Below are 57,671 nucleotides of genomic sequence, written 5' to 3' on the forward strand. Positions count from 1 at the left end.
ATAAAGGTAACTGCATCAGAAATACTCACTTGCTTACCAATACGCACGTGGTTCATTTTCATGCCTTGGGTATAAGTACCCGACACAATACGCATAAACGCAATACGATCGCGGTGTTTAGGATCCATGTTCGCTTGGATTTTAAACACAAAGCCTGAGAATTTCTCTTCCGTGGCTTCAACAATACGCTCATTAGCTTGACGTGGCATCGGCGCCGGAGCCCACTCAGTTAAACCATGCAGCATATGGTCCACACCAAAGTTACCTAATGCCGTTCCGAAGAAAACAGGGGTCAACTCACCTTTTAAAAACAGCTCTTGATCAAATTCATGAGAAGCACCTAATACCAATTCAAGCTCATCACGCAGCTGAGCGGCAAGGTCATCACCCACGGCCTTATCCAGATCAGGGTTGTTGAGACCCTTAACAATGCGCTCTTCTTGAATAGTGTGGCCTTGGCCGGTCGCGTACAGAATCGTCTCATCACGGTGAATGTGGTACACGCCTTTAAACTCTTTACCACAACCCACTGGCCATGAAATCGGTGCGCAGGCAATCTTCAGCTCATTCTCCACTTCATCAAGCAGTTCCATTGGGTCGCGGATCTCACGGTCCAATTTGTTCATGAAGGTTACAATCGGTGTATCACGTAAGCGAGTCACTTCCATCAGCTTACGTGTACGATCTTCAACACCTTTTGCTGCATCAATCACCATTAAGCACGAGTCAACCGCCGTCAATGTGCGGTAAGTATCTTCCGAGAAGTCTTCGTGCCCTGGAGTATCGAGCAAGTTAACCAAACAATGATTGTAAGGAAATTGCATCACAGAGGTCGTGACCGAAATACCACGCTCTTTTTCCATTTCCATCCAATCTGATTTAGCATGCTGGTTAGAGCCGCGCCCTTTTACCGTTCCCGCTTTTTGAATGGCATTCCCGAATAGCAGAACTTTTTCAGTAATGGTGGTTTTACCCGCATCCGGGTGCGAAATAATAGCGAAGGTTCTACGTTTAGAAACTTCACTCAAAAAAGGAGTATTTGACATGAAACAGGTCTTCTCAATATGCTGATATAAGGGAGAGCCGAAGCGCTTACGCTGATCAGCAGTTCGATTCAAATTTGCGCGGTATTCTCCCCTATATTTGATCTGGGAGCAACTTTCGTCGCTATACAAATCAACAAGAGAATGGCGACCTTTCTATTTGTAATTAAATTATCAATAAATATGAGCTATAACTAAAAAGGGCGAAGAGAATAAGCGAGTATTATGCTGATAACCAAACAAAGAAATTCTCTGGCATTTAAACAAGCCAAAACAGTGTTCCTAGTCTCGGTGATACTTGGGATAGGCTTTAGTTTATACCATACTTTGCTCGATCTACACCAAGAGCAAACACGCATTGAAGATCACTACCGTTTTAAACTGCTGCAAAATTATTCAAATGCCAGCCAGGCCGCTTATCACCTCAACAACTTATTAGCCAATCAAGTCGTCTCTAGCTTAATGGTTGATAATGCCATTTATCACGTTGAAATTATTGATGATTTTGGCGACACCCTGGCAAAGAAAAGCAGAGAAATCCCAGCACAGACGGCTTTTATTCGGCTCTTATCGAATTATCTGACACCTGAAATACCCATTTTTAAAACTGACTTGCATCAACCCAATTCGAGTGTGGTGGTAGGTAGCTTAAGTTTTTCCGTCAACGGCTCTTCCATTGCCAAAGAATTTATTGCAAAAACCACACGAGTATTGCTGTTTGATCTCTTTCGAAATGTGTTGCTGACTTCGATCCTTTTAGTCTTTTTTTACTACAAGCTGTCAAAACCCATCACCACGTTAATTTCGTGGGTTCGCTCATTGCAAAACAATCAACGTCCAACACAGCCGCCATTACAACAGCAAAAAAATGAGCTCAGTGAGTTAGCCGGTACTTTCTATACTTTATGGAAAGAGCGAGAGCTCGCGGATGCTAAACTTAACCAATTAGCCTACTACGACACGTTAACTGGCCTTGCTAATCGCAGCTTGCTGCTGCAACTGCTCACTGATGCCATTGATAACAGTATTCGCACCCACACTTCTGGTGTGTTGTTTTACCTTGATCTCGACCGTTTCAAAACGATCAATGATTCACTTGGACACACAACGGGGGATCATTTAATCAAAGCTATCGCCATGCGTATGGATGGCTGGCTTAAACACGATTACACCGCCGCACGCATCGGTGGCGATGAGTTTGCGGTGTTGATTCCTCATCTCTCTCGCCAACAAGCAGAGAAGGTAGCTCAGCAGCTTCTGGCTCTGATTTCCAACCCTTACTCGATTGATGACCACCAGCTTTATTGCACTGTGAGTATTGGTATCTCGATTTTTCCGTCAGTGGGCAAAACCAATATCGATGTCCTTAGACAAGCCGATACAGCGCTTTACCGCGCAAAAGCGAATGGACGCAATAAATACATGTTTTATGAGCCAGAAATGCAGGCTCAAGTCGAATCGTTTCTGGAAATTGAAAAAGGCCTCCATGAAGCCCTCAATACCCAACAGTTAGAACTCTATTACCAACCTCAAGTCGATGAGCGGCACAATATTGTCGGTGTGGAAGCCTTGATCCGCTGGAACCACCCAACCAAAGGTGTATTGCCACCGGGTGTGTTTATGACCATAGCAGAAGAAACGGGGCAAATTATTCCGATTGGAAACTGGATATTAGAGCAAGCGTGCTATCAATACGCCGCTTGGAAGCGCCAAGGAGTATTACCTCCCCATTTTCGCCGTTTAGCCATCAACATCAGTCCGTTGCAGTTTTCTCAAGATTCTTTTGTTGAACACATTAACCATGCAATGCAACAAGCAGGTATTACTGGTGAACATATTGAATTGGAGATTACTGAAGGGCTATTACTGGAAAATGTAGAAAGTGCGATTCAAAAAATGGTGCAACTTAAAAAAAGTAAGCTGAGCATCTCGATTGATGATTTTGGCACTGGTTATTCATCACTGCGTTACCTCAAACTTTTATCGGTGGATGTGCTCAAAATCGATCGTTCTTTTGTCACTCAATTGCATCTAGATGAGAGTGACCAAGCAATTGTGGATACGATTATTATGATTGCGAAACGTTTAAATTTGGAGGTAATAGCCGAAGGTGTGGAAGAGTGCCAAGAACTCGAAACTCTCAAACAATTGGGTTGTGATCAGTTCCAAGGTTACTTATTTGATAAGCCGTTAACCGCTAAGGAAGTCGTCAAGCGTTTTGCAAGCCCATGCTATCAACTCAATGAACATCAAAAAGATAAGGCGCACCAGAAATAGTTCCGAGACGCCTGACCATGAAAAAAAACTGAGTTTGCAAACGATCTGCTGATGGAAAATAAGCTACAAAAAATAGTAGCTCATGATGATCGCATCTTCTGATCCTTTCGGAGTGGGATAGTAGTTCACTCGACGATCGAGCTCATTAAAACCCAGCGATTCGTACAAGCTATAAGCGCGGATGTTACTTTCGCGAACTTCAAGCCACGCACTTTCAGCTTGCGCTTTTTCACAGTAAGTTAAGAAAAACTCCATCAACAATTTTCCGTAACCCTTACCTTGCTGCTGCGGATCCACAGCGATATTCAACAAGGTCACCTCTCCAACAATATTCTGTGCATAGAAATAACCGACAACTTTGCCATCAACCAACATAGCATGGTGGCATGCACCACGACTCGCCAAGTCGCGCACGAGTGATTCAGCCCAAGGGTAACTGTGGGCTTGCTGCTCAATGGACCAAATAGCATCAAGATAAGGAAGTGATAAAGGCACAACATCAATATTCATAGTTTTATGACTCATAAGAACAAATTTGCTGCCACAACGCCCGGCGCAGCTCGGTATTGCCATCTATCTCAACTAGCGGCGGTGACGTTAACACTTTCTGAACCAACGGGCTTTCTTTCTTTTCACAGCCTGAAAACCACACCCATTCAATGCTGGAGCCTGTTAGTTGGCTAAGAGAGTGAGGCTCAAGATGACACGCCTGACTGATTTCGAGCCCCATACTCTTCAATACTCTTGAAAACAGCAATAGAGCACCTTGTTGCGGGTATTGGGGGGAAACGAGTAATAAACGGCACGTGCTCGGTAGCGTCACCGGATCGGGTTGATAGCCAGCCAGCCGCTGTGGATGGATAAGCTCCCAACGCTGGATGCCCATTTCTTGTAAATATTGATTTTCGTGATGTGACATCTGTTTATGACCTCATTGAACATCGCAATCCTAACAAATCAGCGCCAAGACAGAAACCGTTAATCATCCAATGACCCAAGAGCTATGCCCAAACAACTTGAAGTTGCAGATAGGCGGCAAGTGAATTCATCCCCATGAGCCTAGATAAACGAGGTGATTGGGGTGAGCGAATGTAGCCAACACAACGGTAGCTTCAAATGAGAAGAGCATAAAAGTAAACAGGGAGCACTGGGCTCCCTGTTTTGAATAGAAATACGGTGATTAAAGATCGTTGAACTCTGGGCAATACTCAATTAAACCCGCTCGCCCGCTCAATTCGCCGTCGACTAATGCAACGATCTGAAACGCGCCAACTGGAACATCCCAACGACAACGAAAATCAGATTTCGCCGCCTCTTTAAAGCCAAAGCGTTGATAATAATCCGGGTCACCCAAAACCACACAAGCTGGATAATCGAACTCAGCCAAACAGATTAACCCCTCTTTTACCAACGAGGCGGCGACACCTTGATTTCGCCACTCTTTTTTCACGGCCAACGGTGCAAGCCCTTGCCAATTTAAGTCTTCACCATTGAGTAATACTGGGCTAAACATCACATGACCAACGACTTCGCCGTCATCATCACAGGCCACTAAAGAGAGCGTCAAATGGCTGTTTTCCCTTAATGTCATGACCAAATTAGCTTCAGCATCTGTCTCAAAGGCTGATTTTAATAAGCGGTCAATCGCTAAGATATCCGCTGGCGCTTCAGTTCGAATAAGCATTCATTACCTCATTTTGTGTCACTGGCGATTGTACGCCCTTATGCACAAAATCTGCTAGCTGATTTATTAACATCTGGAACGGTTTTGGTAAAAGCTCTAGGTCAACACTGTCCATCAGGTTCTTCACCTCTAACCCCAGTTCGGTATCCCCTTCAATGGAGAGTCGACGTTGAAAGAACAGCGTATCAGGATCTTCTTTTCGACCAGCAATCAACACCATATCATTTAGGTTACCGCTAAAGCTGACATCTTCCACTTCCGTCTTATCAGACACAACAAGTTGTTCCGCTTGATAGCTGATATACCAATTCAAATTCAAATCGCGAATTGAAACCTTTAACCATTTCCCATCAAGAAATTCAAAGTCACCTTCTTGCAAAGCCTCATGAAATATAGTTTTCAACCCTTCTAGCAAGGCTTTTTTTTGTACAACTTGCGGTAAGAAGTGGACTGGGGATCGCAAAATTGAAGCGGCGTTTTGAACTAGTTGAGTACGAATCTTGTGAATCACGAGCGTTATCCGTTACTTTGTAATGCAATAGTACCTAATCATAATGGATGTGGGGGTGCAAATTCCTGTGATGCATCAAAAAACGTACATTGTTTGAGAACCTTTTCTAGCTTAGTAATCAAAGTTATAGTTAATGTGTTACTTACGTTGTAACATCCTCATGAATATAAGTGCTCTGGAGAGTGGTAGTAGCTTGATGCCTTCGCAACATTTACAACATTGGTTTGCAAAAATCACGTCGAACAGTCCGTTCTTTTTTGCCATCTTGAACGACCAACATAACTATGTGATGGTCAATGAACGTTATTGTGATATTGCAGGGCTGAGCACAACCGAATTGGTTGGAATGAATGACTCACAAATTCTGGGTGAGCATTTCTACCGCCATCTAAAACCCTATTATGAACGGGCATTTCAAGGAGAAACGCTTGAGACCGAACTGACTCTTCACGAGATCGATTTAGAAACGAGTTTGCATTTCTCTTTATCACCTATCATGGGTGATAAAAAAGTCGAAAATATTGTGTTTCACGCCATCGACACCTCCGAAAAACAGATCCTCATTCGCTCATTAGAAGAGTCGGAAAATAAGTTTTCAACCTTGACTAGCTTGCTTCCTGATGGATTGTTGCTGGTCGATGACGACTGCATTATCTCTGCTAACCCCGCATCGGCTCGTTTACTCGGTTTTGAAAATACCTCAGAGCTTCTTGGTGAAGAGTTATCGCGCTTGTTTGTCGATGAAAAAAGTAAAACCGTATTCAGCTCTCCACTTAGTTTATTACTCGCAGGAGCACCATTGGTCTGCCTCACTGGGCCAAAGTGTGGCTTTGAACGTAAAGTTCAACTGCACGCTGGAGCCACCGTCGTGCTGGGCAACAGCTCACAACTGATTTTGATTCAAGATGCAGAAGATGCACCTAAGCAGTTGTCTTCGACTATGCATGCCGATATCCACATTGACTCGCTGACTAACTTGTATAACCGTTTTGGTTTCACTAAACGTTTAGAACAGTTCATTCAAAATGAAACACCCCTTGTGATGCTCTATTTAGACATTGATAACTTCAAAAACATCAATGACTCTTTAGGCCATCATATTGGCGATAAAGTCATTAAAGAGGTCTCAGCACGGCTGAAACGTTTACTACCGCAACAAGCGATTGTGGGCCACCTTGGCGGCGATGAATTTGGACTAATACTGCCTGACCCTGAAAATAGTCGCGCCGCTGAAATGTTGGCTGAACGCATCATTTCTTTGATTAACCAACCGTTTGATCTGCACCATTTCAGTAAACGCTTAGCCTGCTCAATAGGTAGTGTCGCCTACCCTGGTGACGGTAGCGATGCACGCGTATTGTTGCAAAACGCCGATACGGCGATGTATGAAGCCAAAGATCGTGGTAGAAACCGTCTGATTAAGTTCAACGATCAAATGAACAAAGAAGCGCGCATGCGCTTATGGCTTGAAATTGAACTGCAAAAAGCGCTGCAACAAAATGGCCTTGAAGTGTGGTATCAACCGAAAGTAAATGCTCGCGACTTCAGCATCAATGGTGCGGAAGCTTTGGTGCGCTGGAAACACCCTGTGGAAGGGTATATCAACCCGGGCGCTTTTATCCCTGTCGCGGAAAAAGCTGGGCTGATTGAACATTTAGGCCGAGTGGTGATGCGTGATGTCTTCTCGACCGTAAAACGCTGGAAGCTGCAAGGCATTTTACCAGGTCGCGTGGCGATCAATTTATCGCCCGAACAGTTTTGTAACCCGAAGTTGATTGATTATATGGAAAAACTGCTTCGCACCACGGAGCTTGATCCAAACTGCATCACATTTGAACTGACCGAAAGTGCCGTCATGAGCGACAGCGAACACACCTTGCAAATGTTGAACGCGATCAAAAAACTGGGCTTTTCTCTGTCCATTGACGACTTTGGTACGGGGTATTCCTCGCTCTCTTACCTCGCTCGCTTCCCGATTGATGAACTTAAAATTGACCGCGCTTTTATAACGGATATCGATACACTTCCTAAACAAATCACCGTCATTGAAAACATCATCAATTTAGGTAAATCACTCAACTTAACGGTCGTTGCCGAAGGTGTGGAAACCCAACAACAAGCCACGCTGCTCTCTAATCTCAACTGTAACTCAATTCAAGGCTTCCATTTTTATCGGCCACAACCAAGGCAGGAAGTAGAAGAGTTATTCGTTCAAAATCGTCGTCATCGTTCTACTCCCAAATAAGTAAATCTCGTTTATTCGCCCCAAACCTGCCTTACATCAAATTTGCTATTCATAATGCTTCATAAAATACCACTACTTTCCCTTAGATATCGTACGGATCAATGGAACTTTTATGTCCTGCAGGTAACCTGCCTGCTCTAAAAACAGCGATCGATTGTGGTGCAGATGCGGTTTATATCGGCTTCAAAGATGATACTAATGCTCGCCACTTTGCTGGCCTTAATTTCGCAGGTAAGAAGTTAGATAAAGCGGTGCAATATGTTCATGATCACCATAAAAAAATTCATGTCGCGTTAAATACCTTCGCCCATCCTAATGGCTTCGAGCGTTGGACTCACGCCGTCGATAATGCCGCCAGTTTAGGCGTGGATGCGTTGATCATCGCCGATATCGCGGTATTGGATTATGCCGCTAATCGATATCCAGATCTCGAACTGCATCTTTCTGTGCAAGCCTCCGCCACCAACGTCGCCGCTATCGAGTTTTATAAACAAAATTTCAATATAAAACGAGTGGTGTTACCACGAGTGCTATCAATCCATCAAGTCAAACAGCTCTCACGTAATATGATGAGTGACGTCGAGCTTGAAGTATTTGCTTTTGGCAGCTTATGTATTATGTCTGAAGGGCGCTGTTATCTCTCTTCCTATATGACGGGAGAATCACCCAATACTGTCGGAGCCTGTTCGCCCGCGAAGTATGTCCGCTGGCAAGAAACGGACTCAGGTTTGGAATCTCGCTTAAACGAAATTTTGATTGATAAATACGCAGCCGGAGAAAATGCAGGCTACCCAACCTTGTGCAAAGGTCGTTTTGAAGCGCAGATCGATGGGCAACCTAAACGCTACCACGCACTAGAAGAACCAACCAGTTTAAATACGTTATCACTATTACCAGAACTGTTTGTAGCCAACGTTGCTTCCGTCAAAATTGAAGGTCGCCAACGTAGCCCTGCATATGTGGAGCAAGTGACTAAAACGTGGCGATCGGCGATTGATCGCTACCAAGCAAATCCACAAGCCTACCAAGTAGAAACGGCTTGGAACACCGCCTTAGCCAACGTATCTGAAGGCACGCAAACGACACTCGGCGCGTACCATCGCCAATGGCAATAAGAGAATGGAGAAGAGAATGAAATATGCGCTGGGTCCTTTACTCTATTTCTGGCCCAAACAAGAGGTAGAAAGTTTTTATCAACAGGCAATCAATAGCCCTGCTGATGTGATCTATTTGGGTGAATCAGTCTGCTCCAAGCGACGTGAGATAAAACCACAACACTGGTTTGAGATCGCCAAAGCGCTTTCACAAGCGGGTAAACAGGTTGTGATCTCAACCATGGCGCTACTGGAAGCGCCGAGCGAAATCAATGTGATGAAAAAGTATATTGAGAATGGCGATTTTGCGATTGAAGCCAATGACGTTTCGGCGATTCAACTCGCCAGTGAAAAACGCCTTCCTTTTGTGGTTGGGCCCGCCGTGAATGCTTACAACGCGCGCACACTGCAACTGTTCCTAAAGCAAGGGATGATCCGTTGGTGCATGCCTGTTGAACTCTCCCGTGATTGGCTAATCAATGTATTGCAACAATGTGATGAGCTTGGTATCAAAAACCAGTTTGAAGTAGAAGTTTTTAGCCACGGATACCTGCCACTGGCTTACTCCGCACGCTGCTTTACCGCACGGGCTGAAAATCGCGCGAAGGATGAATGTGAGACTTGCTGTATCAAGTATCCAACCGGAATTCAGGTTCACAGCCAAGAAGGCCAAGCGGTATTTAACCTCAACGGTATCCAAACCCAATCGGGCTATTGCTATAACCTTGCTAATGATTTGCCAAGCATGGCGGGATTGGTCGATGTCGTTCGTTTAAGCCCACTAGGCCTTGAGACATTCGAACATCTGTCGCAGTTCAAGGCCAATGAAAAAGGAGAGCATCCCTCCCCTTTAACCAATCACCAATGTAACGGCTATTGGCACCAATTACCGGGCCTAGCGATTCAACAAAGCTGAGCGTAGCCTCCCCCTAGAGAAAAGGGGGAGGCTCTTGTTAAGCGAACACGGTTTGCTTCGCGTTATCACAAGGTAGTGCACGCAAATCTCGCCACAACATCAAACCCACCACCAAACTTAACGCAATATTGGAAATGGGGAAGGCAATCCACACACCAGTCACACCATATAACTTAGGTAACAAATACAAGAACGGTAGTTGGATCGCCATATTACCAATGGTGACAAACATCGCCTTACTGCCGCGATTGGTCGCTTGGTAAAAGGCGGCGGCGACAACTAAAAATCCATCCAAAAACAACGCAAACATATGCAGTTTTAAGCCCAGTACAGCGCTTGCCATCAATTGCGGGTCAGTTGAATTGAAGACCGCAACAACCTGAGTGGAAAACAAGTTCAGCAGCACCACAAAACCCAGCCCGCCAAGCACGGCAATGCTCATTGCAATTTTGAGCAGTTTTCTAATATGAAGATAGTTTTTGGCACCATAATTGAAGCTAACTAACGGCTGCATACCATTCGCGATGCCCTCTGCCGTTAAGTAATAAACCGTGACGATATAGCCTAATATCGCGTATGCCCCAACAAGTACTGCGCTGCCATAGTGAGCAAATAGACTGTTGTGCACCGCCACCATCATCGAACCGTAGGCATACATAAAAAAGCTTGAAGTACCAATCGCAACAATCTTAGGTAACAACGACCATTGCACCCTCATCACCGAGAGTGACAGCTGCAACTTGGCTCGCGTCGAAAAGAAATAGCCTATGCCCAATACAGTCACACTTAATTGTGCGAGTGCCGTTGCTATGGCGGCACCAGTAAGTTCCCAATGTAAAACGGCAATAAACAGATAATCAAAGAGAATATTGATTATCGCACCACTCACCATCAGCAATGTGGCTAAATTAGGGCTGTCGTCGTTTCGTAACAAGAAAGGCATCGCAATAGAGCCAAGCGTAAAGACACAAGCGATCACTAATACTTGCAAATATTGCAAGCCAAGTTGGTAGACTCGTCCTTCAACGCCTTGCCACGCAATGAAATCGTCCGCAAGAAACCATAGAATTGTCGCCACCACGGGAGCTAGCATCAAAAGCAACAATAGGCCAGTAGCAAGCACTTGCTTAGCTGCAGCTATGTTCCCTTCACCTTGCTTTATCGAAGCCAGAGCACCAGTTCCAACGCCCACCAACATGCCAAGCCCTAAAATAAAGCCAATAATAGGCCACGCAACGTTAATGCCCGCCAATCCCTCAGCACCAACATAATGACCAATAAAAATACCATCCACCACTTGATACAAGCCATTGACTAACATAGCTGCCACGGTCGGAATGGTATAGCGCCAAAATTGGCGGTAAATTGAATTTTTCATAACAGACACCATAGTTAGCAAGGCTAACTATATAAGTAAATTAAAGTAATACTTTGGATAACAACATATTAAAACACAGTGCTTCTTCTTCCGAGAGATGCTTAATCACTTGCTCTGCGACAACAGCGTACACTTTCGCTTCATCCGCTAAATGCTCACGCGCAGTATCGGTGAGAGAAACTCGGTAAGAACGCGCATCATCTTGGCATTGTGCCGTCTGAACCAACCCTTTATTTTTAAGCCTTTTAACCATATTTGATACCGATGGTTTACTCACTTCCATCTCATTGGCTAAATCAGTTAAGCGCAGTGGCAAAGAAGAGCTTTGAATCACTTTAAGGTAATCATATTCATTAAAGCTCAATTGTGAAATGGGATCAGCTTTGCTATACCGACGCCAGATTTTGGCACTAAAACGCTCTAATTTTTCTAAGTTAGCTTCTAGTTTCACTGTTTTTTAAATTTAAATAGTTATCAAGGCTAACTATTTTATGGATCTTTAGATCGTTAAGCAACAAAAAAACCGCTGAAAAAGTCAGCGGCTTTAAGGGAAAGGATATAGCAAGGTATTTATTGCTGAGACTCTGGCTGTTCTGATTTCGCCTTAGCTAAATAGTCGGCTCTTACTTGCTGGAAAATTTTCCCCAATTCAAGATAAGCGTATCGATGCTCAACATATTCGTAGACGTTAAATGACAACGCAAGCTTGTACAAGGCGATCGCGTGCGCGTAATTTCCCTCTTGTTGGTAACGCTTAGCGAGATAAAAATAGACTTCAGTTAAACGCTGTGCTTGTATCGCATTACCGCTGCCTTCTTCTAAGATCATCTTAAAAGCTTGCTCTTCCGATATCTCTTTAAGCGTTAACGCAACCAAGAGCCATCCCCATTGATCATCTCGAACTTTATAGCGATTGAAGAGATCCACACGTGCCTGCAAAGGCTCGCTTTCACTTTGAATAATATATAGCCACAATGCACGAAAGGGATCGCTAGGGTCATGTTGATAATGTGCGCGAATCTCTTCCAGCGCAAGTTCTGTACGGTCGCCGTAATAAAGTGCGATGGCTCTGTTACGCTCAGCGTAAAAATTGTCAGGTTCAAGTTCTAATGTCGAATCAAACGCCTCATAAGCGGCATCAAACTCTGCGACTTGCGTGTAATACACGCCTAATAAATTAAAGATATCAGGCTGCGCCGGGTTAAGCGCGAGTGACTGCTCAAAATCTAAACGTGCTAAAGTGCGTAGCCCAACACTGTCGTAGTTGTTACCACGCTCATAAAACATTTTGGCCCGCACATCATCAGGCAGATCAGTACGTTGTAGCAGTTGCGTCAAACGCGCTATCTGAACTTGTTGCTGTAATGAAGACTGCAATGGCACTGCCATCGGAGGGTATACCCATTGACTTTGATTGTCATTTTGAGTTGACGCGCAGCCCGACATTATCAGTATCAAAGCACTCAATGCGGCCGTTGGAAACCATTTCACAAATAAAACTCCTGTGTACCCCAAAGCCCAAGATAAGTGGGTGTATCGCATTAATCTAGGCATGAAAAAGGGAGCGAATAACGCTCCCTTTATATCATGCTTTATGTTGAAAAGGCGACTAAAGCGCCGTGCTTCTCAAGCTTAAAGTGGCCTTATTCAGCCGTTGGTGCTGCAACAACTTCTTCAGCTGGTTTCTCTACCGCTTCTTTCATGCTTAGACGAACACGGCCTTGGCGGTCGATTTCAAGTACTTTAACTTGAACTTCTTGGCCTTCTTTCAAGTAATCAGACACTTTCTCGATGCGTTGATCCGCGATTTGAGAAATGTGTACCAGACCATCTTTACCAGGAAGAATGTTAACGAACGCGCCAAAATCAGCCAGACGAGCGACCTTACCAGTATAGATAGCGCCGACTTCAACTTCAGCCGTGATCTCTTCAATGCGACGAATCGCTTCTTTAGCTTGAGCGCTATCGGTTGCCGCAATCTTGATTGTGCCGTCATCTTCGATTTCGATGGTTGTGCCCGTCTCTTCAGTTAGAGCACGGATCACAGCACCACCTTTACCGATCACGTCTTTGATTTTCTCAGAGCTGATCTTCATGGTGTAAATGCGCGGTGCAAATTCAGAAATCTCAGCACGAGCACCAGAGATCGCTTGATCCATCACAGAAAGGATATGCTTACGTGCACCTTGTGCTTGGTTTAGCGCAATTTGCATGATCTCTTTGGTGATACCTTCGATCTTAATGTCCATTTGCAGTGCAGTGATACCTTGGTTAGTACCCGCTACTTTAAAGTCCATGTCACCTAGGTGATCTTCATCACCAAGAATGTCAGAAAGAACAACGAAATCATCGCCTTCTTTAACAAGACCCATTGCAATACCTGCAACTGAAGACTTGATTGGTACACCTGCATCCATCAGAGCAAGAGAAGTACCACATACCGAAGCCATTGAAGATGAACCGTTAGATTCTGTGATTTCTGATACGACACGAACTGTGTATGGGAACTCTTCCACTGAAGGCATAACGGCAGCGATACCACGCTTAGCCAGTTTACCGTGGCCGATTTCACGACGCTTAGGAGAGCCTACAAAACCAGTTTCGCCCACACAGTATGGAGGGAAGTTGTAGTGTAGTAGGAAGTTATCTTTACGCTCACCTGTTAGCTCATCGATGATTTGAGCATCACGCTGAGTACCAAGAGTAGCGGTTACGATTGCCTGAGTTTCACCACGAGTAAATAGTGCAGAACCGTGAGTACGAGGAAGAATACCAGTGCGTACGTCTAGCGCACGAACCATGTCTTTTTCACGACCGTCAATACGTGGGTTGCCAGCAATAATGCTACGACGTACAACCGTCTTCTCTAGATCGTGGAAGATAGTGTGGATTTCTTTCGCATTTGCTTCAGGATCTTCAGCAAGAATTACTTTGTTTACTTCAGCAGCAATTTCATGAATACGGTCGTAACGAGCCATTTTTTCAGTGATTTTGTAAGCTTCAACAAGCTTAGCTTCTGCTAGTTCAGCGATCTTGCTGTTAAGTACTGTGTTCTCTTGAGGAGCAACCCAATCCCAAGCTGGAGTGGCAACTTCAGCAGCAAATTCATTGATCGCTTTAATCACAGCTTGTTGTTGGTCGTGACCGTAAACAACCGCTGCTAGCATTTCTTCTTCAGTTAGGTTATCCGCTTCTGACTCAACCATCAGTACCGCGTTGTCTGTACCTGCAACCACAAGATCAAGACGAGATACTGCAAGCTCGGTCATGCTTGGGTTAAGCACTAATTGACCATCAATGTGACCCACGCGCGCCGCGCCAATAGGACCATTGAATGGAATACCAGAGATAGCAAGTGCTGCTGAAGTACCAATCATAGTCACGATATCAGGTTGAACGTCTGGGTTTACAGACATCACTGTCGCGATGACTTGAACTTCATTTTTAAATGCATTAGGGAAAAGAGGACGAATTGGGCGGTCAATCAGACGCGCAGTCAAAGTTTCGCCTTCTGATGGACGACCTTCACGCTTGAAGAAGCCACCTGGAATTTTACCCGCTGCGTAAGTACGCTCTTGGTAGTTAACAGTAAGAGGGAAGAAGTCTTGACCTTCTACTGCTTCTTTTTTACCAACAACAGAAACGAATACCGCGGTATCGTTCATAGTGACCATAACGGCCGATGTAGCTTGGCGTGCGATAACGCCGGTTTCTAGAGTGACGGTATGATTACCGTATTGGAATGATTTCACTACTGGTTTATCAAACATTGTTTATCCTTGCTCTAGAGTTGCCTCTAGATTGAATGAAATAACACTCAAGACATTACGAATCGCGACTAGTAAAAATAGGCTCTATATCACGGGAAACAAAGCGTTGGGCTTGCCGCTCCCACTGGTATCTGAACGCTACTTTTAATAGCCGCGACCTGCTGGCCGACTTCGGTGACTGTAATGCTATGAGTATGAAGCGTTAAAGTACATACAACACACTTTAACGGCGGGTAGTATAGCGACTTAGGAGAGATTGTGCCAAATTTAGATAACAAAAAAGGGGCTAAAAGCCCCTTTTCTGAACAAACTGATCTTAGCGACGTAGCTCAAGACGTTTGATTAGGTCTTGGTAACGACCTAAATCTTTACCTTTTAGGTAGTCTAGAAGCTTACGACGGCTTGAAACCATGCGTAGTAGACCACGACGGCTGTGGTGATCGCCTTTGTGAGTTTTGAAGTGACCTTGTAGGTGGTTGATAGAAGCAGTTAGTAGTGCTACTTGTACTTCTGGTGAACCAGTGTCGCCTTCGCCACGTGCGTATTCAGCAACGATTGCCGCTTTAGTTTCTGCATTCAGAGACATAATGCTCTCCTAATAAGAGTAAGTTTAAAGGTGTAGCAGCCAATCTCTGATTCAGCCGCTACGCGAAGCCGGGATTATAGGGAAATCCCCAACGTTAAGCAATAGCTATTTAAAGCGACTCTTCGTCTCTAAAAACGACCAATCGCTTAGGCGCAACACGACCATCTTGGTCAATTTCACCCACACCGATAAAGAGTTTCTCTTCACCCATGGTCATGCGCACTGTGCCATCAAGTGGCACACCCAACACTTGCACTGGTTGGCCATGTTGTACCATGTCTGCCAACTCAGGAATAAGGTTAACTTCCGGCAAATCTTGCACCGCACTGTCCATTGGCATCAATAACGAGTCCAACACATTTTTCGGTGCGACATCATCACGCAGCGCCTGTTGCAGCAATGCATCAAGTTGCTCTAAAGTCACCATCTTCTCATATGGGTACTTCGCGACCGCAGTACGACGCAGCATGGTCACATGTGCGCCACAACCAAGCATTTCACCTAAGTCATCCACGATAGTGCGGATATACGTGCCTTTCGAACAGTGCACATCCATTTCAACTTCATCACCTTCGAAACGGATCAATTCAATATCATAGACAGTGATTTTTCGAGATTCGCGCGGAATATCAATGCCTTCACGAGCGTATTCATATAGAGGACGGCCTTGATATTTCAGTGCAGAAAACATTGACGGAATTTGGTCGGTTTCACCACGAAAACGCTCGATGCACTCTCGCAGGGTATTTAATTGCACATTGACTGGACGTGTTTCCACTACCTCTCCGTCTGAATCAGAGGTATTGGTTCGCTCACCCAGTTTTGCAATGACTCGATAACGTTTATCTGAATCAAGTAAAAACTGAGAAAATTTTGTCGCTTCACCAAGGCAAATAGGCAACATTCCTGTTGCCAAAGGATCGAGCGCGCCAGTGTGTCCGGCTTTTTCTGCAAAATAAATACGTTTTACTTTTTGTAAGGCATCATTCGAGGAGATACCCGTTGGCTTATCCAGTAAAATTACCCCGTTGATTGGGCGACCTTTACGACGACGAGCCATCTATTCATTCCCTTCTTCAGCAGGCGCTTCATCTTCACGTCCTGCATCTTTCTGTCTGCGCTTATCATTGCTGACCACTTCAGTCACCAAGTTGGACATGCGCATACCTTCAACCAAAGTATTGTCATAAGTGAAGCGAATTTCTGGTGTCAAACGTAAGCGAATACGTTTGCCAAGCATCATGCGGATATGAACTTCATGCTCTTTTAACGCAGCTAAGCAGCTTTCTGGGGTCTGCTCACCAACGCATAGAAACGTCACAAACACTTTTGCATAAGCAAGGTCACGTGACACTTCGACTTCTGAAATCGTCACCATACCTAAGCGTGAGTCACGGACTTCACGTTGTATGATCATGGCGAGTTCTTTTTGCAGCTGTTGGGATACGCGCTGCGTGCGGCTAAATTCTTTTGACATATCTTTTCTCACATATAGAAAGAATGGGGGGATGGTTCAACCCAGCCCCCCATGGTGTATTCAACAACCGATTACTGTCTATTTCAATACAGCAACGTCAGTCAATTAATCCAGTGTACGTTTAATTTCCACTGTTTCGAAGACTTCGATTTGGTCACCAACGCGAACATCATTGTAGTTCTTAACGCCGATACCACATTCGTAGCCATTCTTCACTTCTTGCACGTCATCTTTAAAGCGACGTAGCGACTCAAGCTCACCTTCGTAGATAACCACGTTATCACGTAGAACACGGATAGGGCTATTACGTTTGATAACGCCTTCAGTCACCATACAACCAGCAACTGCACCTAGTTTAGGTGATTTAAATACTTCACGAACCTGAGCAAGACCAATGATCTCTTGCTTAAACTCTGGTGCTAGCATGCCGCTCATGGCCGCTTTTACTTCATCAATCAATTGATAAATGATTGAGTAGTAACGTAGGTCTAAGTTTTCAGATTCGATAGTACGACGAGCTGATGCATCAGCACGAACGTTAAAGCCAAGTACGATAGCGTTAGAAGCTGCTGCAAGTACTGCATCAGTTTCTGTGATACCACCCACACCAGAACCCACGATGTTCACTTTCACTTCATCAGTTGAAAGGTTACGCAGTGAATCAGCAATGGCTTCAACCGAACCTTGAACGTCTGCTTTTAGTACCACGTTCAGTTCAGCCACTTCGCCCGCTGTCATGTTAGAGAACATGTTTTCAAGCTTAGATTTCTGCTGACGTGCAAGCTTCACATCACGGAATTTACCTTGACGATAATTTGCCACTTCACGTGCTTTACGCTCATCACGAACTACTGTTGCTTCATCACCGGCAGCTGGAACACCAGACAAACCTAGAATTTCAACAGGAATTGATGGGCCCGCTTCCGTAACTTCGTTACCAGTTTCGTCGCGCATCGCACGAACACGGCCATATTCTTGACCACACAGTACGATGTCGCCTTTGCGTAGTGTTCCTGATTGAACAAGAACAGTTGCCACAGGGCCACGGCCTTTATCAAGACGAGACTCAACTACCACACCAGACGCCATACCATCTTTAACAGCATGAAGCTCAAGAACTTCAGCTTGAAGTAGGATAGCTTCTAGTAGGCCTTCAATATTGGTTCCCTGTTTCGCAGAGATGTGAACAAACATGTTCTCACCGCCCCACTCTTCAGGAATGATGTTGTGTTGAGCAAGCTCATTTTTCACGCCATCTGGGTTCGCGCCATCTTTATCGATTTTGTTTACTGCAACGATAAGTGGCACATTCGCCGCTTTCGCATGTTGAATCGCTTCAACCGTTTGTGGCATTACGCCATCATCTGCCGCAACAACCAATACAACGATATCTGTCGCTTGAGCACCACGAGCACGCATTGAAGTAAACGCAGCGTGTCCAGGAGTATCAAGGAAGGTGATCATACCGTTTGGTGTTTCAACGTGGTAAGCACCAATGTGCTGAGTAATACCACCGGCCTCGCCTGATGCAACGTGTGTGCGACGGATGTAATCAAGTGTTGATGTCTTACCGTGGTCAACGTGACCCATGATAGTAACAACTGGCGCACGAGGCACTGCTTCAAACTTGTTATCACGGTCAGAAAGGATCGCTTCTTCCAGTTCATTCTCTTTGCGGATGAGAACTTTATGACCCATTTCTTCAGCGACTAATTGCGCGGTTTCTTGGTCGATCACTTGGTTGATGGTTGCCATTGCGCCCATCTTCATCATCACTTTGATAACTTCAGTTGCTTTCACTGACATTTTGTTTGCCAGTTCAGAAAGAACAATCGTTTCACCGATCACAACATCTTGCTTAGCGACAACCGCTGTTTTATCAAAACCATGTTGCATCGATGCAGGTTTAGCCATACGACCTTTACGAGCTTTGCCTCGGCGCGTACCGCGCTCTTGCTTATCATCCTGCGATGAGATTTTGCTCTTATTAGCTTTCGTAGATTTACGGCTAGCACCTTCTTCACGGCGATCTGCTTCATCTTCGGCTTCACGTGCATACGTTGAAGTCGTAACATGGTAATCTGTATTTTCTTCCATACTACCCTTTTTCTCTTCTTCAGCAGACCAACGCTCTTTATTCTTCTCAGCCAATTCACGTGCTATTTCTAGCTGGCGCTGACTTTCCTCTTCAGCTTTACGTAATGCTTCGGCTTCTTGACGACGTTTAAGCTCTTCGGCTTCTTTTCGCGCTGCTTCTTGCTTCATTTTATTTTCAGCAGAAAGTTCTGGTTTCACTGCAGAACGTTTTGCTTTCTCATCCGCGTTAGCTGTTGCATTCGTTTGTGCTTCAACCTTCGCTTTCTCTTGTGCCTCACGCTTCGCTTTTTCTTCGGCTTCACGCTTTGCTTTTTCTTCGGCTTCGCGCTCTGCTTTTGCTTGTGCTTCACGCGCTGCTAATTCTTGCGCTTCACGTTGCGCGGCTTCTTCCGCTTCACGTGTTGCTTCATCGTCTACTGCACTGCGCTTAACGTAGGTACGTTTTTTACGCACTTCAACTTGAACATTCTTACTTTTGCCGCCGCCAGCATTGACGCTCAATGTGCTGCGTGTTTTTCGCTGCAACGTCAAACGAGTCGGCTCTGAGTCACCAGTGGTATCACCGTGCTCTTTTCTAAGATGTGACAATAACTTATGTTTTTCATCATCAGAAACGTTATCAGAACTCGTTTTGTTCATGCCTGCATCAGCAAGTTGCTCTAACAAGCGGTCAACTGGCGTACCAATTTCTTCACTCAGTGCTTTAACTGTAAGTTGTGTCATGCCGCTCTCTCCCCTTGCTGAGAATTATTCTTCTTCGCTAAACCAACAAATATTGCGCGCTGCCATGATCAATTGACCTGCACGCTCTTCTGTTAGACCTTCAATATTTTCGAGGTCATCAATACCTTGGTCAGCAAGATCTTCTAATGTGACTATGCCTTTCGCTGCGAGTTTAAAGGCCATTTCACGCTCTAAACCTTCTAGTGCGAGCAGATCTTCTGCTGGCTCTAGCCCTTCAAAAGACTCTTCTTGTGCTAGCGCAATCGTGGTCAACGCATTCTTCGCGCGAGTACGCAATGCTTCGATGATATCTTCATCTAGGCCGTCAACTTCAAGTAGCTCAGCAACTGGCACATAAGCCACTTCTTCAAGCGTTGAGAAGCCTTCTTCAACCAATAACTCAGCGAAGTCTTGCTCGATATCGAGGTACTTCATGAAGTTTTCAATAGAAGCCATCGATTCTTCTTGATGTTTTTTCTGTAGATCAGCAACCGTCATAACATTCAATTCCCAACCGGTCAGTTGAGAAGCGAGACGTACGTTTTGACCATTACGACCGATTGCTTGCGCTAGGTTATCCGCTTCAACAGCAATATCAATTGAGTGCGTATCTTCATCCATGATGATCGATGCAACATCTGCTGGTGCCATTGCATTGATAACAAATTGAGCTGGGTTATCATCCCAAAGAACGATATCAATGCGCTCACCGCCGAGCTCACTCGATACGGCTTGAACACGTGCTCCACGCATACCGACACACGCGCCCACAGGGTCAATGCGTTTGTCATTGGTTTTGACTGCAATTTTCGCACGCGAACCCGGATCACGAGCCGCGGCTTTCAATTCAATCAGCTCTTCACCGATTTCTGGCACTTCTACACGGAATAGCTCAGCGAGCATTTCTGGTTTTGAACGAGTAATGAAGAGTTGGAATCCGCGCGCTTCAGGGCGTACAGCATATAGCAGACCACGAACTCGGTCACCTGGACGAAAGTTTTCACGCGGTAGCTGGTCATCACGTAAAATAACCGCTTCAGCGTTATTACCTAAATCCAGAATAACCGAATCACGGTTTACTTTCTTAACAACGCCAGTAACCAACTCACCTTCGTTATCAATAAACTGTTCGACGATTTGCGCACGTTCAGCTTCACGCACTTTTTGTACGATAACTTGTTTTGCTGTTTGTGTTGTAATACGGTCAAAGGTCACTGATTCAATTTGATCTTCAATATATTGACCAAGTTCAGCTGTTTCGTCGTCGTATTTAGCTGCATCGTATGAAATTTCTTTTGTTGGATGTTCAACATTTTCAACGATTAACCAACGGCGAAAAGTTTCAAACTCACCCGTTTTACGGTCGATAGCAACACGTACATCGACTTCAATTTCATGTTTCTTCTTTGTTGATGTGGCAAGCGCAGTTTCAAGCGCCTCAAAAATACGCTCACGAGGTACGGCCTTCTCGTTCGAAACCGCCTCAACTACCGCTAAAATTTCTTTACTCATTTAATCTAGCCTCTTAAGCTCTTTTCTCTAGGAGAACTAAAATTTAGGGATCAGGTTAGCTTTAGAAATATTGCTTAGCGCAAATAGTTCTTCTTTCCCATCAACGCTAATTGCAACGGTTTCGCCATCAATAGAATGGATAATTCCTTTCCATTTGCGACGGTTGCCGACACCCATTTTCAAAACGATGCTGACTTCGTGACCAATAAACTGTTCATAATGCGCTGCTTTAAAAAGTGGTCTCTCTAAACCTGGTGAAGAAACTTCTAGGTTGTAAGCCACAGAAATTGGATCTTCAACATCGAGCACAGCACTCACTTGATGGCTCACTTCTGCGCAATCATCAACGTTAATACCGTTTTCATGATCAATATAGATGCGTAATGTTGAGTGCTCTCCGGCACGAATAAATTCTAATCCAACTAACTCATAACCTGATGCCGCTACTGGAGCGTCAAGCATTTCAGTAAGTTGTCTTTCTAAACCAGTCATTTAAACCACTCCAGAAACAAAAAAAGGGCACAGAGCCCAATTTAAATTCCAAGCAACTATCTGAAAATCTCATACTTGAGAAACTCAGATAACAAAAAACCCCGATTAGTCGGGGTTTTTTGTTGCTGGACCCTGATGATTGAGAATCTAAATTCTCAATTGCAGTGAGGTTGACACTGCACAAACTTGCATCCAAAACCCAAAAAGAATTGGTTGCGGGGGCCGGATTTGAACCGACGACCTTCGGGTTATGAGCCCGACGAGCTACCAAGCTGCTCCACCCCGCGTCCGACTTGCGAGCATTATACGCTCTATCAAGTGATTTACAAGTTTGTAAATAATGGTGCCGAGAGAGGGACTCGAACCCTCACACCTAAGGCGCTAGCACCTCATGCTAGTGTGTCTACCAATTTCACCATCTCGGCAATTATTTGTACTTATCTAAGATAAGTTATTGCGGGATTTCGTCACCAGATTTTACTGGAACGTCACTCGCTGTATCCGTAGTTTGCTCAATCACTTGACCTTTAGTTGGGTCAATCCATTGTGATTCAGTTTTATGCGTAGACAAATTGCCCAATGCCAAACTAAGAATGAAGAATACGGTTGCAAAAATTGCAGTCATTCGGGTTAGGAAATTTCCTGAGCCACTAGCACCAAACACAGTGTTTGACGCGCCAGCACCGAAAGAGGCTCCCATATCTGCGCCTTTACCTTGTTGAATTAACACTAGGCCAATGATACCAAGCGCTGCCAACAGGTAAATCACAAGTAGAACTGTAAACATTACTTCCACCTATGTTCCAAATAGTTGAGCCAGCGCCGTTCTTATCAACTGACTTGAACAAGGCTAGCGACCTCCTCAACGAAGGCGGACGCAATACTAACGAATGCATCCCATGCTGACAAGGAGTATTTTATAAAAAAATGGAGTTTATGCTTCAAGCGGTTAAAAAAAGGGCAACAACACCCTATGTGTATAGCTAACCATAAGATTTCAAGCCGAATTACGGTCATGAAATCCTAGGTTAACTCATATTATTTGCCTGGTTAGCAATTATCTTTAACCGCTTGAGCTATCTTTAATGCTGAATTTTTTACTAGCTCAGCATCTTCCCCTTCCACCATCACACGCAATAAAGGTTCAGTACCTGATTTACGCAAGAGCACTCGACCTTGGTTACCAAGTTCCGCTTCTACGGCAGCTACAGCCGCTTTTACCGCTTCGGCTTCTAATGGGTTGGAATCACCACTAAAACGTACGTTTTCTAAAACCTGCGGGTAAAGCGTCATGCCTTTAGCCAGTTCATTGAGCGACATTTCACTGCCCACAACGGAAGCAAGAACTTGCAACGCCGCAACAATCGCATCACCCGTAGTCACTTTGTCTAGCAGTATGATGTGCCCTGAATTTTCTGCGCCAATTTTCCAACCTTTTGCCAGCAATTTTTCCATCACATAACGGTCACCAACCGCCGCTCGCACAAAAGGGATACCTAACTGCTTTAAGCCGTTTTCCATACCAAGGTTTGTCATTAGCGTTCCAACAACACCACCTTTTAATTCTCCACGTCGCAGGGCATCACGGGCGATGATATAGGCAATTTGATCTCCATCCACTTTATTGCCAAGCTCATCAACCATAATTAAGCGATCGCCATCACCATCAAATGCCAGTCCTAAATCTGCTTTTTCTGCCACAACGCGCTGTTGCAACGCGCGGACATCCGTTGCTCCAACTTCGTCATTAATATTCAGACCATCTGGCTCAACCCCCATTGCTATCACTTCAGCGCCAAGTTCCTTAAAGACATTAGGCGCGATGTGATAGGTGGCACCATGAGCACAGTCAACGACGATTTTCAGCTTTGATAAATTCCATTGCGATGGAAAGGTACTTTTACAAAACTCGATATACCGCCCTGCAGCGTCGACCATACGTGAAGCCTTACCAAGTTCGGCAGACTCGACACACTCAATCGGTTTATCCAATTCAGCTTCGATCTCCAATTCAATTTCATCAGGTAATTTAGTCCCTTCGGATGAGAAGAATTTGATGCCGTTATCGTAATAAGGGTTATGCGACGCTGAGATAACGATCCCCGCTTCTGCACGAAAGGTTTGAGTCAGGTAAGCAACAGCTGGCGTCGGCATAGGTCCGGTAAAAATCGCCTTTAATCCTGCAGCGGCTAAGCCCGCTTCTAGAGCCGACTCAAGCATATAACCTGAAATACGCGTATCTTTACCAATAATGACTTTTTTCGTGCCTTGTTTTGCCAATACACGTCCAGCCGCCCAGCCAAGTTTTAATACGAAATCGGGAGTGATAGGATACTGTCCAACTTTACCGCGGACACCATCTGTACCAAAGTAACGTCTTTTGTCAGACATGATTTTTCCTTAATTATTATTGTTAACTATTTTGAATAATGGTTTGTACTATTTTCATTGCTTCAATGGTTTCGTTCACATCATGGACACGAATAATGTGTGCACCTTTCATTGCAGCTACAGCCGCGCAGGTAACGCTCGCCACCATACATTCAGCTGGTTTTTTATTGAGTAGTTTAAAAATCATTGACTTACGGGACATCCCAGCCAATATTGGCAAACCTAGTTGATGAAATGCGTCTAGATGTGCAAGCAGATAATAATTATGCTCAATGGTTTTGCCAAATCCAAAACCGGGGTCGAGGATAATATTTGCACGCGCGATCCCCACACGCTCGCACGCTGCGACTCGATCTTCTAGAAAGAGCTTAACATCCGCTAACACATCTTGATAATGTGGGCTGGTTTGCATCGTTCGTGGCTGGCCTTGCATATGCATGATACAGACAGGCACTTGTGCTTTAGCCGCAACCTCTAATGCCCCCGGCTCTTGCAGTGCACGAACATCATTAATCAAGTCAGCACCAGCCTCAACCGCCTGACGCATCACTTCAGCTTTACTGGTGTCAATTGAAATCCAGACGTCATATTTTGCACGAATAGCTTTAATAATAGGAATAACACGAGATAATTCGTCATCGAGAGTCACTTCTGGAGCACCCGGCCGAGTTGACTCCCCTCCAATATCAATAATGCTGACACCTGCGGCAATCATTTTATCGGCATGCTCTAGTGCCAAATCTAGCGCGTTAAATTTTCCACCATCGGAAAATGAATCCGGAGTCATGTTCAAGATACCCATGACATGAGGACGATCGAGGATAAGTGTCTTTGTTGGGGTTTGAATCTTCATTTTGCTCTAAAACACAAAAACCCCGAGAAAGCTCGGGGTTTAATTTGAATATTAACGATTACTCAGCATCTTTCTTTTCTGAGGACTCAGTGGCTACTTCGTCTTCTGCTGCTGGCTCTACTTTTGGCTCTTGAGCTTTTTCCGCTTCCGCTTTTTCTGCTTGAGCTTTGGCTTGATCAGCCCAACCTGCAGGTTCGCGAATCTCGGTTTTACGCTCCATTAAGTCATCAATTTGGCCTGCATCAATCGTTTCGTATTTCATCAACGCATCTTTCATTGCATGCATAATATCCATATTTTCTTCAAGGATTTTACGCGCACGATCATAGTTGCGGTCAATAATTTTACGAACTTCGTCATCAATCAACTTAGCAGTATCTTCAGACACATGCTTAGTTTGAGTCACGCTGCGCCCTAAGAAGACTTCACCTTCATCTTCTGCATACAACAATGGGCCAAGTTTTTCCGAAAAGCCCCATTGAGTAACCATTTTACGAGCAATGGCTGTCGCACGTTCGATATCGTTTGATGCACCAGTTGAAACGTTTTCTGGGCCGTAAATTAACTCTTCCGCTAAACGACCGCCATACAAGCTTGAAATCATAGACTCAAGATGCAGCTTCGACATGCTAACTCTGTCTTGTTCAGGCAAGTACATCGTCACACCTAAAGCTCGACCACGTGGAATAATCGATACTTTATAAACAGGATCATGTTCAGGTACCAAACGACCAACAATGGCGTGTCCTGCTTCATGATAAGCTGTTGATGCTTTAGTTTCTTCAGACATCACCATCGAACGACGTTCAGCACCCATCATGATTTTGTCTTTTGCTAACTCAAACTCAACCATCGAAACATTGCGTTTGTTACCGCGAGCAGAGAATAACGCCGCCTCGTTCACTAAGTTCGCCAAATCGGCACCAGAGAAACCCGGTGTTCCGCGAGCAATCAATGAAGGTTCAACATCACCAGCTAAAGGTACTTTGCGCATATGAACTTTCAAGATCTGTTCACGGCCGCGAACATCAGGTAAACCGACCACCACTTGACGGTCAAAACGCCCCGGACGCAGCAATGCTGGGTCTAAAACGTCTGGACGGTTAGTTGCCGCAATGACGATAACGCCTTCATTGCCTTCAAAACCATCCATTTCAACCAACATTTGGTTTAAAGTCTGCTCACGCTCATCGTGACCGCCGCCGACACCAGCACCACGTTGACGACCTACCGCATCAATCTCATCAATAAAGATGATACAAGGTGAAGCCTTTTTCGCTTGCTCGAACATGTCACGTACACGAGATGCACCGACACCGACAAACATTTCAACGAAATCAGAACCAGATATAGTGAAGAACGGTACTTTCGCCTCACCAGCAATTGCTTTTGCCAGTAATGTTTTACCTGTACCAGGAGGACCAACCATCAAAACACCCGTTGGAATTTTCCCACCCAGTTTTTGGAAGCGACTCGGATCACGCAAGTAATCCACAAGCTCTTTCACATCTTCTTTCGCTTCGTCACAACCAGCCACATCACCGAACGTGGTTTTGATTTGCTCTTCACTCATCATACGAGCTTTGCTCTTACCAAATGACATGGCACCTTTGCCACCGCCACCTTGCATTTGACGCATGAAGAATATCCAAACACCGATCAGTAGGATCATGGGGAACCAAGAGATAAAAATGGTCCCGAGCAAACTTTGCTCTTCTGGTGGTGTACCTTGTACTTTAACGTTTTGATTAATCAAATCATCAAGCAGTTTTTGATCGTACACGGGCATGTAAGTTACATAGCGAGTACCACCGCCTCTACGAGTAAAGGAAATTTCACTATTGTTAAATTGAGCTTCTTGAATCTGGCCTTGGCCAACTTCCTGTACGAACGTGGTGTAATCCACTGCTTTGCCGTTACTATCACCAGGGCCAAAGCTCTGGAATACCGACATTAAAACGACAGCTATAACTAGCCACAGAATTAAATTTTTTGCCATATCACTCAAGGTGTAAGCCTCGCGATAACTAATTGTAATTAAAGGTAGGGTACTACAGTTTGTAACCTGTAGCCATATGTTAACTTATGCCTTGTACAGCAAAAACGTTAACCTTTGTAACCAGTGGCTACAACAAAGACTTCTCTTGAGCGAGCTCGCGAAGAGTCTGGTTTTCTTATTTTCACGACTTTAAACAGGTTTCGAACTTCTTTGACATAATCATCAAAGCCTTCTCCCTGAAAAACCTTGACCACAAAACTACCATTTGGAGTAAGAACTTGTCGACACATATCTAGAGCTAGTTCAACCAAATACATTGCCCTTGGCTGATCAACCGAATTATTTCCGGCGATGTTAGGTGCCATGTCTGACATCACTACATCAACCATATCAGGCTGTATACGATCTAATAGTGCTTCCAGTACGGCCTCTTCACGAAAATCGCCTTGTAAGAAAGCAACGCCAACAATAGGATCCATCGGCAAAATATCACACGCGATCACTCGGCCTTTATCACCGACGATACCCGCTGAATATTGAGACCACCCGCCGGGAGCCGCCCCTAAATCCACAACAGTCATTCCTGGCCTAAGCAGTTTATCTTTATTTTGAATCTCTTCTATTTTGAAAATAGCACGCGAACGATAACCTCTCTTTTTGGCTTCATTCACGTATTTATCATCAAAATGTTCTTTCAACCAGCGACTAGAGCTGGCCGAATGCTTCTGTTTACTCATTCGATTCCTAACTGAAATGTTTCCATCCAAGAAAGTATGGTAGAAAATATAGTCTTCAGGGATAGATGGCGTTAAAATAGCTTTTTTCAACCCTTATATTAAATAAAATTGGCCGCATAATGAACCTAAGCACCAAACAAAAGCAGCACCTTAAAGGCCTAGCACACAGTTTGAAACCTGTTGTACTGATGGGCGCGAATGGACTCACTGAGGCTGTTCTAGCGGAAATCGAGATTGCCCTCAACCACCACGAACTGATCAAAGTGAAAGTAGCATCCGAAGATCGCGAAACTAAGCAGTTGATTATCGATGCTATCGTGCGTGAGACTGGCGCAGAAAAAGTACAAACCATTGGTAAGATTCTCGTACTATTTCGTCAAACCGAGCAACGTAAAATCGAGATCCCTCGTAAGTAATCAGTCGCGTTATCGACGCTCTGACTCTGATGGATACAGACAAAAAAAGGTCGCACACTGCGACCTTTTTGATTGTTGTTGAAATGAATTAGAGGTATTCAACTTTATCGATTTCGAAATCTTTATCACCACCGGGAGTAGCGATAATCACCTCATCACCTTCCATTTTACCGATCAAACCACGGGCAATCGGTGAGCTGACAGAAATGCGCCCAGATTTAATCTCAGCTTCATCTTCACCCACAATCTGGTAGCGTTTCACTTCATCAGTATCACTGTCAATCAATGTCACTGTTGAACCAAAAATCACTTTGCCTGTATTTTCCATTTTAGTGATATCGATCACCTGAGCAACAGATAGCTTATATTCAATATCACGAATTTGAGCCTCACAAATACCTTGCTCTTCTCGAGCAGCGTGATATTCCGCATTTTCTTTTAGGTCACCAAGTTCACGTGCGGTTGCAATAGCTTGGGTAATTTGTGGACGTAATTTTAGCAGCCTATCTAACTCTTCGCGCAGTAATTGTTCACCACGAACTGTCATTGGAACTTTTTCCATTTTATACCTCTAATGCCAAAATTCGTATTTGGGCAAAACAAAACTACCCAACACAACAAAGGTTAGGTAGTACATGGATTAACATAGTTGCTAATCAGTGTAATCAAACTTCGTGACTAAATCATCTTAAATCACACGTGACCCCTGTCAGGTTTCTGTGAATGAGTTTGGGGGAAAGTGATAAAAAACAGACACAAAGCTCATTTTCACGAATGTTTTTGCACAAAAAACCGACCCACTTCACTAAAAAAAAATAAAAAAACAAACTATTCAGACCAGTTGATAAAAACCAATAAACCAAATAAAAAACAAAGACTTGATATTTATTTACACAAAATAAAACGGTGTTCATAAACCTGTTTTATATCATTTTACTAACTAATTTCGGAACTTAAGAGTAAAAAGTAGAACACGAAATGCTAGTAACGTTTGGTTGTACGTTAGTGAAGGTTTACAAAACCCAACCTATGCAACTCAATGTTCAAAAGCACTCGAAGGACGATATAGACGTCGCAAATAAAAATATTTATGGACAGTAAATTAGGACTAATAAGATGAACAAAACTCTGATTGCTTTAGCAGTATCAGCTGCTGCAGTAGTAACTGGTGTAAATGCTGGTGAGCTATACAACCAAGACGGTACATCTCTAGAAATGGGCGGCCGCGCAGAAGCTCGTCTTTCTCTTAAAGATGGCAAAGCGGACGATGCATCACGCGTACGTCTAAACTTCCTAGGTAAAGTAGCGATCAACGACAGCCTATACGGTGTTGGTTTCTACGAAGGTGAGTTCACTACTAACGACCAAGGCGAAAATAAGTCAAATAATAACCTAGACAACCGTTACACTTATGCAGGTATCGGCGGTAACTTTGGTGAAGTGACTTACGGTAAAAACGACGGCGCGCTAGGTGTTATCACTGACTTTACTGATATCATGTCTTACCACGGTAACAATGCAGCAGACAAAATTGCTGTAGCAGACCGCGTAGACAACATGGTGGCTTATAAAGGTCAATTCGATAACCTAGGCGTTAAAGCAAGCTATAAATTTGCAGATCGTACAGAGAATGCGCCTGACGGTGGTTATGCAGATAACAACGCAGACGGCTACTCTCTATCGGCTATCTATGCAATCGGCGACACTGGCGTTAAGCTAGGTGCGGGCTATGCTGACCAAGATACTCAAAACGAGTACATGCTTGCTGCATCTTACGCCATCTCTGATTTCTACTTCGCAGGTGTATTCACTGACGGCGAAAAAGACACTAACGTTGATTACACTGGTTATGAACTAGCTGCAGCCTATACAATGGGCCAAGCGGTATTCACAACAACCTACAACAACGCCGAAACAAGTGATGTAACTTCTATTGATTACGTTGCAGTTGATGCAACTTACTTCTTCAAACCTAACTTCCGTTCGTACATCTCTTACAACTTCAACCTACTTGATTCAGACAAAGTAGGTAAAGCTAAATCTGAAGACGAACTAGCACTAGGTCTACGTTACGACTTCTAATTCTTGGCTTAATGTCATAGATTTAAAACGCCTGCTTGCTAGCAGGCGTTTTTTTATCTCGCTATACTGTATGCACACTCCGCCCTGAAATGCCGTGTTATGCTCTTATTAAACCGCAGTACTTTTTTATTCATCCTCTCGTTCTTCTTTCCTTTATCGACTTTGGCGTATACGCCTTTGCAAACACTGCCACAAGGTACTCGGGTGGGTTTATTCGTTCACTCTTTAGCCACTGCACAGGTTTTTCAAGATACTAATAACATACAAGCGCTTTTCCCTCCTGCCAGCACTTTAAAAATGCTCACTGCGCTTGCCGCCACGCTAGAGCTTGGCGAACAATTTCGCTTCACGACTCAGCTAACTCAACATGGCGATGACATTGTTATTCACTTCTCTGGCGACCCTACGTTAACCAGCCAAGATATGAAGCAGCTACTCAGCGAGCTAAAAAAACAGGGCATCTCACAAATAAAAGGCAACCTTTGGTTAGATAATTCAGCCTTTTCAGGTTACGACCGCGCGGTTGGATCACCTTGGGATATTCTAGGGGTATGCTATAGCGCCCCATCAAGTGCAATCACTCTGGATGGTAATTGTGTGCAAGCCTCTATTTATACGCAACCGAACGGGAAAACTCGGGTTTATGTGCCTGAGCACTATCCCATTCACGTGACCAGCTACGCAAGAAGTGTCACTAAGACTGAACAAGAGAGCGCTCGCTGTGATTTAGAACTGCGCACTTCAGAGCAGAACCATTACCAACTCGACGGCTGTTTGGCAGAGCGAACACAACCTCTGCCACTAAAGTTTGCCGTGCAAGACCCAAACTTATACGCCACACGTATGATTTATAAGCAACTCAAACAAGTGGGCATTGAATTGCTAGGCGAGGTTAAGCTGGGTGTAAAGCAAGATGAACTGAGCATAGAAAAGGATTCATTGATAGCAACACATCAATCTATGCCACTGTACCCGTTGTTAGAAATGATGCTTAAAGAGTCTGACAATTTGATTGCTGACAGTTTAACCAAAACACTTGGCCAGCATTTTTTTATTCAACCAGGCAGTTTTAGTAATGGCACCGAGGCGATCAAGCAGATCCTTTTTTCTCGAACAGGCATCAACTTGGCACAAGCTCAGTTGGCTGATGGTTCGGGTTTATCACGTAACAACCGCCTGTCAGTACAAAATATGGTGGATGTGCTGAATTACATTTGGATTAATAATCAAACCCTTAAGCTTATTGACATCATGCCTAAAGCAGGTGAATCCGGTACCTTACAGTACCGACGTAGTATGCGTGGCCAAGCTATACAAGGGCAGCTGATTGCCAAAAGTGGTTCGCTTTATGGAACGCATAACATGGCGGGCTTCGGTTTAGATAAACAAGGAAAACCGAGTACATTATTTGTTCAATTCATCACTGATTATTATCCGCAAGATCAAGGCGATAACACCAGTGTTACCGCCCCAATTGCTCAATTTGAGACGCTCTTCTTTGAAGATGTCGTTAAGTTCAGTCAGCTCAGTCCTAATGAATAGTTCACCACGTTAAAGTAGATCCACATACCCGAAATATCGACGATAGAAGCCAGTACAGGGCTAACTAATACCGCAGGATCTAAGTTAAAAACGCGCGCAGCAATCGGTAATAAGCCGCCAATTGTCGTTGAAATGGTGACTTGGATAAAGAGCGCAACCGCAATTGCAAACGCAATGTTTTCTAGTGGAAAGCCTCCGGTTGAGTTGGCATCACTAAACAACATAATGCGAGCCACCATCACCGCAGAGATAGCCAACGCAAGACAAACCGCAACACGGCACTCCTTCCATAATACACGCAACCATTGACGTTTGCGTAATTCACCAACCGCCAACGCGCGCACGACTAACGTCGCAGCTTGCGAGCCAGTATTCCCACCTGCAGCGGCAATAACAGGCATATACACAGCCAAGAGCACAAGCTGGCTCAATGTATCTTCGTACTGGGTAATAATCAGCCCGGATACGATACCAAGTAGTGCCAATACAATAATCCAGCCAATACGCTGCTTTACATGTTCAATCACGCTAGTGGTTAAATAGCTTTGTGCCGTTTCAACTTCTGAGTAAATAAACCCCAATTGGTTAGCGTAATGGCGAGCGCGAATGTCATAGCCCCCTTTATCTAATTCACTGAGTAGTTGCTGAACATAACCAATAGTACAGTGACGTAAAATCGCCACTGCCTCTTCGATAGGCATCACTGCCAATAAATGTACCTGTTTTTGCTGTTCGTACTGCAAAAATGCATTACGAGCCGCACCAATCTCTTCCAAAGAAAAGTTAGGTGAATTTTCAATATAAATGTTGCTCATTACCGTCATGGCGAATCTCCCGATTGGCAAAGGTAACGACCATCGAAATGATACCCAAATGCAATATATTAATGAGCAATGACGTCATTGTTCATCAATGTAATTCATAGATAGGTTTTCATCTCAAACTAGAGAGCAGGAGAAAAATCGAGAGGAGTAAATCAGAAAAGATAAGCCCTACCACTGAAGGTAGGAGCGAAGATCGCCAATACCGAAAGCGGTTATTTTTCTCCCTTCATACTAGGGGGATGGTCGGTATTGTTCATAAAAATCTCCGAAAGTACTGCTCAATTAGCAGTGCGCAAATTGTACCAAAGCCTTTGGCGAAATACACTCTGATCTTTGCATCCAATGCGTTCCAATTTCACACATACCCAACCACACCATTCAGATTGAAGATTTTAATATGCCAAGATCAGGCCCAGCAAAAAAGCGCCCTTAGGCGCTTTGATGAATAGACTGTTCACTTTACTGTGATTTTTACTTTACAGTAACTCGTGCGAACTTACGCTTGCCGACTTGGTAAACATAAGTCCCCGCGGCTGGTACATTTTTGCTGTCGTCGATTTTTTCGCCATCTTGTTTGGCTCCGCCTTGCTTGATCATTCGCATCGCATCAGACGTTGAAGCCACTAAACCCGCCTCTTTGAGCAGGTTAGTAATAGCAATACCCGCTGCAAATTCAAATTCTGGCATCTCTTCTGGCATCGCACCTTTTTGGAAGCGGTTGATAAACTCTTGCTCAGCCGCATCCGCCTCTTCTTTAGAGTGAAAACGTGCAATGATCTCTTTCGCCAACAAGATTTTAAGATCGCGTGGGTTCGTGCCATTTTCAACATCAGCTTTGAACTGTGCGACTTCTTCCAATGGACGGAAAGAAAGCAGCTCGTAGTAGCTCCACATTAATGTGTCAGAGATCGACATGATTTTGCCAAACATTTCACTTGGCGATTCACTGACACCAATGTAGTTGTGCGCTGATTTGGACATTTTTTTCTCGCCATCCAAACCAACAAGCAGTGGCATCATCAAGACAACTTGTGGTTTTTGACCATGTGCTTTTTGCAGTTCACGGCCCATCAATAGGTTGAATTTTTGGTCAGTACCGCCAAGCTCAACATCTGTCTCCATTGCGACTGAATCATAACCCTGTAGGAGTGGATACATGAATTCATGAATGGCAATAGGCTGACCATTAGCGTAGCGCTTTTTGAAATCATCGCGCTCTAGCATGCGTGCCACTGTTTGGTTCGATGCAAGACGGATCATGCCTTCCGCGCCCAATAGAGACAACCATTCAGAGTTAAACTGAATTTTCGTTTTAGCCGGATCGAGGATCTTAAACACTTGTGTCTTATAGGTTTCAGCATTACGCAAAACATCGTCACGAGTGAGCGGTGGACGCGTGGTATTTTTACCGCTTGGGTCACCAACCATACCCGTGAAATCACCAATCAAAAAGGTGACTTCATGGCCCAAATCTTGAAATGCACGTAATTTATTGAGGATCACCGTATGTCCAAGATGGATATCTGGAGCCGTTGGATCAGCACCTAATTTAATGCGCAGTGGACGGTTTTCTTTCAGTTTCGCGATCAATTCATCTTCTGGGATTAGCTCTTCAACGCCGCGTTTAATTTCAGCTAAAGCCGCTTCAATACTCGCCATTCTTGTTCACTCCTACAGATTTGGCAAAATTTAATAGTTGAACATCTTACTTGAATAGCGATGCTTTTTGAAACCAGTTAGACTAACGAACCGACTAATTTCTTTATAATTTACTAAACGAACCTAAATATGCTTTCAATTTTCGCTCGTCTCCCTTGGGTGCATCGAATCCTCATCGCCTTTTTAAGCGCTCTCATGGTTTTCGCGCTGCTATTTCTGCCAAACCCTGAAGATCTCGCTCAGGATCCGAATCGTCTAGAAATTGGTCGCCATTATCCATTAACCATTAACGCAGAAGCACTCTCTCCGGGAATATCTATCTCGCCTACCACCATGCTGCGTTGGGAAACTTATCAAGTTAAATCGGGGGAAAGTGCCGCCGTATTATTTCAGCGAATTGGGCTTTCGGCTCGCTTACTCTATCAACTCACGGCAACAAATCGTGATATTGACAGCCAGCTTTCACGACTTAAGCCAGGAGATGAGCTGCAATTTGGCTTTGATGAAAATAATGAACTTGTTCAACTCAATCGCATTATTAGCGCCTTTGAAACCTTTCGTATCACTAAATCGGGCGATGGCTTTACTTCTGAGTTTGATAAAAAAGAGCTGATGTTCCAGTACAACTATGCCGAAGCGATCATTACTTCAAATTTTTGGAATGCGGGGATAAGCGCGGGTTTAACAGCAAACCAAATCATGGAGTTAGCGGGTATATTTGGTTGGGATGTGGATTTTGCGTTAGATATTCGTGAAGGTGACCAATTTAAGCTGCTATTCCAAGAAAAGGTGGTGGAAGGTGAGGTAATTGGCCGCGGAAATATCATTGCCGCCGCCTTTACCAACCAAGGTACGACGTTCACAGCAATATTGGACGATGCAACAGGCAATTACTATGACGAAAATGGCCGGGCCATGAAAAAGGCCTTTTTACGCTCACCGATCGATTTTCGTCGCGTGACATCGAATTTCAATCCTGTGCGTCGCCACCCCGTCACAGGAAAAGTCACCGCACACAGAGGAACCGATTATGCCGCGCCAGTTGGTACCCCAATTTGGGCCGCCGGCGATGGTGTGGTTGAGAAATCAAGTTACAACCAATTTAATGGTAATTATGTGTTTATTCGTCACAGCAACACCTACATTACCAAATACCTACACTTACAACGACGTATGGTCAAAACGGGTCAACGAGTCAAACAAGGACAAACGATTGGTACTTTAGGCGGGACAGGAAGAGTTACCGGCCCTCACCTCCACTATGAATTTTTGGTCAACGGTGTACACAAAAACCCAAGAACGGTCTCTTTACCGCAATCTAAATCCTTAACGGGCCAAGCAAAAAGCACCTTTATCGCCAATGCTCAAATTAGGCTTGGGAAGCTAGAACGCTATAGCCAATTACTCTATGCCAATAAATAATAAAAAAAGGCCTACCAATAATGTGGGCCTCATTGTGTAAGATTGAGCAGATTACTCTTCGAGAGTAGGTGGTGGTTCCTTACGCCCCAACATCAACAAGCAAGGCGTCAGTACTAACGTTAAGACAGTGGCAAAAGTAAGGCCTCCCGCAACGGCCGTGGCGAGTTGTGACCACCATTGCGTGCTGGGAGCGCCAAACTCAATTTTCTGATTAATCAAATCGATGTTCATCTCCAGTACCATTGGCAATAACCCTAAAATAGTCGTCACTGTGGTCAATAAAACGGGCCTTAAACGCTGAACACCAGTGCGTAAGATGGCCTCTTGTTTTGACAAGCCTCTGCGTATCAGTTGGTTATAAGTATCTATCAATACGATATTGTTATTCACCACGATGCCTGCCAAGGCGATGACCCCAATACCTGACATAATAATGCCGAAAGGTTTTTGGAAAATCAGCAGACCCGCAAATACTCCGACCGTTGAAAACAGTACTGCACTTAAAATGAGGAATGCTTGGTAAAAACTATTAAATTGCGTAACCAGAATTAACCCCATAACCACCAGCGCAATCAAAAAGGCATTTTTTAGAAATTCTGAGGAGTGTTCCTGCTCTTCATTTTGTCCTCGTAATTTAAACTCCACCCCATTAGGTAAATTCAGTTCCGACAATGCTTGAGTAACTTTCGGCAATTCAAGGGCCAGATTATACCCTTCCTTTAGATCCGCCATAATATCGATAACCCGTCGGCCATCAATCCGTTTGATCGTATCTTGTTTGTGATCCGGTTTTATCTGCGCAAAATTGGTTATCGGCACCAGACCTGCGGGTGTGTTGACCCGCAACTGATCAAATCGACCAATATCTCGTTTATCCTCTGGGTACCGAACCAGAATATCGACCTCTTCGTTTGCATCATCAGGCAAGTAGTCACCAATTTTTAGTCCATTAGTCACAAATTGCACTGTGTTACCTACCAATGTCGCATCGGCTGAAAATCGAGAAGCATCATCACGTCGAATATCAATTCGCCAGTCAATCCCTTCTTTATTTGAGGTGTCACTGATATTAGTCAACGCGGGATTGTTATCAGCCCACTTTCTGACCATTTTAGCGGCCTCATTAAGATTTTCAGGAGTACGCGCCGACATTTCAATCACCAGATCATGCTCAACGGGTGGCCCTGCATCTGGAAATTTATACTCGATTTCCACCCCTGAAAACTGATCCGTGGTGCTTTTGAGCTCTTCAATAATCGCTTTGACGGTGCGGCGATATTGCCAATCAACAGGGGTAATTTGAATCTGGCCAATTTCATCCTCTCCCCCCGTTCGAGTATAGACGCTCTCAAATTCCTCATGGCCAAGCATCACCTGCTCAATTTCTCGCATTAAGGTGTCTTTTTCTTGGATGGAAAGATCGCCATAAGAACGAACTTTAACGGTGAAATAAGGCGGATCCACCTCTGGGAAGAATTCGGCACCGAGCCCTGCTTTGGCATAAGCAAAACCAATCACAATCGCGAGCACTATCGCACTGAACAGTATTTTAAGTGGGTGACGAATCGCAATGGCCAACGTGTGATAATAGAGCTTGGTGATGCCCGTCGCTTGGGCAAAATCACCTTCATGTAAAGCAATCATCCGTGCTTGACTGGCAGCCGAAGCATGTTGCGGTCGGCCAATTAAGCCTCCCAGCACAGGTACAAAAAGCAGTGCCATAATCAGTGAAGCGGCCAGTGTAGCGATAAGTGTGAGGGGCAAGTATTTCATAAACTCACCCGTGATATCCGGCCAAAAAAGCAGAGGGGCAAAAGCAGCCAAAGTGGTAGCGGTTGATGCGGTAATCGGCCATGCCATCCGTTTTGCGGCATCTCGATACGCTTCTTTACGCGGCACTCCTTCTTGCATACGCCGATCAGCAAACTCAGTTACCACTATGGCTCCATCAACCAGCATGCCAACCGCCATAATTAATGCAAATAACACGACAATATTGACGGTTAGCCCAAACACCGACAAGACTAGTAATCCGGTCAAAAATGAGCCTGGTATTGAGATACCAACCAGCAGCGCCGTCCTCATTCCCAAAATAGCGATAATCACGATCACGACTAAAATAATGGCCGACAGAATATTGTTTTGTAGATCGTTGAGCATGATTTCAACGTCTTTCGACTCATCCCACGTGTATTTCACCAACAAATTACTTGGCCAATCTTCCCGTTTTTGCGCCTCTCCCATTACCGTTTTTACCAGCTCAACGGTTTCGATGATATTTTCACCAGCACGCTTTTTAACGTCCAACACCACCGCCGATTTGCCATCTAAACGAGCAAAGCTTTCGGGGTCCCGAAATGCTCGTCTGACTGTCGCGATATCGCCAAAGGTGATTACTTGCTTACCATCAACCTTCACCGGAAGCTCTAACACATCTTTCAAGGATTCAAAAACAGAAGGAACCTTTACGGAAAAACGTCCGTAGCCCGTATCGACGAAACCCGCCGCAACGACTTTATTATTCAGTGCGATTAAGTTATAGATATCGCCTTGATCGAGTCCGTAACTTTCCATCAATAGGGGATCGACGATGATCTCAACAATATCTTCGCGATCGCCAGCGATATCAACTTCTAATACTTGTCGGTAGCTTTCTAATTTGTCTCTCAACTGCCTTGCAATTTGTACGATAGCTCGCTCTGGTAAAGTGCCATAAAGCACCACTGATAATACCGGTTGCTCTGATGCCAATGTCACTTCATTCACAGTCGGCTCATCGCTGTCTGCGGGTAGCTTCGGCTCGGCTAAATTGACCGCATCTCTCACATCCGCCATCGCTTTATCAAGGTTAACGCCAACGTTAAACTCCAAAACTACAGAAGCATGCCCTTCGGAAGCATTCGACGTCATCTCTTTTACGCCTTCAATAGAGCGCATTTCTTGCTCTAGGGGCCGCACGATAAGGCGCTCAGCATCACTCGGTGATATGCCTTGATGACTTACGGAGACATAAATAATAGGAATAGTAATGTCAGGGCTCGATTCTTTAGGGATCGAAAAATAGGTCGCTACGCCAGCGATCAAGATAAAAATCAGCAGCGATAACATAGTGCGCGAGCGAGAGAGCGCCGCATCAATAATAGAAAACATGGCGCCCCCTACTGCGCTGAGTGGTTAGGTTTCTTGACCGCAATCACTTGATCACCATCTCGAACAAAACCTTGCCCAACGGTGATAATATCCACCGTCTCCCCTAGCCCAGTTAGCCACACACCATCTTGCTCCGCTTTTACCAATTGAATGGGGATGAAGCGAACACGATCTTGCTGCAGAGTTTTAACGCCTAAATTTCCTTGATCATCAAGCGCAAGCATGGCAGGCGTGATTTTCACCGCCAGTTGTGTTTCCAAACTCATCTCCACTTCAGCGCTCACACCCGCGGGGATCGTTTGATTGAGATTGTCTAATTCCACTTCGATAGCAAACGTGTTGGTGGTAGGCGATGAGACGCGAGAAATATAACGAACCTTGCCATCGACAATAGAACCATCGATAAAACGTACACGAGCAATTTGGTCTTGTTTGATTTTTTGGATGTGTCGTTCGCTGACATCCGCTTCTATCACTAATTTACTGAGATCAATAAAGGTGATCATCGGGTCACCCACTCCGACAAAATCGCCTTTTTCTATCAATATGTTTTGAACAATGCCATCGAAAGGAGCCACAACTGACGTATTACGTAAAGCCAATTGGGCACGACTTTGCACAGCGCTGGCTTCCGCCAAAGCGGCTTGCGCCGAAGCAAAGGCCACTTCGCCTTGCAAACCTCGATTTTTTAACGACTCAGCGGCACTGAATTCTTTTTGTTTGAGTTTGAACAAGGCTTGCGCACTCTCTAATTGAGCCGCTAGATCAGCTTGATCAATTAAGAGGATCTGTTGTCCTTTATTGACAGGCTGCCCTTTTGCTATCGATATTTGAGTAATTTTCCCTGCGATTTCAGCACCAATTTTAGCTTGACGATTAGGTGCGGTTCGACCGTAAAGATCGATATGCTTATCGGTCAATTCGGCCTCAAAAGATTGGTAAATAACTTTCGCAAGAGGAATGGTGTCATTGGCAGTTTGTCGGGGCTCTTCCGCTTTCAATGCCCCAAAACCTAACCAAAAACAGAGAAGTAGAATAAAAATCGTTGAGAGTAGCCAAGGTCGTTGCGAAAAAAAGCGGCCAATAGATGAACGGCTGATTTTGGTATCAGGCATGAATAATCCTTTATTATGTTCTTGCCTTCTTAAGGTTAAGGCAAAGCCCTACATAACATCCAAATACGTAGGGCTATTAAGCTTAATTAGCTACAGTAGATTAATTGTGCATCGAACCTTTTTTAGTTAAACACTAAATGATGCACCACAACCGCATGTTGTTGTTGCATTAGGATTATTGACAAAAAAACGAGAGCCTTCTAGGCCTTCTGTGTAATCGACAATGCCACCTATCAAATATTGTAAGCTCATCGGGTCAACCACTAATGTCACGCCACTATTAACGATTGTGGTATCGCCATCGTTCACATTTTCATCAAAGGTAAATCCATATTGAAAACCGCTACAACCACCACCAGTAATATAAACGCGCAGTTTTAGCGCTGGATTCTCTTCTTCAGCAATCAACATTTTTACGCGTTGTGCTGCAGTATCAGAAAAGGACAATGGTACATTTACTTCACTCACGATGGCCTCTCTCACTCGTGTTAATACCTGTCAGACTTATTATGCTTAACTTATGCCTGTAAAGGTGATTCTTTTTTAATAATGCAATGATTATCTAATACCTGACCTATTCGTTCAAGTATTCACCGTCACTTAAGCTAAAACTCCAACTATCGAGGCATTATGCACTGAAAAAACACTCACTGTCGCGTGAGTTGTACACTATACGGCGCTTATTTGGCTGTGAATGGGCTCAGAAAATGAGTGAAAAAAAGTGTCTTTGGTGAGTTTGGGTATACAATGCGACACCAACTGGTCCGAACAAGCAGAAGAGGATAAATCCATGACCAAATCAGCAGAGCTTTATCAAAAGGCACAACGTGCAATCCCCGGTGGAGTTAACTCTCCTGTACGTGCTTTTAACGGAGTTGGTGGCTCGCCGATTTTTATCGACCGCGCAGACGGCCCGTTGATTTTTGATGCTGATGGCAAAGCTTATATTGATTATGTCGGCTCTTGGGGGCCAATGATACTAGGCCACAACCATGCGGTCATTCGTGAAGCCGTGATAGGCGCAGCGCAGCGCGGTCTCAGTTTTGGTGCGCCGACCGAGATGGAAATCGATATGGCAGAATTAGTTTCTGAGCTGGTTCCATCAATGGAACAGTTGCGTATGGTCAGTTCCGGTACCGAAGCGACGATGAGCGCCATTCGTTTAGCTCGTGGATTCACTGGGCGCGATAAAATTTTAAAATTTGAAGGCTGCTATCACGGTCATGCGGACAGTTTGCTAGTAAAAGCAGGCTCTGGCGCCTTAACATTAGGCCAACCAAGCTCTCCTGGTGTGCCTGCTGATTTTGCTAAACATACACTGACCGCCACTTTTAATGATTTAGAATCTGTACGTGAATTGTTCGCGGCCAATAAAGACCAAATAGCCTGCATTATCGTCGAACCAGTCGCGGGCAACATGAACTGCATTCCACCAGTAGAAGGGTTCCATGAAGGCTTACGTGAGATTTGTGACCAAGAAGGCGCTCTGCTGATCTTTGATGAAGTAATGACAGGTTTTCGTGTTGCACTAGGTGGTGCACAGGCTTACTACAACATCAAACCAGACTTAACAACGCTAGGGAAAGTGATCGGCGGTGGTATGCCTGTTGGCGCTTTTGGTGGACGCCGTGATGTGATGCAATACATCGCTCCAACGGGCCCGGTGTACCAAGCTGGTACGCTATCAGGTAACCCTGTGGCTATGGCTGCGGGTTATGCCTGCTTGACGCTTCTAAAAGAAGAAGGCAATGAAAAACGTCTCGCGGCCAAAACAAAGCAATTGGCTGATGGATTCAAAGAACTCGCAGACAAACACGGTATTCCTTTGCTGGTCAGCCAAGTTGGTGGCATGTTCGGCTTCTTTTTTACCGATCAAGAACGCGTCACCTGTTATGAAGAAGTCGCAAAATGTGATGTTGAACGTTTCAAGCGCTTCTTCCATTTGATGCTCGATCATGGTGTCTATTTAGCGCCTTCAGCTTTTGAAGCAAGTTTTACCTCTTTGGCGCACGGTTCCAAAGAAATTGAAGCGACATTAGAAGCGGCCGATCGCTGCTTTGCGATGATGGCAGCTCAAGCGGAATAAGCACCATTAGGCAGACTCATCATAATTATAAAGGGCTGTAGATCAGCCCTTTATTCATTTCAGACTCAATAAGCAAGCTATCATTGCCAGTAATAAATCACTAAAACGACCAACGCCATCATGCTGATGGCAAACCACGGTAGCTTCAACTTTTTTTTATGCTGGTTTTGACACCCTTTTTCATTATCACAACATCCCATCTCATCAGTTCCTCATTGATAACACGCTGATTTGCAGTCATTATAACCCTATTACTTTACAAGGTTGGATTAACAACGTGTCAGAAAAAGTGAAAATCACCTCTAGCCACTGGGTGCTCATTGCGGCACTTGTCGCTGCGGCTATTGCTTGTTATCTGTTGATTGCACCTTATATCAACTCGATTGTGATGGCTTTCATCATCTCGTTATTGATGTTTCCCATTCATGAGTGGCTCGAACGAAAAATCCCCAAATACAAAAATACCGCCTCGTTTCTCTCGTGTATTATTTTGACGTTTATTATTGTGATTCCACTGCTGTTTGTCTTTGCTGCTATTGTGCAGCAAGGGTCGGTATTTTCTCAGAACATGTACCAATGGGTCACTCATGGTGGCATTCAAACCGCCTTTGCTCATCCTTGGATTGTCAAAGGACTCGCCATTGCGAATCAATATTTGCCCTTTGATGAAATTCAGCCACAACAAATCGCACAAAAAGTGGGGCAATTTGCCAGTTCATTTGGCACCAACTTGGTCAGTATTAGCGCAAAAGTGCTGGGTGATGCGACCAGTTTTTTGATGGATTTCTTCTTAATGCTGTTCGTGTTGTTTTTCCTACTCCGTGATCACGATAAGCTCATCAGCGCTCTTAGGCACATCTTGCCGTTGTCGCGTAGTCAAGAAGACAGGTTGCTCTGCGAAATTGAGCAAGTCTCCAAATCGGCTGTCATGGGGTCATTTTTAACCGCAATAGCGCAAGGCTTTGCGGGTGGGTTTGGTATGTGGCTCGCCGGTTTCCCTGGGTTATTTTGGGGCACCATGATGGGGTTTGCTTCGTTTATTCCGGTTGTTGGTACTGCTCTGATATGGATTCCAGCCACTGTTTATCTCTTTCTAACCGGAGATAGCACGTGGGGCATATTCTTGGCCCTATGGAGTATCATTATTGTAGGCTCAATTGATAATTTATTGCGGCCCTTTTTAATGCAAGGGAGCGCGGGTATGAACACCTTAATGATCTTCTTCTCTCTGCTCGGTGGTATTCAGCTGTTTGGCCTGATTGGGTTAATTTACGGCCCACTCATTTTTGCCATCACTATGGTGCTGTTTAATATTTATGAGGAAGAGTTTAAAGGTTTTCTCAATCAACAAGATAATAGCTAACTTTTGACTTACTAACGATCAAGCTAGAAGCAAGGGGCAGACTGTGCGAGAATCTGCCCCTCTTTTTTTAGCGCAGAGCCTACTATGTCCAGTTACACCGCACCAAGTCAAATTGCCCAGCGTCAGCTTGCTTATTTCGAAGGAAAACATCTTTTAGTGGCTGGAGAAGCGGAGGATTTATTTCCTGTAGAGTTATCTAATCATTGTCGCTCTGTTTCGGTGTTCACCACTCATTATGGTTACTACCGCCAACTCGAATCCTATTCGCAAATTACATGTCATTTTGGCGCTCAATTTGAGCAAGAAACCGATGCTGACATGATTCTGCTTTACTGGCCCAAAGCGAAGCAGGAAGCTGAATATCTGCTTGCGATGCTGTTGGCCAAACTGGGCAAAGAGACTGAGATTGTGGTCGTGGGTGAAAACCGCTCGGGCATAAAAAGCATTGAAAAAATGTTTGCAGCTTATGGGGTGGTTAAAAAGTATGATTCAGCTCGACGCTGTTCGTTCTATTGGGGGCAATGCACTCAGCAGCCACCAAGCTTCCAAATTGCAGACTGGTTCAAAACTTATCAGGTGCAGTATCAGCAACACTCACTAATTGTAAAAAGTTTACCTGGCGTATTTAGTCATGGCGAATTTGACCTCGGCAGCCAACTGTTACTCGATACACTGCCTAAACTGAGAGGAAAAGTTCTCGACTTTGGTTGTGGTGCTGGTGTACTGGGTACAGTAATGGCCACATTAAACCCAGATATCGAGATTGAACTGTGCGATATCAGCGCGCTTGCGATTGAATCAACCAAAGCAACCTTGGTAGCAAATAACATATCAGGGAATGTATTTGCCTCTGATGTCTACTCAGATACCGCTAAAGATTATCAATTTATCGTCTCAAACCCCCCTTTCCACTCCGGATTAGAGACCAGCTATAGTGCGACAGAAGCCTTACTGGCTAACGCACCAAGCCATCAAACCGCGAAAGGCGAACTTTTTATTGTGGCCAACAGTTTTCTTAAATATACCCCGCTGATTGAACAGGCTTATGGTCATTGCGAGGTGTTAAATAAGACTAACAAATTCATCATTTACCACGCAAAAAAAACATTACAAAAGTCGCAACAATAAGTGTAATCCACTCTCAATTGGTCACTAAACTGGATGATTTTTACGAATTTTGCGTTAGTGACCACGCTTTCCACAGGACTTACTTGTCAAAGTAAAAAAACTCGTTAATTTCGTCACTTTAGGTTTTCTTTGTTTTTTTCATTCACTTTAACGACTACCTCATGCCGTTAAAGCCTCACGGAAAGTAATGCCTTTTTCTATGTTTAGGTTCTCTCGTAAGCAAAAATTTAAGCGCCTGCAAAATACTCTTATGCTGGCTTTTCTCGTTTTGAGCATCACGCCTTTAACTGTGACTGCCATTTTTTTTCTGCAATCACACACTAAAGATCTTCAAGAACAAAGCACGTCTCACTTATTGTCAGTCAGAGACACTAAGCAACAGCAAGTTCTCGATTACCTCACGGCCAAAGAATCAGAAGTGATGGGGTTTGTCCGTTCAGAGTTAGCTTATGCTAGTGGAGGGCGCTTTTACGGCTTAGTCAATGCGTTCCAAAGACTTGGTCTGGATATTGATCAAGCTCGTGAGCATGCCCAGCAGCGTTATATTCCTGGTTCTGGTGATCAGATAAAAACGTCAATATTGCCACAATCGAGCAGCTATGTAGGCAGTGAACGGTATCGCTTACTGCACAAGCGCTATCATTGGGCGTATTTAGAACTGCTTAAACGTTCTGATTTTGACGATATTTTACTGGTGGATCTCGATGGTGATGTCGTTTATTCCGTTTATAAGCACGACAACTATGGGACGAATTTACTGACCGGAAAATACAAAGATAGCAATCTGGGTAAAACATTCCGCCAGTTAGAGCAGCAAGTTGGCGAACAACGAAAAATCAATGAAGAATATACACCAGTCATTATTTCTGATTTTTCACAACAAGAAGGGCAATCAGTTGCTTGGCTTGGCGCGCCCATTATTCAACAGGGCTACCTGCACAGCTACGCCATGTTCCGCCTACCAAACAATGGCATCACAAAGCTCGTTGCTGACACCAATGCGACATCGCAAATAAGGACTTTACTCGTCGGGCAAGATCATCATTCTCGAATACTCTCTTACACGCAGCAAGAAATCGAGACTAGTCAAAAAGTGATCAATCTTGCGCTTTCTGGGTTGAGTGCCGTTGGTACTTACACCAATACATTGAATGAGAAAACCATTGCCGCCTATGCACCTGTTGCAAACAAAAACATCAATTGGGCCTTGGTCGTAGAGATACCAGAAAAAGAGGCTTATGCGCGAGTTCATCAGCTTGAGAAGTTATTTATTTTCGCCATGCTAACCGCGATTATTTTAGTCGTCATCGCTTCACATTATCTCTCTAATTTTATTACCTCTCCCCTACTGAAGCTCACTTGGGCGGCAGAAAAAGTCTCAGCTGGGGATTTAGATGAAAATGTTATCAATACCGATCGTAAAGATGAGATTGGTCGACTCGCAGTGAGTTTTGAACGTATGCAGCGTTCAATCCGAGAAAAAATGCAGCTGATTAAAGCGCAAAATAAAGAGCTCGAAAGCAACATTCAATTAATTCGCAAACAGAACGATGAGTTGCATCTCGCTAACAAACTAAAAGATGAATTCCTAGCCACAACGTCACATGAATTAAGAACACCGCTGCACGGTATGGTCGGTATTGCAGAAGCACTGATCTCTGGGTCAAGTGGAACTATCACCGCCGATCATCGTTATCAATTAGGCATAATCATCAGCAGTGGACAACGGCTGACAAACTTGGTCGATGACTTACTCGATTACCATAAAATGCGCTATGGTAGCTTGGATATCAAACAGTGTGCTGTTGATCTATCCGGCGCAACACGCTTAGTGTTAGAGCTGTCTAACCATCTACTCAACAAAAAGCCCATTCGCGTAATAAACCAAATCCCTGATGAATGCATTTGGGTCTCTGCCGATCCACAACGATTAGAGCAAGTGCTTTATAACCTTGTAGGAAACGCCATTAAATATACGACTGAAGGGAAAATTGTCATTTCAGCCAATGTGGTTGATGACAAGATTCGTGTCCAAGTTGTCGATACGGGGCAAGGCATTCCTGCTGAACAACTTGAACACATCTTCGAACCACTGATTCAAGCAGGGCAAGATGCCAGTCGTTATCGACAAGGCGCAGGCTTGGGCCTTTCGATCAGCCGTCAATTGATCGAATTAATGCAAGGAACGCTTTATGTCAGTAGCCAACCTATGGTCGGTACGACATTCAGCTTTACCTTACCATTAGCATCAAAAGCGGAAATTGAGTCGACAAGCTATATGGAAGCTGGCCATTTCCAATCTCCGACCATTTCAGACATTGAACTGCCTGAAATGCATTCACTACCTGAAAATAAAGAAGGCCCAGTGCTATTGATAGCAGATGATGAACCCGTCAATCTGCGTGTCCTAGACAGCTTCCTACGTTTAGAAGGCTATCAAGTCCGCACCGCTAAAGATGGCAATGAAGTCATTAGCGCGGTCGAAAAAGAAAAACCGGAACTTCTACTGCTCGACATTATGATGCCAGGATTAAGCGGCTACCAAGTCTGTGAAAAGTTAAGAGAAACATACGATCATGCCGAGCTACCTATCATTATGTTGACGGCATTAAATCAAACTGACGATAGAGTTCGTGGTTTTGCAGCGGGAGCGAACGATTACTTATCGAAACCTTTTAATAAGCAAGAGCTCGCTGCACGTATTACGGCGCATTTAACGGCCAGCAAAGCTGAACAAAGACGTATTGAGAACAGCCAACTGCAACAAGAACTGAAGCATAGAGCAATGGTAGAGGCCAGTTTATTGGAAACCCAAGGCCGTCTACTAGAGCAGCTTGAATCCGCTCCTGAGGCCATTATTTGCATTCGAGACGATCATAAAATCCGCTTTGCGAACGAAGCGGCTGCTCGGTTATTTAAGCGCAGCCAAGAACAACTAAAGCGCTCAAATGCGGAAGAACTCATCGCCCCCAAATACTTAGTCGTCGAGCAAGAGCATTACTGCGGTAATATCGATATCTATGTCGAAGATACACGTCAGCATATGTCTGCTGATGTGTTACGACTACCGGATGGCTCTGGGTTGCAGGCTATGTACATCTTTAACGTGGGTGGAAACATCAATGCAGCGCGCATCAATAACCTTGAAACCGCTATTGAAGCGCTATCCAGTTACGCATTTGAAGGCGATAAAGAAAAACTGCAGCAGCTCAAAGAACTCGGTGGCGAGTTCACTCGTATCGCCGACAAAGTATCGGGAGAGAGTCAATCTAAGCAAGATTTAATGCGCGAAGTACTGGTTGAAGCAATGACCAGTGCTTTAGATTACTGGGAACGGGTCAGTAACCAAAGCAAGTTTACCTTTGCAGAGCAGAGTGGGCTATGGCGAGTGTATCTCGATAGAAGCACATTACAGACTCGGACACTAGACAAGTACTTACGTATCGAGACACTGCCTAAAACACCTCGCTGGCGTACCGTTCTTAATTCGTTAGATTACATTCTTGATCATTGTCAGGAGCACGGCCCTGAACGCTCTCACATCGAAGCGCAGCGCGATAAATTGCAAAAGCTACTGACCTCATCACTCTAAGTACATCAACACCATTAAGCCTGCACTCTGCAGGCTTTTTTATCACTATATTTCCATGACCATCAACGGAACAACCACCCCATTGATGCATCCAGAGTGATGACTAGTTAAATTTAATCAATGTTAACCTCAAGCATCCATTACTCTGCTGCGCCTTATTCACTGCGTATTACAAACCTTACTTCTCAATAGAAAAAAAGAGGCAAAATGATGATAAAAATTGGAAGTAAAAACTGATTTCTAGGCAATTTCACCAGCAGATTTTCAATTGAAGATGAATAAAGATCCAGATTGCGAACCGAATCACAACAATTCGGCAGAATTAATTTAAGTAAAAAAATTAACGATAAAACTATAAGTGAGCAAGATCTCATGATACAAAAAAACATTAAAAATAAAGGGATAAAAAGATAGCGAGCGCTTACAACTATAAGTTAATCGAATTGAGTATGAGAGGCAGATCACTGACCTAAATGAGAGTAAAAATCAAACCAAAGATGGTAAATTGACGTTTATAACGATCACTTTCTACAAATTGACGTTTTTAACGGGAATTCAAATTGATAATTTTCTCTCCAAGGTGTCTTCTTACTCCTGCCAAAGGTCTACAGGCCACTCATGTTGACCAACTCCTCCGGTTTGTTAACACGCAATGAGGTAGGCCTTGGAGAGTGTTTATCAATTGATGACATTCATATCCATTAGTGAAATGAAAGCAAATAGTAAGGAACAGCTATGCTTGCCAATATTAAAAAAACAGCGCTAGCCGCTGCAGTAATCGCCGCCGCAGCGAGCCTTTCAGCTCCAGCAGCCGCACGCAGTGAGCTAACGATCGTACCTGATTTCTACCCTACAATGGTACGTAACTTTAACCCGTATCTAGCAACAAACCTACGTACGACCACTGATTTCATCTATGAACCACTGGTCATATTCAACGAAATGCATGGTAATACACCCGTTATGCGTTTGGCTGAAGGCTTTAAAATGTCTGATGACCTAATGAGTGTTACTTTTGATATCCGTAAAGGTGTTAAATGGTCAGATGGTCAAGCATTTACAGCGGATGATGTCGTGTTCTCTTATGGCTTATTGAAAAATAAACCTGAACTCGACCAACGCGGTATCAACAAGTGGGTAACGAGCGTAGAAAAACTGAACGACTACCAAATCCGTTTCCGTTTAAGTGAAGCTAACTCAAACGTACCTTATGAAATCTCGTTAGTTCCTATCGTTGCTGAGCATGTATGGAAAGATGTGAAAGATCCAGCGACTTTCACCAACGAGAACCCTGTAGGTACTGGTCCGTTTACTGAAATCGACACCTTCACTCCACAGCTATACATCCAATGTCGTAACCCGAATTACTGGGATGCTGCAAACCTTGAGGTTGACTGTTTGCGTGTACCTCAAATTGCAAACAATGACCAATTGCTAGGTAAGATTGTTAACTCTGAACTCGATTGGACCTCTTCATTCGTTCCGGATATTGACCGTACTTATGCCGCTGCAAGCCCTAGCCACCACTACTGGTATCCGCCATCAGGCACACAAGCATTTATGGTTAACTTCAAAAACCCAGATGCAGTAAAAAATGAAGCGCTAAGCAACGTTGATTTCCGTCGCGCATTCTCTATGGCTCTTGACCGTCAAACTATTATCGATATCGCTTTCTATGGCGGCGGTACCGTTAATGACTTCGCTTCAGGCTTAGGTTATGCATTCCAAGCTTGGTCTGATGAAAACATCCACAATAAGTACAAAGGCTACAACACGTACAACGTTGAAGGCGCGAAAAAACTGCTTGCTAAAGCGGGCTTCAAAGACGTGAACAAAGACGGTTTTGTTGATACTCCATCAGGTAAATCTTTTGAGCTACTTGTTCAATCACCAAATGGCTGGACTGACTTCAACAACACAGTACAACTTGCCGTTGAACAGCTTGCCGAAGTAGGCATCAAAGCACGTGCTCGTACTCCAGAGTTTGCGGTTTATAACCAAGCAATGCTTGAAGGTACTTATGACGTCGCTTACACCAACTACTTCCACGGTGCGGATCCACATCTATACTGGAACAGTGCATACAACTCTGCACTACAGAAAGGTGAAGGTATGCCTCGTTTTGCTATGCACTTCTACAAAAACGACAAGCTAGATACTTTGCTAGACAGCTTCTACAAAACAGCGGATAAAAATGAGCAGCTAGAAATCGCTCACGGAATTCAGAAAATCATTGCTGAAAACCAAGTGACCATCCCTGTAATGTCAGGTGCTTACATGTACCAATACAACACAGCACGCTTTAGCGGCTGGTGGAACGAAGAAAATCCTAAGGGTCGTCCAAACATTTGGGCTGGTATCCCTGAGCGTCTATTACACGTACTGGACCTAAAACCAGTTAAGTAAGTAGAAGTTCATTCCTTGCGGCGTACTTCGTGCGCCGCTAAATAAAATCCCCTAAATACCTAGCAAATGTATAACGCTCGTCGTTAGGGGATTTTTCGCTCTAAATTTCGCTAGGAGCGACCTGAAACCAGGTACAGGATAAAACTGGGTGAGTAAGGTGTGAGTTATGGGTTATTTTTTAAGACGTTTGTCATTTTATTTTATCGCGTTGCTGGTTGCAGCAACATTGAACTTCATTATTCCGCGAGCCATGCCTGGAGACCCAGTGACCATGATGTTCGCAAACGCAACAACGCAAGTAACGCCAGAACGAATCGAAGCGATGAAACAGCTTCTCGGTTTCGTTGATGGTCCGTTACCCGTACAGTATTTGACCTATTTAAAAAGCATTCTAAGTTGGGAATTAGGCACGTCGATTAAGTTCTATCCGTTAAGTGTCAATGAATTACTGGGTAGTGCATTTGGTTGGTCGTTATTTCTAGCGGGTACTGCGGTTGTGATCTCGTTCTCAATCGGTTCTCTACTGGGCATTTTTGCCGCATGGAAACGAGGCAGTCGTTACGATACGTTTATTACCCCAGGGATGTTGGTTATACAAGCCGTTCCGCAAGTGGTTATTGCGATGATCGCTATGTTTACTTTTGCTATCGGCTTGCAATGGTTCCCTACGGGTTATGCCTACACTGCTGGTACGATGCCAGATTGGACAAGTTGGACATTCATTAAAGATGTGGCTTACCACGCTTTCTTACCTCTTGTCTGTGCGTCTCTAGTACAAATCGGTGGGTTTCTCGTCAACATGCGTAACAACATGATTAACCTGCTCGCTGAAGACTACATCACGATGGCGAAAGGGAAAGGGCTCAGCGAAAACCGTGTGGTTTTCCAATACGCCGCTCGTAATGCTTTATTGCCAAGTGTCACCGCTCTATCGATGTCTTTGGGTATGGCTATCGGTGGCCAGCTCATCATTGAAATTATCTTTAACTATCCTGGCCTTGGTACCGTTTTATTTAATGCGATCAACGCTCGTGATTACCAAGTTCTGCAAGGGCAGCTACTGATTATGACGCTCTTTATGCTGTTCTTTAACCTGTTGGCGGACATGCTTTATGTCGTACTAGACCCTCGCCTACGCAAGGGAGGTAAATAATCATGAAAGATCTCATTAAACTCATTCGCGGCAATACCGTTGCCATGGTCGGTGTCATTATTTTGGGCCTATTTTTATTCATCGCCCTTGCTGCGCCACTGATCACCAAACATGCGCCAGATAAACGTACCGGAAATCCACACGAGTACCCATCGTTCGTCGTCAAAGCCGCTAAAGCAGATCCGAATGGCTGGATTGCTGAAAACTTGGCAACTGACCGCCGTACCTTACTACTCTCAAAAGGTGAAGACCATGTGCTAGGCACCTCTCGTATGGGACGCGATGTTTGGTCACAAGTGGTGTATGGCGCACGAGTCTCACTCGCCGTGGGTTTTGGCGCAGGAATGACCGTCTGTTTTCTTGCGACTGTGATTGGTGTTTCTGCCGGTTACTTTGGCGGTAAGGTCGATGACATTCTAACCGCCGCTATGAATATCATGCTGGTGATACCGCAATATCCTCTTTTATTCGTGGTCGCGGCATTTATTGGAGAGGCCGGCCCATTAACCATTGCACTCATCATTGGCTGCACCTCCTGGGCTTGGGGCGCTAGGGTCGTACGCTCACAAACCCTCGCACTGCGTGAAAAAGAATTTGTCAGAGCGGCGGAAGTCTTGGGTGAATCATCATGGCGCATCATTTTCGTTGAGATTCTACCTAACCTCATCTCCATCGTTGGCGCTAGCTTCATCGGTTCAGTGATGTACGCCATCATGATGGAAGCCACTATCTCCTTCCTTGGTCTTGGCGATCCAAACACCATCAGTTGGGGCATCATGTTGTACAACGTTCAAACGTCCTCTTCTATGCTGATTGGCGCTTGGTGGGAACTGCTTGCTCCTTGTATTGCTTTGACTCTACTCGTTACTGGTTTGGCTTTACTGAACTTTGCGGTCGATGAAATTGCCAACCCACAACTGCGTTCACACAAAGGAATGAAGCGTTGGAAAAAACTCGCAGAGCAAGACAAGAAAGAGCGTCAGCCTGACCTGCCACCACAAAATGCACTTTGGAGCGGAGATAAATAATCATGACAAACCCACTTATTTCAATCCGTAACCTATGCGTTGACTACATCACCGACGCAGGTGATGTTCGAGCATGCAGCAACGTCAGTTTTGACATTGCACCTGGCGAAGTATTTGGCCTTGCTGGTGAATCTGGCTGTGGTAAATCAACTATCGCATTTTCACTGATGCGTCTGCATAAGCCGCCCGCGTTTATTACTGGTGGAGAAGTGATTTTTAATGGTGAAAATATCATTAAATACAGCGATGAACGCATGCAATCCTTTCGCTGGAGCCAAATGTCGATGGTGTTTCAAAGTGCGATGAACGCTTTGAACCCAGTATTGACGATGGAAGAGCAATTTTGTGACGTGATCATGCGCCATACCAACATGACTCGTGAACAAGCTAAACGCCGTGCTGAAGGTTTGTTAGAAATTGTCGATATTCACCCAAGTCGATTAAACGATTACCCACACCAATTCTCTGGGGGTATGCGTCAGCGCTTGGTGATTGCAATTGCTCTCGCGCTCAATCCTAAAATGATCATTATGGATGAGCCCACTACGGCACTTGATGTGGTTGTCCAACGTGAAATATTGCAAAAAATCTATGCGCTGAAAGAAGAGTTTGGCTTCTCTATCTTGTTCATCACCCATGACTTGTCGTTGATGGTCGAGTTCTCCGATCGAATTGGCATCATGTATTCCGGTGAATTAATTGAAGTGGCTCCTTCTAAACAGATTCTGGAAAGCCCTTTCCACCCTTACACCAAAGGGCTGGGTAGTTCTTTCCCTCCACTGACAGGCCCTAAAACGAAGTTAACTGGAATACCAGGTAACCCGTTGAACTTATTGGATATACCTCAAGGTTGTCGTTTCCAAGCTCGTTGCGATCGCGTACATGAAGCTTGCACCAAAATTCCAACGAGTTTGCGCCAAATAGAGCTTGGACGCTTCTCCAGTTGCCACCTTTACGGTGACCCAATTGCTCAAGTGAAACTGTAGAGCACAAGCTGTATTACAAAAATTTCTGGAGACAATTATGAGCAAAAATTTCGGTGAATTACTGGTTGAGGGGAAAAATCTAGTTAAAGATTTTCCAATCAACAGTAACACCCTAAAACAACCTATGATGCGAGCGATCAACGACGTATCGTTCAAAATGTTCAAAAGCCGCGGCTTGGCTGTCGTGGGTGAATCAGGCTCTGGCAAATCAACAACCGCTAAAATGATTGCCAAAATGTACGCCCCAACATCCGGTGTAATTGAATACAAAGGACGCGATATTTTAGACATCACTTCACGCAGTGACCTGATGCACTATCGCGAAGGCGTCCAGATGGTATGGCAAGATCCGTTTGGCTCACTCAACCCAACTCATACCATTTTTCATCATATTGCTCGTCCACTGCTTATCCATAAAAAAGTGACGTCAGGTAATAAGAGAGAGTTAGAAGAACGCGTTCACGATTTACTGGAACAAGTCGGCCTTATTCCACCAAAAGAAACAGCCGCGAAATATCCGCACCAGTTGTCTGGTGGACAGCGCCAACGTGTCAACTTAGCGCGTAATATCGCGGTTGGTGCCGAAGTGGTACTGGCTGATGAACCAACCTCCATGTTGGATGTGTCGATTCGTGCGGGTGTTCTCAACCTGATGGAAGAGATGAAGTTTGAAAAGCAGATGTCGCTGCTTTATATCACGCACGACATCGCCACCGCACGCTACATCGCCGAAGACTTAGCCGTCATGTACGTCGGACATATGGTGGAATGGGGCGATACCGAAGAGATCATTCACGATCCTCAGCACCCATATACTCAACTATTGGTTTCCGCAGTACCAGATCCTAGTAAATCGATACACGAGAAGCTCAAAGGGAACAAAGGCGAAATTCCACTTTGGACTCCAGTATCAACAGGCTGCCCTTTTGCTGGTCGATGCATGCAGGCAAGTGACAAATGTCGTGAACAACTTCCAGCGGTGACTCAGTTGTCTGATAACCACTTTGTTCGTTGTTACTTATTTGAATAATCACTAACGCACACCTTAAGCGATTGAAGCCGCTGACATAACCTCATCGGCTTCAATACCTTAGGTAAACCTATAAAACAAAGTCAGCACATGCCTCAACTGGTTAAGTGCTGGCGAGAAATCAAAGATCTGGCTTGGAGATGTTTAATGCTGCTACTGATTAACCATATTGGTTATGAGCCACAAGGGCCAAAACAGGCGATACTAATGAGTAACACGCTCCGTGTTTCTTCCGATATCGCCCTGCTTGTTTGTGCAAACAGCCATCAAACGGTGTCGACTTTCGTTGTTGAACCACAAGCTAAAGTCGCACATTGGCATTTAGGTAGCTTTTACACGATCGACTTTTCTCAATACACCACTTCAGGGCAGTATTACCTGCGTTTTGAAAATACCCACTCCCCTATTTTTGAAATTGGTGAAGGGATACTGATGAAAAAAACGTTTTCTGATGTATTGCACTACTTCAAATCACAACGTTGTGGTGGCATTTTCGACCAGCAAGATAAGCTCGTACCACTGCTTGGTACATCAACCACTGCCGATGTACACGGTGGCTGGTACGACGCTTCCGGTGACGTCAGTAAGTATCTGAGTCACCTTTCTTACGCCAACTATTTAAACCCTCAACAAACCCCAATGGTGGTTTGGAATATGCTAAAGGGATTGGCACAACTAGAACATCACTCGAGTTTTGCTGCATTTTCTCGCACTCGCCTTAAGGAAGAGGCGTTATTTGGTGCTGATTTTCTGATCCGCATGCAAAACTCCGAGGGGTTCTTTTATACAACGGTCTTTGACAAATGGAGCAAGGACATTAAGCAGCGAGAGATCTGCGCCTATGCCACTCAATCTGGCCACAAGTCTGACGATTATCAAGCCGGATTTCGTCAAGGGGGAGGCATTGCGATTGCCGCTCTTGCGGTGGCAGCACGTTTAGATGTTCACGGTGATTTCACCTCAGAACACTATTTAACAGCGGCGGAGCATGGTTACTGGCATTTAAAAGAAAATAACACGCGCTATCTCGACGATGGTCAAGAGAACATCATTGATGCCTATTGCGCTCTGCTTGCATCGGTTGAACTCTACCGCTCAACTCATCAAGCAAATTATCTGGTTGAGTGTCGTCTTTGGGCACAAAGGTTATGCGCTTATCAACACAGCGACGCTAACATCGCTCATTATTGGGCAGCCAATAGTGATGCCACTCGTCCTTATTATCACGCCGCCGAAGCTGGACTACCAGTGATTGCACTGTGCGAATATCTCGAGATTGAAACAGAAGAACACCGCAAACAATCGGTCGTTCAAGTGATTGAGAATGCTTGCCGCTTTGAGCTCACTATCACTCATCAAGTCAGTAACCCATTTGGCTACCCACGCCAATATGTAAAACCTGTGAATGGCGACAAACGCTGCGCATTTTTTGTCGCTCACGACAATGAATCCGGCTACTGGTGGCAAGGCGAAAATGCGCGTTTAGGATCGCTCGCGTGTATGGCTTATCGCGCCCAAGCCTTCGTCAACGCAGATCTGCATGCCCCTTTAACCACCTTTGCACAAAATGCATTGAACTGGATTATCGGATTAAATCCATACGATATGTGCATGCTCGATGGGCACGGTCGCAACAATCCAGACTACCTACCCCATTTAGGCTTTTTTAACGCCAAAGGGGGAGTGTGTAATGGCATTACAGGCGGTTTTGAAGATGAAGAAGATATCGCTTTTAACCCAGCGAAACAGAAGGATGACATGCTGCAAAACTGGCGTTGGGCTGAGCAATGGATTCCTCATGGTGCTTGGTATCTGCTGGCCATCACAACCCAGTTTTGCCACTTCTCAACACCAGACTTAGAGAGGCAATCATGACCTTTTATTATGTCGGTATTGATGGAGGCGGCACATCATGTCGCGCACGCATCCGCAACGAGCAAGGCGCGCTGTTAGGTGAAGCGAAAAGCGGTAGCGCCAATATTTTATTGGGTGTGGAACTTGCCATGCAGACGATCATTGATGCAATTACTCAAGCGGCGCACCAAAGCGGGCTGACGAAAGAGAATTTTGCTCAGATGCACGTGGGTCTTGCTCTGGCTGGCGCAGAACAAAAATCCGCATGGCATGCGTTTATGTCTCAGACACATCCTTTTGCTTCACTAACGCTCAACACAGATGCTTACGGTGCGTGTATTGGTGCTCATAATGGCGACGATGGCGCAATTATGATCGCGGGAACGGGCTCTTGTGGCCTATTTTTACACGCCGGGCAGCAGCATGTGGTGGGTGGACGAGAGTTTCCCATATCCGATCAAGGCAGTGGTGCCATCATGGGTTTACGCCTAATCCAGCGCGTGCTGCTCATTGCAGATGGCATCGGCGAGCCTTCATTATTAAGCGCTCATGTGATGCAACATTTTAACCACGATGTTGATCAGATTGTCGAATGGTCAAAAAACGCACTCCCACGAGACTATGGCCAGTTCTCTCCCGTTATTTTTTCTCTAGCGCAACAAGGTGATGCGCTGGCGATAGAGCTTCTCAAACAAACCGCGGCAGACATCGAAATGTTTCTTGTCGCTCTTCATAACAAAGGAGCCAAGCGGATCTGCCTCATGGGTAGCATTGCAGAGCGTATCTTGTATTGGCTTTCTCCACCGGTACAGCAGTGGATTGTTCAACCTCAATTCGACGCTATCGAAGGCGCGATTATGTTTGCCGGCAAAGCCGAGCATAATTTGTATTAAGGAATCACTATGAGCTATCGAATTGACTTTGCGGTACTCTCAGAACAGAAGCAATTTTGCCGTTTTGGTTTAACGTTCCATAACTTAAGCGATCAAGACCTAAAAGACTGGTCGTTACATTTTGTGATTGATCGCTTCATTCAGCCAGACAGCATCA

Annotated in this window: 46 protein-coding genes and 2 tRNA genes (2 of these 48 cut by a window edge); 20 read left to right on the forward strand and 28 right to left on the reverse strand. The window is 44.6% G+C overall.

Going from position 1 to position 57,671, the window contains the following annotated elements:
* Positions 1 to 1,046, reverse strand: the 5' portion of a protein-coding gene (gene prfC, locus AACQ75_RS17735) for a peptide chain release factor 3 (RefSeq protein ID WP_026028084.1). The gene continues 544 nt to the left of window position 1, outside the view; only the first 1,046 of its 1,590 coding nucleotides appear in the window; its start codon is at positions 1,044 to 1,046; its stop codon lies off the left edge, out of view.
* A gap of 222 nt (positions 1,047 to 1,268) precedes the next feature.
* Between prfC and AACQ75_RS17740 the strand changes: the two genes are divergently transcribed.
* Positions 1,269 to 3,320 (forward strand): putative bifunctional diguanylate cyclase/phosphodiesterase, encoded by a 2,052-nt coding sequence (locus AACQ75_RS17740; RefSeq protein ID WP_170889160.1) that lies wholly within the window; start codon positions 1,269 to 1,271, stop codon positions 3,318 to 3,320.
* A 63-nt stretch (positions 3,321 to 3,383) separates the two neighbouring features.
* Here AACQ75_RS17740 and rimI read toward each other — a convergent pair whose 3' ends face one another.
* The 4 genes from rimI to ubiT form a co-directional block, all read right to left on the reverse strand.
* Entirely contained in the window at positions 3,384 to 3,830 is a 447-nt protein-coding gene (rimI, locus tag AACQ75_RS17745; RefSeq protein WP_013857606.1) for a ribosomal protein S18-alanine N-acetyltransferase, read from the reverse strand.
* A gap of 4 nt (positions 3,831 to 3,834) precedes the next feature.
* A complete protein-coding gene (locus AACQ75_RS17750) occupies positions 3,835 to 4,239 on the reverse strand; it encodes a DNA polymerase III subunit psi (RefSeq protein WP_170889161.1) in 405 nt (134 codons plus the stop codon).
* A gap of 261 nt (positions 4,240 to 4,500) precedes the next feature.
* Positions 4,501 to 5,004: a GNAT family N-acetyltransferase gene (locus AACQ75_RS17755; RefSeq protein WP_094132022.1), complete on the reverse strand. Its 504-nt coding sequence runs from the start codon at positions 5,002 to 5,004 to the stop codon at positions 4,501 to 4,503.
* Positions 4,988 to 5,515, reverse strand: coding sequence for a ubiquinone anaerobic biosynthesis accessory factor UbiT (ubiT, locus tag AACQ75_RS17760; RefSeq protein WP_010318913.1), 528 nt, complete (start codon positions 5,513 to 5,515; stop codon positions 4,988 to 4,990). Before ubiT ends, AACQ75_RS17755 begins: the two co-directional genes overlap by 17 nt.
* Before the next feature lie 196 nt (positions 5,516 to 5,711).
* Between ubiT and AACQ75_RS17765 the strand changes: the two genes are divergently transcribed.
* The 3 genes from AACQ75_RS17765 to AACQ75_RS17775 all read left to right on the forward strand — a co-directional run bounded on the left by AACQ75_RS17765 (position 5,712) and on the right by AACQ75_RS17775 (position 9,770).
* Positions 5,712 to 7,760 (forward strand): bifunctional diguanylate cyclase/phosphodiesterase, encoded by a 2,049-nt coding sequence (locus tag AACQ75_RS17765; protein ID WP_026027438.1) that lies wholly within the window; start codon positions 5,712 to 5,714, stop codon positions 7,758 to 7,760.
* Between the two features lie 101 nt (positions 7,761 to 7,861).
* Positions 7,862 to 8,875, forward strand: coding sequence for a ubiquinone anaerobic biosynthesis protein UbiU (gene ubiU / locus AACQ75_RS17770; RefSeq protein ID WP_170889162.1), 1,014 nt, complete (start codon positions 7,862 to 7,864; stop codon positions 8,873 to 8,875).
* 16 nt (positions 8,876 to 8,891) lie between these two features.
* A complete protein-coding gene (locus AACQ75_RS17775) occupies positions 8,892 to 9,770 on the forward strand; it encodes a U32 family peptidase (protein WP_026028086.1) in 879 nt (292 codons plus the stop codon).
* 37 nt (positions 9,771 to 9,807) lie between these two features.
* Here AACQ75_RS17775 and AACQ75_RS17780 read toward each other — a convergent pair whose 3' ends face one another.
* The 17 genes from AACQ75_RS17780 to rlmE form a co-directional block, all read right to left on the reverse strand.
* Positions 9,808 to 11,148 carry an MATE family efflux transporter gene (locus AACQ75_RS17780; protein WP_157724194.1) on the reverse strand — a complete coding sequence of 447 codons (1,341 nt, stop codon included), beginning with the start codon at positions 11,146 to 11,148 and terminating at the stop codon, positions 9,808 to 9,810.
* 40 nt (positions 11,149 to 11,188) lie between these two features.
* Complete coding sequence (locus AACQ75_RS17785; RefSeq protein ID WP_013857613.1) at positions 11,189 to 11,599, reverse strand: MarR family winged helix-turn-helix transcriptional regulator; 411 nt, start codon at positions 11,597 to 11,599, stop codon at positions 11,189 to 11,191.
* A gap of 119 nt (positions 11,600 to 11,718) precedes the next feature.
* A complete protein-coding gene (gene nlpI, locus AACQ75_RS17790; RefSeq protein ID WP_170889163.1) occupies positions 11,719 to 12,639 on the reverse strand; it encodes a lipoprotein NlpI in 921 nt (306 codons plus the stop codon).
* A gap of 152 nt (positions 12,640 to 12,791) precedes the next feature.
* The gene (pnp, locus tag AACQ75_RS17795) at positions 12,792 to 14,918 is read right to left on the reverse strand and encodes a polyribonucleotide nucleotidyltransferase (RefSeq protein ID WP_010318920.1); all 2,127 of its coding nucleotides are present in this window, start codon (positions 14,916 to 14,918) and stop codon (positions 12,792 to 12,794) included.
* Positions 14,919 to 15,234: 316 nt separating this feature from the next.
* The gene (gene rpsO, locus AACQ75_RS17800; protein WP_010318921.1) at positions 15,235 to 15,504 is read right to left on the reverse strand and encodes a 30S ribosomal protein S15; all 270 of its coding nucleotides are present in this window, start codon (positions 15,502 to 15,504) and stop codon (positions 15,235 to 15,237) included.
* Positions 15,505 to 15,613: 109 nt separating this feature from the next.
* The gene (gene truB / locus AACQ75_RS17805; RefSeq protein ID WP_013857615.1) at positions 15,614 to 16,564 is read right to left on the reverse strand and encodes a tRNA pseudouridine(55) synthase TruB; all 951 of its coding nucleotides are present in this window, start codon (positions 16,562 to 16,564) and stop codon (positions 15,614 to 15,616) included.
* Positions 16,565 to 16,981: a 30S ribosome-binding factor RbfA gene (gene rbfA, locus AACQ75_RS17810; protein WP_094124560.1), complete on the reverse strand. Its 417-nt coding sequence runs from the start codon at positions 16,979 to 16,981 to the stop codon at positions 16,565 to 16,567.
* 105 nt (positions 16,982 to 17,086) lie between these two features.
* The gene (gene infB / locus AACQ75_RS17815) at positions 17,087 to 19,801 is read right to left on the reverse strand and encodes a translation initiation factor IF-2 (protein ID WP_047690112.1); all 2,715 of its coding nucleotides are present in this window, start codon (positions 19,799 to 19,801) and stop codon (positions 17,087 to 17,089) included.
* Positions 19,802 to 19,825: 24 nt separating this feature from the next.
* Positions 19,826 to 21,313: a transcription termination factor NusA gene (gene nusA / locus AACQ75_RS17820; RefSeq protein WP_013857618.1), complete on the reverse strand. Its 1,488-nt coding sequence runs from the start codon at positions 21,311 to 21,313 to the stop codon at positions 19,826 to 19,828.
* 36 nt (positions 21,314 to 21,349) lie between these two features.
* On the reverse strand, positions 21,350 to 21,805 hold the full coding sequence (gene rimP / locus AACQ75_RS17825; RefSeq protein WP_013857619.1) for a ribosome maturation factor RimP: 456 nt from the start codon (positions 21,803 to 21,805) through the stop codon (positions 21,350 to 21,352).
* Positions 21,806 to 22,015: 210 nt separating this feature from the next.
* Positions 22,016 to 22,092: transfer RNA gene (locus AACQ75_RS17830), tRNA-Met, on the reverse strand.
* A 54-nt stretch (positions 22,093 to 22,146) separates the two neighbouring features.
* Positions 22,147 to 22,230 (reverse strand) — tRNA-Leu (locus AACQ75_RS17835).
* A gap of 26 nt (positions 22,231 to 22,256) precedes the next feature.
* Entirely contained in the window at positions 22,257 to 22,592 is a 336-nt protein-coding gene (gene secG / locus AACQ75_RS17840) for a preprotein translocase subunit SecG (RefSeq protein ID WP_010318534.1), read from the reverse strand.
* Between the two features lie 263 nt (positions 22,593 to 22,855).
* The gene (gene glmM / locus AACQ75_RS17845; RefSeq protein ID WP_088720912.1) at positions 22,856 to 24,196 is read right to left on the reverse strand and encodes a phosphoglucosamine mutase; all 1,341 of its coding nucleotides are present in this window, start codon (positions 24,194 to 24,196) and stop codon (positions 22,856 to 22,858) included.
* Positions 24,197 to 24,218: 22 nt separating this feature from the next.
* Positions 24,219 to 25,049 (reverse strand): dihydropteroate synthase, encoded by an 831-nt coding sequence (gene folP, locus AACQ75_RS17850; protein ID WP_105977487.1) that lies wholly within the window; start codon positions 25,047 to 25,049, stop codon positions 24,219 to 24,221.
* Between the two features lie 58 nt (positions 25,050 to 25,107).
* Positions 25,108 to 27,057, reverse strand: a complete 1,950-nt coding sequence (gene ftsH, locus AACQ75_RS17855) for an ATP-dependent zinc metalloprotease FtsH (protein ID WP_017049783.1) — start codon at positions 27,055 to 27,057, stop codon at positions 25,108 to 25,110.
* Between the two features lie 98 nt (positions 27,058 to 27,155).
* Positions 27,156 to 27,785: a 23S rRNA (uridine(2552)-2'-O)-methyltransferase RlmE gene (gene rlmE / locus AACQ75_RS17860; RefSeq protein WP_010318530.1), complete on the reverse strand. Its 630-nt coding sequence runs from the start codon at positions 27,783 to 27,785 to the stop codon at positions 27,156 to 27,158.
* Between the two features lie 119 nt (positions 27,786 to 27,904).
* Between rlmE and yhbY the strand changes: the two genes are divergently transcribed.
* Positions 27,905 to 28,201 (forward strand): ribosome assembly RNA-binding protein YhbY, encoded by a 297-nt coding sequence (gene yhbY, locus AACQ75_RS17865; protein WP_010318529.1) that lies wholly within the window; start codon positions 27,905 to 27,907, stop codon positions 28,199 to 28,201.
* 88 nt (positions 28,202 to 28,289) lie between these two features.
* Here yhbY and greA read toward each other — a convergent pair whose 3' ends face one another.
* Positions 28,290 to 28,763, reverse strand: a complete 474-nt coding sequence (gene greA / locus AACQ75_RS17870) for a transcription elongation factor GreA (protein WP_013857625.1) — start codon at positions 28,761 to 28,763, stop codon at positions 28,290 to 28,292.
* A gap of 554 nt (positions 28,764 to 29,317) precedes the next feature.
* Here greA and ompU point away from each other — a divergent pair.
* Positions 29,318 to 30,283: a porin OmpU gene (ompU, locus tag AACQ75_RS17875; protein WP_081245022.1), complete on the forward strand. Its 966-nt coding sequence runs from the start codon at positions 29,318 to 29,320 to the stop codon at positions 30,281 to 30,283.
* A gap of 99 nt (positions 30,284 to 30,382) precedes the next feature.
* On the forward strand, positions 30,383 to 31,825 hold the full coding sequence (gene dacB, locus AACQ75_RS17880) for a serine-type D-Ala-D-Ala carboxypeptidase (RefSeq protein WP_170889164.1): 1,443 nt from the start codon (positions 30,383 to 30,385) through the stop codon (positions 31,823 to 31,825).
* On the opposite strand, the gene AACQ75_RS17885 is transcribed toward dacB, so the two are convergent.
* Positions 31,804 to 32,649, reverse strand: a complete 846-nt coding sequence (locus tag AACQ75_RS17885) for a magnesium transporter (RefSeq protein ID WP_026027515.1) — start codon at positions 32,647 to 32,649, stop codon at positions 31,804 to 31,806. The genes dacB and AACQ75_RS17885 overlap by 22 nt on opposite strands.
* A 471-nt stretch (positions 32,650 to 33,120) precedes the next feature.
* A complete protein-coding gene (gene tyrS, locus AACQ75_RS17890; protein WP_013857629.1) occupies positions 33,121 to 34,308 on the reverse strand; it encodes a tyrosine--tRNA ligase in 1,188 nt (395 codons plus the stop codon).
* A gap of 129 nt (positions 34,309 to 34,437) precedes the next feature.
* Here tyrS and AACQ75_RS17895 point away from each other — a divergent pair, with 129 nt between their 5' ends.
* A complete protein-coding gene (locus AACQ75_RS17895) occupies positions 34,438 to 35,730 on the forward strand; it encodes a peptidoglycan DD-metalloendopeptidase family protein (protein ID WP_170889165.1) in 1,293 nt (430 codons plus the stop codon).
* 51 nt (positions 35,731 to 35,781) lie between these two features.
* Here AACQ75_RS17895 and AACQ75_RS17900 read toward each other — a convergent pair whose 3' ends face one another.
* The 3 genes from AACQ75_RS17900 to erpA form a co-directional block, all read right to left on the reverse strand.
* Positions 35,782 to 38,880, reverse strand: coding sequence for an efflux RND transporter permease subunit (locus tag AACQ75_RS17900; RefSeq protein WP_170889166.1), 3,099 nt, complete (start codon positions 38,878 to 38,880; stop codon positions 35,782 to 35,784).
* A gap of 8 nt (positions 38,881 to 38,888) precedes the next feature.
* The gene (locus tag AACQ75_RS17905; RefSeq protein WP_170889167.1) at positions 38,889 to 39,995 is read right to left on the reverse strand and encodes an efflux RND transporter periplasmic adaptor subunit; all 1,107 of its coding nucleotides are present in this window, start codon (positions 39,993 to 39,995) and stop codon (positions 38,889 to 38,891) included.
* Between the two features lie 126 nt (positions 39,996 to 40,121).
* A complete protein-coding gene (gene erpA, locus AACQ75_RS17910; RefSeq protein WP_026027518.1) occupies positions 40,122 to 40,463 on the reverse strand; it encodes an iron-sulfur cluster insertion protein ErpA in 342 nt (113 codons plus the stop codon).
* Between the two features lie 322 nt (positions 40,464 to 40,785).
* Between erpA and hemL the strand changes: the two genes are divergently transcribed.
* The 12 genes from hemL to AACQ75_RS17970 all read left to right on the forward strand — a co-directional run.
* Positions 40,786 to 42,081, forward strand: a complete 1,296-nt coding sequence (gene hemL / locus AACQ75_RS17915) for a glutamate-1-semialdehyde 2,1-aminomutase (protein WP_026028237.1) — start codon at positions 40,786 to 40,788, stop codon at positions 42,079 to 42,081.
* Positions 42,082 to 42,358: 277 nt separating this feature from the next.
* Complete coding sequence (locus tag AACQ75_RS17920; protein ID WP_094125595.1) at positions 42,359 to 43,444, forward strand: AI-2E family transporter; 1,086 nt, start codon at positions 42,359 to 42,361, stop codon at positions 43,442 to 43,444.
* Between the two features lie 84 nt (positions 43,445 to 43,528).
* The gene (gene rsmC / locus AACQ75_RS17925) at positions 43,529 to 44,572 is read left to right on the forward strand and encodes a 16S rRNA (guanine(1207)-N(2))-methyltransferase RsmC (protein ID WP_170889168.1); all 1,044 of its coding nucleotides are present in this window, start codon (positions 43,529 to 43,531) and stop codon (positions 44,570 to 44,572) included.
* A 199-nt stretch (positions 44,573 to 44,771) separates the two neighbouring features.
* Positions 44,772 to 48,164, forward strand: coding sequence for a response regulator (locus AACQ75_RS17930; protein WP_170889179.1), 3,393 nt, complete (start codon positions 44,772 to 44,774; stop codon positions 48,162 to 48,164).
* 735 nt (positions 48,165 to 48,899) lie between these two features.
* Positions 48,900 to 50,570 (forward strand): ABC transporter substrate-binding protein, encoded by a 1,671-nt coding sequence (locus tag AACQ75_RS17935; protein WP_013857639.1) that lies wholly within the window; start codon positions 48,900 to 48,902, stop codon positions 50,568 to 50,570.
* A 166-nt stretch (positions 50,571 to 50,736) separates the two neighbouring features.
* Entirely contained in the window at positions 50,737 to 51,723 is a 987-nt protein-coding gene (locus tag AACQ75_RS17940; protein ID WP_013857640.1) for an ABC transporter permease, read from the forward strand.
* Between the two features lie 2 nt (positions 51,724 to 51,725).
* Positions 51,726 to 52,751: an ABC transporter permease gene (locus tag AACQ75_RS17945; protein WP_013857641.1), complete on the forward strand. Its 1,026-nt coding sequence runs from the start codon at positions 51,726 to 51,728 to the stop codon at positions 52,749 to 52,751.
* Positions 52,752 to 52,753: 2 nt separating this feature from the next.
* On the forward strand, positions 52,754 to 53,737 hold the full coding sequence (locus AACQ75_RS17950; protein ID WP_013857642.1) for an ABC transporter ATP-binding protein: 984 nt from the start codon (positions 52,754 to 52,756) through the stop codon (positions 53,735 to 53,737).
* Between the two features lie 37 nt (positions 53,738 to 53,774).
* Positions 53,775 to 54,767, forward strand: coding sequence for an ABC transporter ATP-binding protein (locus AACQ75_RS17955; protein ID WP_013857643.1), 993 nt, complete (start codon positions 53,775 to 53,777; stop codon positions 54,765 to 54,767).
* A 147-nt stretch (positions 54,768 to 54,914) separates the two neighbouring features.
* Positions 54,915 to 56,642, forward strand: a complete 1,728-nt coding sequence (locus AACQ75_RS17960; protein WP_017049769.1) for a glycoside hydrolase family 9 protein — start codon at positions 54,915 to 54,917, stop codon at positions 56,640 to 56,642.
* A complete protein-coding gene (locus tag AACQ75_RS17965) occupies positions 56,639 to 57,514 on the forward strand; it encodes an N-acetylglucosamine kinase (protein WP_013857645.1) in 876 nt (291 codons plus the stop codon). Before AACQ75_RS17960 ends, AACQ75_RS17965 begins: the two co-directional genes overlap by 4 nt.
* A gap of 9 nt (positions 57,515 to 57,523) precedes the next feature.
* Positions 57,524 to 57,671, forward strand: partial view of a beta-N-acetylhexosaminidase gene (locus AACQ75_RS17970; protein ID WP_013857646.1) — the 5' portion only. 1,766 nt of this gene lie beyond the right edge of the window; the window shows 148 of its 1,914 coding nt (coding positions 1-148); its start codon is at positions 57,524 to 57,526; its stop codon lies off the right edge, out of view.

The sequence above is a fragment of the Vibrio sp. B1-2 genome (assembly GCF_963888445.1).
Classification (GTDB): domain Bacteria; phylum Pseudomonadota; class Gammaproteobacteria; order Enterobacterales; family Vibrionaceae; genus Vibrio; species Vibrio anguillarum.

Coding starts and splice junctions, on each gene's coding strand:
- AACQ75_RS17895 (WP_170889165.1), top strand. CDS start 34,438: ATGCTTTCAATTTTCGCTCGTCTCCCTTGGGTGCATCGAATCCTCATC.
- AACQ75_RS17965 (WP_013857645.1), top strand. CDS start 56,639: ATGACCTTTTATTATGTCGGTATTGATGGAGGCGGCACATCATGTCGC.
- rsmC (WP_170889168.1), top strand. CDS start 43,529: ATGTCCAGTTACACCGCACCAAGTCAAATTGCCCAGCGTCAGCTTGCT.
- hemL (WP_026028237.1), top strand. CDS start 40,786: ATGACCAAATCAGCAGAGCTTTATCAAAAGGCACAACGTGCAATCCCC.
- AACQ75_RS17750 (WP_170889161.1), bottom strand. CDS start 4,239: ATGTCACATCACGAAAATCAATATTTACAAGAAATGGGCATCCAGCGT.
- AACQ75_RS17740 (WP_170889160.1), top strand. CDS start 1,269: ATGCTGATAACCAAACAAAGAAATTCTCTGGCATTTAAACAAGCCAAA.
- rimI (WP_013857606.1), bottom strand. CDS start 3,830: ATGAATATTGATGTTGTGCCTTTATCACTTCCTTATCTTGATGCTATT.
- AACQ75_RS17930 (WP_170889179.1), top strand. CDS start 44,772: ATGTTTAGGTTCTCTCGTAAGCAAAAATTTAAGCGCCTGCAAAATACT.
- rbfA (WP_094124560.1), bottom strand. CDS start 16,981: ATGTCAAAAGAATTTAGCCGCACGCAGCGCGTATCCCAACAGCTGCAA.
- AACQ75_RS17940 (WP_013857640.1), top strand. CDS start 50,737: ATGGGTTATTTTTTAAGACGTTTGTCATTTTATTTTATCGCGTTGCTG.
- glmM (WP_088720912.1), bottom strand. CDS start 24,196: ATGTCTGACAAAAGACGTTACTTTGGTACAGATGGTGTCCGCGGTAAA.
- infB (WP_047690112.1), bottom strand. CDS start 19,801: ATGACACAACTTACAGTTAAAGCACTGAGTGAAGAAATTGGTACGCCA.
- AACQ75_RS17905 (WP_170889167.1), bottom strand. CDS start 39,995: ATGCCTGATACCAAAATCAGCCGTTCATCTATTGGCCGCTTTTTTTCG.
- secG (WP_010318534.1), bottom strand. CDS start 22,592: ATGTTTACAGTTCTACTTGTGATTTACCTGTTGGCAGCGCTTGGTATC.
- greA (WP_013857625.1), bottom strand. CDS start 28,763: ATGGAAAAAGTTCCAATGACAGTTCGTGGTGAACAATTACTGCGCGAA.
- AACQ75_RS17885 (WP_026027515.1), bottom strand. CDS start 32,649: ATGACGGTAATGAGCAACATTTATATTGAAAATTCACCTAACTTTTCT.
- rlmE (WP_010318530.1), bottom strand. CDS start 27,785: ATGAGTAAACAGAAGCATTCGGCCAGCTCTAGTCGCTGGTTGAAAGAA.
- pnp (WP_010318920.1), bottom strand. CDS start 14,918: ATGTTTGATAAACCAGTAGTGAAATCATTCCAATACGGTAATCATACC.
- rimP (WP_013857619.1), bottom strand. CDS start 21,805: ATGACTGGTTTAGAAAGACAACTTACTGAAATGCTTGACGCTCCAGTA.
- AACQ75_RS17935 (WP_013857639.1), top strand. CDS start 48,900: ATGCTTGCCAATATTAAAAAAACAGCGCTAGCCGCTGCAGTAATCGCC.
- AACQ75_RS17960 (WP_017049769.1), top strand. CDS start 54,915: ATGCTGCTACTGATTAACCATATTGGTTATGAGCCACAAGGGCCAAAA.
- AACQ75_RS17765 (WP_026027438.1), top strand. CDS start 5,712: ATGCCTTCGCAACATTTACAACATTGGTTTGCAAAAATCACGTCGAAC.
- AACQ75_RS17955 (WP_013857643.1), top strand. CDS start 53,775: ATGAGCAAAAATTTCGGTGAATTACTGGTTGAGGGGAAAAATCTAGTT.
- AACQ75_RS17780 (WP_157724194.1), bottom strand. CDS start 11,148: ATGAAAAATTCAATTTACCGCCAATTTTGGCGCTATACCATTCCGACC.
- AACQ75_RS17755 (WP_094132022.1), bottom strand. CDS start 5,004: ATGCTTATTCGAACTGAAGCGCCAGCGGATATCTTAGCGATTGACCGC.
- truB (WP_013857615.1), bottom strand. CDS start 16,564: ATGGCTCGTCGTCGTAAAGGTCGCCCAATCAACGGGGTAATTTTACTG.
- nusA (WP_013857618.1), bottom strand. CDS start 21,313: ATGAGTAAAGAAATTTTAGCGGTAGTTGAGGCGGTTTCGAACGAGAAG.
- AACQ75_RS17950 (WP_013857642.1), top strand. CDS start 52,754: ATGACAAACCCACTTATTTCAATCCGTAACCTATGCGTTGACTACATC.
- ompU (WP_081245022.1), top strand. CDS start 29,318: ATGAACAAAACTCTGATTGCTTTAGCAGTATCAGCTGCTGCAGTAGTA.
- folP (WP_105977487.1), bottom strand. CDS start 25,049: ATGAAGATTCAAACCCCAACAAAGACACTTATCCTCGATCGTCCTCAT.
- AACQ75_RS17900 (WP_170889166.1), bottom strand. CDS start 38,880: ATGTTTTCTATTATTGATGCGGCGCTCTCTCGCTCGCGCACTATGTTA.
- AACQ75_RS17945 (WP_013857641.1), top strand. CDS start 51,726: ATGAAAGATCTCATTAAACTCATTCGCGGCAATACCGTTGCCATGGTC.
- tyrS (WP_013857629.1), bottom strand. CDS start 34,308: ATGGCGAGTATTGAAGCGGCTTTAGCTGAAATTAAACGCGGCGTTGAA.
- yhbY (WP_010318529.1), top strand. CDS start 27,905: ATGAACCTAAGCACCAAACAAAAGCAGCACCTTAAAGGCCTAGCACAC.
- rpsO (WP_010318921.1), bottom strand. CDS start 15,504: ATGTCTCTGAATGCAGAAACTAAAGCGGCAATCGTTGCTGAATACGCA.
- AACQ75_RS17775 (WP_026028086.1), top strand. CDS start 8,892: ATGAAATATGCGCTGGGTCCTTTACTCTATTTCTGGCCCAAACAAGAG.
- dacB (WP_170889164.1), top strand. CDS start 30,383: ATGCTCTTATTAAACCGCAGTACTTTTTTATTCATCCTCTCGTTCTTC.
- ubiU (WP_170889162.1), top strand. CDS start 7,862: ATGGAACTTTTATGTCCTGCAGGTAACCTGCCTGCTCTAAAAACAGCG.